The following is a 50,058-nucleotide window of genomic DNA, read 5'->3' as shown; positions in this document are numbered from 1 at the left end:
ACGCCACGCGAACGTCGCGAGGCAGGCAAAAAGATATCTTTGGAGGAAGGAGGTCCGGTCGGCGGTGACAACCCAGTCGGTTGAACTGTAAACCGAATCAGTCGTACCGGGAAAATGGTGTAAACCAAAACAGTGAAACTGTCAACCCGGTCAGTAAAATCACCTAAAAAGTGTCAACCTTTTTCAGTGATGGTCACAGGCGTAGAATTAGGTCTTTTACAAAAATCATAATCTGTAAAACAGAGCATCAAGAAAGCAAAATATAGTCCAAATAATCCCTTTGGGCATACCCCCTTATTTTCTATATTGGGGTTCAAACAAAAATCAACAAAAAGAAAGACTCGGCTGTCTGAATTTATGGCGTTGGCCAGCCGAGCAAAGAAGGAAAATCATGAGCGAAGCATGGAATGGCTTTACCGGCGGACTCTGGCAAGAAGAAATCAACGTCCGCGACTTTATTCAACGCAACTACACCGCCTATGAAGGCGGCAAGGAATTTTTGGCAGGCCCGACAGACGCCACCGAAAAACTCTGGGGTGAACTCCAGAAGCTGCAGGCCGAAGAACGCAAGAAGGGCGGCGTGCTCGATATGGACACCGACATCGTTTCGACGATTACGAGCCATAAGCCGGGCTACATCAGCGAAAGCCTCAAGGACCTGGAAAAGGTCGTGGGCCTGCAGACCGACAAGCCGCTGAAGCGCGCCTTCATGCCATTCGGCGGCATCAAGATGGCCGAAGAATCCTGCCAGCAGTATGGCTACACTCCGAGTGCCGAACTCCACAAGATTTTTACCGACTACCACAAGACCCACAACCAGGCCGTGTTCGACTGCTACACCCCGGAAATCCGCGCCGTGCGCAAGGCACACTTGCTGACCGGTCTTCCGGACACTTACGGTCGTGGCCGTATCGTGGGTGACTACCGTCGTGTAGCCCTTTACGGCATCGACTACATCATCCAGCAGAAGCAGAACGACCTCGCCCACGTGGGTGACGGCACCATGACCGACGACGTGATTCGCCTGCGCGAAGAAGTCGCCGAACAGATCAAGGCCCTTAAGGCCATGAAGGTGATGGCTGCTAGCTACGGTTTCGACATCTCGAAGCCGGCTACCAACGCCCGCGAAGCTTTCCAGTGGCTCTACTTCGGTTACCTCTCTGCCATCAAGACGCAGAACGGTGCCGCCATGAGCGTTGGCCGTATTTCGACCTTCCTCGACATTTATATCGAACGTGACCTCAAGAACGGCACGCTCACTGAAAGCGAAGCCCAGGAACTCGTGGACCACATGGTCATGAAGTTCCGCATGGTCAAGTTCGCCCGTATCGAATCTTACAACCAGCTCTTCAGCGGCGACCCGGTGTGGGCCACCCTCGAAGTCGGCGGTATGGGCCAGGACGGCCGTCCGATGGTCACCAAGAACGACTTCCGTTTCTTGCACACCCTCGAAAACATGGGCCCGTCTCCGGAACCCAACCTCACCGTTCTCTACACCAAGCGCCTCCCTGAAAACTTCAAGGAATATGCCGCCTACATCTCTGTGACGACCAGTTCGATCCAGTACGAAAACGACGACGTGATGCGCCCGGTTTGGGGTGACGACTACAGCATTTGCTGCTGCGTTTCTGCAACGCAGACCGGTAAGGAAATGCAGTTCTTCGGCGCCCGCGCAAACCTCGCGAAGGCTCTCCTCTACGCCATCAACGGCGGCAAGGACGAAGAAGGCGGCCTGGTGCCCGGTATGCAGATCGGTCCGGAACTTGCCCCGATTACCGGCGACGTGCTGAACTACGACGAAGTGATGCACAAGTACGACATCATGCTCGAATGGCTCGCAGGTATCTACGTGAACACGCTGAACCTGATCCACTACATGCACGACAAGTACTACTACGAAGCCGCTGAACTCGCCCTTATCGATACCGACGTACGCCGCACGTTTGCAACGGGTATCGCAGGATTCAGCCACGTGGTCGACAGCCTTTGCGCCATCAAGTACGCCAAGGTTTCCGTGGTCCGCGGCGAAAACGGCCTCGTGAAGGACTTCAAGATCGAAGGCGACTTCCCCAAATACGGCAACGACGACGACCGCGCCGACGAAATCGCCGTCTGGCTCCTCAAGGAATTCATCGCGAAGATCAAGAAGCACCACACCTACCGCGGCGCCGAACCGACCACGTCGATTCTTACGATCACCAGTAACGTTGTTTACGGCAAGGCCACTGGCGCCCTCCCCGACGGTCGCCCGGCTCACGCCCCGTTCGCTCCCGGTGCAAACCCGAGCTACGGCGCCGAAAAGAACGGCCTGTTGGCCTCGCTCAACTCTGTCGCCAAGCTCCCGTACGAATACGCACTCGACGGCATCAGCAACACGCAGACCATCAGCCCGAATGCTCTCGGCCACAGCGACGACGAACGCGCCCAGAAGCTCGTCACCGTCATGGACGGTTACTTCGCCCAGGGCGCACACCACCTGAACGTGAACGTGTTCGGCGTGGAAAAGCTGCTCGACGCCCAGGCGCACCCGGAAAAGCCCGAATACGCGAACTTCACCATCCGCGTTTCCGGCTACGCTGTCAAGTTCCTCTCGCTCACGAAGGAACAGCAGGACGACGTGATCAGCCGCACCTGCCACGGCGTGCTGTAATAGTAAACTGTAGAAAAGCAAAAAACGTCCCGGATTTTATCCGGGACGTTTTCATTTATGGAGGAGAACAAAAACTAGTTGTCAGCTTCGCGGGTCATCAGGAGCTTGCAGTAACCATCTTCAACGACCACGTTGTCGCGGTTCAGCATGACTCGTTCCATTTCCCAGTTGCCGGTGCCCCAATGGTCGGAAAGATCCGTGCCATCAAAGTCATCCTGCCAATCCAGGGTAAAGGTCTTGGTTGCTTCATCATACTTATAGGTACGCACATAGTCAATCCATTGAGCCTGCGGACCGGCAGCGAGTTCAGAGCCCGTAAACTTGCCCACCCATGCGGCACTCTTCGATGCCCAGAGGTTAAAGCGGAGCGACTGTTCTTCGGTCAAGAAGGCAACCTGGTCGGCATCAGCATGAGTACCGCGAGTGATACCGAGCGTATCGCGACGGATTTCAACGCTGTCGATTTCCCAAGCGACATATTCCGGTGTCCAGATAAGGGCATAGAGGTGGAAATCTTCCGTTGCATCGAACCCGTATTCGTGAATCTTTTCAGAAGATGTATTCTTCTTGATGGAAGGGTCGCCTTCACGGGTAATGATGTTGGACTGCCAAGAAGTTCCGCCCTTGCCGAGCACTTCGATATCGATTTCATTCCAAGGAATGTCGCCATTCTTGTAGGAATCATCGTAGTAAAGGAACATGGAACTCACGGAACCCGGAATCGAGACCATCTTCATGCGGGCTTCAAAACGGCCATACTTGAACTGGTCGCGGCCAGAAAGTTCAGCACCGTAATAGGTATAAGTCACATTCGGGTCGTCAACGACCGGAGTCGGGTCCGGAGTCACAACCGGGTCCGTAACCGGATCGGTCGGAGTCTGGGTCGGATTCGTCACGGCAGGATCCGTTGCGGGATCGGTAGCCGGGTCCGTCTGGGTCTGAGCCGGGTCAGTCTGGGCCGGATCGGTCTGCGTCTGAGCAGGATCAATTGCAGGGTTGGTAGCAGGATCAGTCGGATTCTGAGTCGGGTCCACCACAGCAGACGGGTCAGAAGCTACGGGAGCATGAGAGCTGCTGTCATCGCTACAAGCGGCAAACAGGCCAAGAGCGATAATCGGGAGAAGGAATTTCGTTTTCATAAACTACCTCGTTTCTTTGAATATAAATATACCCCCTTTTTCGGCTCCCATGTAGCGTCCAAAACGCAAACCAAACACAACTGTATCAAAAGTATCAATCCATAAATTTCTACATTTACAATATGCTCGGACGAATCAACAAATTAGAGACCTTTGGCTCCGTAGACGGCCCCGGAGTGCGTTTTGTCGTATTTGTGCAAGGCTGTCCCATGCGTTGCCAGTTCTGTCACAACCCCGAAACCTGGGATTTCGGCGCGCAAAGCGCAAACGGAATCAATAATGGTTCGTTCGAAATTTCTGCAGAAGATTTGCTCAAGAAAGCCCTACGCTACCAGAGCTATTGGGGTAAAGACGGCGGCATCACCGTCAGCGGTGGCGAGCCGCTTGCGCAAATGGATTTTCTCATCGAGTTCTTCGAAGCCGCCAAAGCCGCAGGCGTACACACCTGCATCGACACCTCCGGCGTAAACTTTGCCCGTAACGAGCCCTACTTCGGCAAGTTCAAGCGCCTCATGGCCGTGACAGATTTGCTCCTCGTCGACATCAAGAACATCGACCCCACAGAACACAAGAAACTCACCGGTCACGACAACAAGAACATCCTCGACATGTTCCGCTATCTAGATGAAATCCAAAAGCCCATCTGGATCCGCCACGTACTCGTACCCGGCATGAGCGACAACGACGAACTGCTAATCAAGACCCGCGAATTCATCGATACGCTCCACAACGTTGAAAAAATCGAAGTTCTCCCCTACCATGCTTTAGCGCTTGCCAAGTACCAAGATCTCGGCATCGACTACGCACTCAAAGACGTAAAATCGCCAAGCCCCGAACGGATTGCTAACGCCAAGAAAATTTTAGGAATACTTCCATAACAGTAGGAAGTAAAAAGGCTGCCTAGCGCAAGTGAAGCCATTTTGTCAGCGGAATGGCAATAATAAAATTTATAATAAAGTTCTCTACGAAAATGAAAAGCAAAGGAAGTTCAATTTCTGGAGTAAGATTTATCGAAATAGACCTCACTCCGCGATTCTCTGGATCAAGTATCAACATAACCACACTCATGACAAGTGCGAAAACAAAACACTTGATAAAATTTTTTATAAAGTCTTTTGATTTCTGTTGCATCGTGACGTACTAATATGAGTAAAGGCTAAAAGGCTTTTTGTAAAAAGTCAATACTTAACTAAAACGAAATTTTGCAGAAAAACGAGTGAGGCGAGGCGACCTTACCGGCCGTAGCGTACTATTTTAGCAAGGGATAAGAAACAAGTAAGACGAGGCCACGACCCCCGAAGCCGTAGTAAAATCTACGGCGAGAGGGGGAGTAACGAAGTATTACGCAGTTTATTATCCCTTGACCGCGTCGCCCATGGAAAACATTGGCATATACATAGCGATCAGCAAGCCACCGACGGCACCGCCGAGGAACACGATAATCAAAGGTTCCATCATGCCCACCACGGCGTCCACTGCGGCGTCCACTTCTTCATCATAGAAGTCAGCCAATTTCAAAAGCATGCCACCAAGGTTACCGGTTTTTTCACCCACACCGGTCATCTGAATCACCATAGGCGGGAAAAGTCCCGTATCCTGCATCGGGTCGGCGATACTCTTACCGCCCGCAATACCGATTGCAATCTTGTTGATACCTTTTTCCACCACCTTGTTCGTCACGGTCGAGGCCACCACCTTCAAAGAATCCATGATGGACACACCGGCATTCAGCAAAGTACCAAGCGTTCTCGCAAAACTAGCGGTCGTCGACTTAATCTGAAGGTCCCCTAGTTTAGGCACTTTCAGCATAAAGCCGTCCCAAGCAAACTTTGCCGCAGGCACGCGCATGGCCACCTTAAAGCCGACAATCAAGAGAATCGCGCCGATAAACAGGAACGCACCATTATCGCGTATAAAGTCAGAAATGCTCATCACTGCCTGCGTCGGTGCAGGGAGTTCGGCATCAAGGGCTGCGAACTGTTCAGCGAACGTCGGCACAACGAAGGTCATAAGGGCGATCACCACCAAGATACCCACAATAATAAGCATCACCGGATAAGTCAGGGCCTTTTTCACTTTACGTTTCAGACGTTCCTGGTTTTCCAAGGTTTCTGCCAGACGAGCCAAGATACCGTCCAAAATACCACCCGCTTCACCGGCCGCCACCATGTTCGTATACAGGGTGCTGAAAACCTTCGGATGCTGCGCCAAGGCGTCCGCCAACGACGAACCACCGTTAATGGACTGCGTAATCTTGTGGACCACGTTCTTGAGTTCCGGATTTTCGCACTGGTTCTCCAGAATGTTCAAGCACTGCAACATGGGCAAACCGGCAGAGCTCATCGAAGAGAACATACGGGTAAAACGGGCAATTTCTGCAGGCTTGATACCCGAGCCAATCTTGATCTTGATTTCGGTCGGTTTCTTCTTGAGGCTTACAATGATAAGGCGCCTGCGCATCAAGAGCGCTTCGGCTTCAGCCTTGTCCTTCGCTTCGAGAGTTCCCTCGAAATTGTTACCCTGGCTATTTGTCGCCTTGTAAAGGAATTCTGCCATAAATTACACGCCTTCTTTCACAAACAACTGTTCCAGCTGGTCCGGACTCGGAGAGCGGGCAAGCGCATCGAAACGGTCAACCTTGTGGTTCTTCACCAATTCGCACAAGCACATGTTCATGGTGTTCATGCCGAACTTTTGGCCAATTTCAATCATCGATTCAATCTGGTGAACCTTGTCATCGCGAATCAACGCACGAATACCCGGAGTCACGTTCATAATTTCGTACGCCATCACGCGGCCACCGCCAATGCGCGGGATAAGCGTCTGGCATATCACGCCCTGGAGCACAAACGAAAGCTGCGTACGCACGGTCTGCTGTTCGCCCTTGGGGAAAGCGTCCACCACACGGTTAATCGTCTGCACACAAGAGTTGGTATGCAAAGTCGCAAAAGCCAAGTGACCCGTTTCTGCAATCGTGAGTGCCGCACGGATTGTTTCAAGGTCACGCATTTCGCCGATAAGCACCACGTCAGGGTCCTGACGCAGCGCCATCTTAAGAGCCTGGGCAAAACTGTTGGTATCGCTACCAACTTCACGCTGGTTAATCATACAACCCTGGTGCTTATGCAAGAATTCAATCGGGTCTTCCACCGTCAGAATGTGGTCGTGACGTTCCTTGTTGATCTTGTCGATCATGGCAGCCAAGGTCGTCGACTTACCGGAACCGGTAGCACCTGTCACCAGCACAAGGCCAGACGGGCGGGTTGTGAATTCGGCCAGAATTTTCGGAAGGCCGAGCTCCTTAAAGGTCTTAATTTCAAGCGGAATAATACGCAAGGCCAAAGCCACGCAACCGCGCTGCAAATAAGCGTTCGCACGGAAACGAGCGAGGTTTGCAATACCGAAAGAGAAGTCGCATTCCTTCTGCTGTTCGAAAGTCTTCTTTTGGCCTTCGTTCATCAGACTATATGTCATGCGCATGGTTTCGTCCGGTTTCAGCTTGTCTTCGCCAATAGGCGTAAGCTTGCCGGAAAGACGGATGAGAGGGGGCGCACCTGCCGTAATGTGCAAGTCAGAAGCGCCACGCTGGACCATTTCAGAAAGAAGATCTTGAATATTGTATGCCATGCTTAAGAATATAACTTAAAAAAGGCCAATTTTTCCATTAAAAACCCACATTTTTCAAAAAAAAACGCTATTTTATTATTCTAGAATGGAACTTGGGCGTAAAATAACCTCTTCGCGAGGCGTTTTTTCCGTGGTATGCACGCTGCTTTTGGCACTTGCATTCCTGTTTTCTGCATGCGGGCAGGAACACTTCCAGGCGGCACCCACCAAAATCGAAGACTTTAAGGGAAAACTGCTAGACGGCAGTCTTTCAACTTACCAAGCCGAAAAGGGAACCGTTACCTTAATCGCTCTTACCGCCTCGTGGTGCCCTGGCTGCCGTGCCGAACTTCCGTTACTCAAAAAACTTGACGAAGAATTTGCCGACAAGGGTTTCAAGATTTTAATGGTGAACGAAGACGACTCCCCTAGAATCGGAGCTAAGTACAACAAGGCTGCAGGAATCACCTGGACCACCTTCCACTGGAATTACGACATGATGAACGTGCTCGGAAATCCGGGCGTGATTCCCGTAACCTACCTCGTGAACGCACAAGACAGCATCGTGAAAATCAACGTCGGAGAATTCGACGAGAACAAGATGCGCAAGCTGATCGGGAAGTTAGTTGACGGTCGGAAGTAGACAGTCGGAAGTATTTTGAATATCAAGCGATTGGGCTCGGGAAGAGGATCACGTCCTTGATTTCCCTTTTTCCCATCGCAAGCATAAACAATCGGTCTAGACCTAGTGCCACGCCAGAACAGGCGGGCATTCCCGATTCAAGCGCTTCCAAAAAGTTTTCATCAATCGGCGGCAAGGGTTTGTTCATGCCGCGGCGAATTTCTAGGTCAGCAGCAAAGCGCCTGCGCTGTTCGGCAGCATCGGTGAGTTCCGTGTAGCCGTTGCAAAGTTCCACCTGGTCTACAAATAGTTCGAATCGACGCGCCCAAGTGAAGCCGTCTTCGCCCACGTACGTCTGTGCAAGCGCCGCCTGCGACTGCGGGTAATCTAAAATGAACTCGGGACCGTTCTTGGCAAGCGCGGGTTCTACCGCAAAAACCATCAGGTAATCCCACCAGTCTTCGCGGGACATGGCGGTACCATCGGCCGGGAGCGGAATTTCGCGGGCGGTACAGGCCGCGGCAAATTCTTCGCCCGAAGCCGTCAACGGATTCACGCCGGCATAATTCTTGAACGCATCGATCCAGCGCGTGCGGCGAGCGTTAATGGGCTTACCGATGATTTCAGAAACGAGCGCCTCGACCTCGTCCATCAACTTTTCTTGCGGCATGCCGACGCGGTACCATTCCACCATGCTGAATTCATTGTTGTGGTGGGCGCCGAATTCATCTTTGCGGAAAGACTTTGTAATCTGGAAAATGTCGCCGAATCCCGCCGAGAGCAAGCGCTTCATGTGGAACTCGGGGCTCGTCATCATAAAATGCCTGCCCTCGACTTCGAAGTAATCCAGCTGAGGGTCGGTACCGCCCGCATTCGAAAGCGTCGGCGTTTCTACTTCCAACACCCCGCGACCCTCAAAGAAAGCACGCACCTTGTTCATCAAGGCTTGACGCTTTACCCAAGAATCACGAGAACAAGTCGGCTTAAAGGACATATAAAATGTGAGATGTTAAATGTGGGATGTGAAATTATTCATTTCTCATTTCACATTACTCATTGTTAATTACGCAGCGAACAGAGAGCCAGAATTTCTTATCGACCGGAATGGCAGACACTTCTTTATCGGTATTGAACATGGAACGTGCGATACCGCGACCATCACCCACATCCTTGCTTGTCCAGAAGTAAGCACCTTCGCCCTGAATCACCGAGATGCCGTTCTTGTTGGCATAGCCACCGAACATGGCAGTGAAGGCGTAATCGTCAGAGCCGTTACTACGCAGGCGGACTGCAGCAGTGTTTGCGCCGCCAGCATAAATTTCAAGCATTTTCCAGTCGTCATCCGTTGCAAGATGCGAACCTTCGGGGCAAGCCGTCAAAGCCGCGTCATGCGTATACAGGCGACCGTAGATTGCGCAGTTTTCTTCTTCGCGGTCATAGCACATGGAATTTTCTTCAATCGCAAAGTTCAAGTTCTGCACAAACCAGCGCGTGCCATTGATTTCTTTAACTCTGTAAGTCTGACCATCGCGATTGTCTACGAACGATTCGAACACCGGGCAACGGGTTTCAAATTCCTTGGCGCCCAAAATAGAGTCCACCGCAGGCTGCCATGAGGTGCAGAAACGGAAGAGTTCACCACCCGGGAGCGCCGTAGAATCAGCCTTGTGCTTTTCAGCCCAGCGGTCTACGTAAGCTAGGTTAATGACAGCAGTATCCGGAATCGAAAGCGCCTTGGCAGAGGCCTGCATAATCTTCGAATACTTTTCAGCAGCGCTCTTCGGAGTCTTCCAGTAACCTTCGAGCAAGCCCTTGCGGAGCTTTTCATAAAGCGGAGAAGGGACCTTCACCTTGATAGTCGTATCGACAAAGTGTTCCGGCTTGGTAGCGCAAGCGGCTTCGCGAATGGTATCGCGCAGGCTGCCTGCCTTTTCATAACATTCTTCAATGCACTTGTCACGGGCTTCGCCCTTCTTCTTGGGGCAAGGAACCCAAATGCTCGTGTCGGCATCAACCTTGACCGGCTTGGCATAGCCCTTCGTCTTCAGAGCGATCTTCGCCACCGATTCCAAAGTTTCAAGAGCCTTCGTGTTGCCCGATTCGCCTTCCAGGAGCAAGAACGAAATCACCTCGGTACATGCATCCATGGCCTTGGCGTTGGCGCAAACCTTGGTGCCGTAACCATAAGAGAACTGCGATTGGCAATTCGAGAACGATTCGTAAGGCATGGCCTTGAAGATTTTTTCGTAGACCTTGACGGCATCGGTCGGCGTCATCTTGCCGCAATAAATTTCTTCGGCGGCCCCCTTTTTTACGATTTTCTGGGCCGCGGCAATATCGCCGTTATCAATAGCGTCACGAAGTTCCGGCTGGGCAAAAGCGTTAGAAACGCCCAAGGCAAGAACTCCCAAAAACAATACACCACCAAGAATTTTCATTTTAACCCTCACAAAAAATTCCGGTGTAAATATAGAAAAAATGGCAGTAGGCAGAATGCAGTAAGCAGAACTTAGTTGGTTGATCCTAGTACGCTATAACAATCAATAAATCCAGGCTATAACGTTAATTACTATATTTGGGCCCATGATTGATGCCGAAAAAATCCGTAGCGAATTTCCGATGCTTGTCGCTGGCGATAAGGACGCAAAGCCGCGCGCCTTCTTGGACAGCACGGCCACCACGCAAAAGCCCGCGTGCGTCATCGACGCGATGGACGACTTTTACCGCGAGCACTACAGTTCCGTGAAACGCGGTGTGTACCGTCTGAGCGCCCGCACCACCGAAGCGTTCGAAGCAACGCGCAAGAATGTCGCAAAATTCATTAACGCGAAGACCGAAGACGAAATCGTGTTCACCCGCGGCACCACCGAAAGCATCAATCTGGTGGCATGGAGTTACGGTCGCAAGTTCTTCGAAGCAGGCGACGAAATTTTGATTAGCGGGCTCGAGCACCATGCAAACATCGTGAGCTGGCAGCTGGTTGCCGAAATGAAGAGCGCCAAGATCAAGGTGATTCCCGTTTTGGACAACGGCGATTTGGATTTGGCGGCACTACCCGGATTACTCACTCCACGCACCAAGATGGTGGCCGTCGCCCACGTGAGCAATTCCGTCGGTACCGTGAACCCGATTGCCGAAATCATCGCGACGGTACGTAAGCTCGCCCCGCAGGCAAAGATCCTGATTGACGCCGCCCAAAGTTCGAGTCACATCAAAATTGACGTGCAAAAGCTGGACTGCGATTTTCTCGCCTTCAGCGGACACAAGATGTACGGCCCGACAGGCGTGGGCGTACTTTACGGCAAGTATGAAGTTCTCGACAGCATGCCCCCTTGGCACGGCGGCGGCGAAATGATCAAGAACGTGACTTTCGAAAAGACGACTTACGCCGATGTTCCCGCACGTTTCGAGGCAGGCACGCCCATGATTGCCGAAGTTATCGGGCTCGGCAAGGCTATCGAATGGATTAACGCGGTAGGCATCGAAAATATCCGCAAGCACGAAGAAGAAATTACGCAGTATGCCTTGGAACAGCTCGCGCAGATTCCGCAGGTGAAAATTTTCGGGAACCCGAAGGAACGCGGCGCCCTCATCAGCATCACGCTGGACGGCATCGCAGTCAGCGACGCCGCCATGATTCTCGACGAAGAAAACGTGGCCGTTCGCAGCGGGCACCACTGCGCCCAACCTGTGATGGACCGCTTCGGCGTCGACGCCACACTTCGTTTGAGTTTCGGTGCGTACACCCTGAAGCGCGACATCGACCGCTTTGTCGCAGGCATCAAGCGCGTTCTCCGACTCTTCGGTTAACCGGGACTCGTATGGGAATCGAGAAAGGCATCTTCAACCGCACATCGCTCCTGCTCGGAGACGACGTGATGGGCAACATCTACCAGAAGCGCGTCATCATCTTCGGTCTCGGAGGTGTGGGCAGCTGGTGCGCCGAAAGCCTGGTGCGTTCCGGCATCAAGGAACTCGTACTCGTTGATTCAGACCGCGTGTGCGTCACCAACGTGAACCGCCAACTGATGGCCACCACGAAAACCGTGGGGCAAGTCAAGGTGGACGTGCTGAAAAATCGCCTACTCGAAATCAACCCGCACGCCAACATCGTAGCACTCCAAGACATCTACGAAGAAGCGAATACGGACAAATTCCAACTGGACACATTCGACTACATCATCGATGCCATCGACAGCCTCGAAAACAAGATGCAGCTGTTGTGGCACGCCACGCGCACCAAGGCCACGGTATTTTCTTCAATGGGGGCAGCCCTCAAGATGGACCCCACACGAATCAAGGTCACCGAATTTTGGAAGGTTGCCGGTTGCCCGCTCGCCCGCGCCCTGCGCGACAAGTTCAAGAAAAAGAAAATGGCTCTCAAGAAAAAAGTGCTATGCGTCTACAGCGACGAACTCCTGAAAAACCGCGGCAAGAATTCTTCTTGCGGAACGGACGCCTGCATGTGCCCCAAGGTGCGCCACGAAAGAAGCGAAGCCGAACTCCGGAATGCAAGCCTGGTCGATCACGAATGGTGCAGCAGTAAGGCACAAATCAACGGCACCATGGCGCACTCCACCGCTATTTTTGGATTCATGATTGCGGGCCTCGTGATGCAGGACATCTACAAGAAGGCCTTAGCAAGCGCCGAGTAAAAAGCTAAAATTCCGGCATGCTGAAATCGCCGTAAAGTTCACGGCCGTCAAACACCCAAACCACCATCTTTTTGCCATCCAAGAATTCCGAACGGTCCTTGAACAAGGTCGGGCCCAAGTTTCCCCCGCCGATACGACTGCGGGTAAACGTCTTAATCCCTGTCGCCTGCGCAATGTAGGCGCCGATATTGGAAGAACTGTTCCAACCAAAATCGGCATTGCTGTCGCCAATCACCACAATGGGAGCGTCCTTGGAGCCGTGATAGCGTTTACCTTCTGCATCCACGGTCTTTAACACGCGCACATCGTAATCCGGGTAAGAATTGTACTTCAGGTGATAAAGATTTCCGGTACCGGGAACAACCGTATCGCGCAGGAACCATTCTTCCCTCGGGACATCCAAATCCATCTCGTTGATAGAATCGGCAATCATCTGTGCAAGAACCTGCCGGCCTGCGCTAGTATAGTGGCTTTCGTACGCTTCGAACATGGGCGTTTCTTCGTTCTTTTCGAGAAACTCCTCTACCGCATCGACAACGACAACACCTTCGTCTTGCAACGCATCTACCCATTCTTCATATTGCGGGGCAACAATCCCTCCCGACAATTCTTCCGAATAATGTTCCGCCTCGATTTGCAATTTATCTGGAACAGGCACCACCACCAACTTGATACCGCGCGCTTCCAAGGAATCATTGAAAGCAACAAAGGGCTTCAAATTGTCTTTCCAATCCGCCACCAGATTGACAAGACTTTCCTGCAGAAAAATCCAGTCGCCTTCGCCACTTACCGCACAGCGGGCCTCTTTCAGCTGTCCGCCACACTTTTCAATATCGGCTTCAATCTGTTCCTGAACGTCCAACGGGATAAGCGGACGAGTAGAAAGGTAGACCATGGCAAGTGCAACAACCGCCACTCCAAATCCAAAAATAAGCCCCAAATTTTTCCTAAAAAACATGACAAGGCCAAATTTAGAATTTTTTAGAATCCTTGGCAGGGACCAAACGGCCTTTATGCTTCGGCAGACGAACTACTTTCGCATAAAAAGACGACAATTATCGTCGTCTACATTTTATATATTGAGAGATATTCCCCGACTCGCGGGGATTGCATTGTGCAGGAGGCTTTATGGCAGATCAGGCTCGCGGCGAACGAATGATACGAATTTTCGTCTACATGATGGCGCACTACAACAACCGTTACAGCATCGCCGACATCATGCGGCATTTAGACATTCGCGAAGAAGACCTGCGGAGCGTGCAGCGCGACATGCACGCACTCTCCGAAATCGAAGGTGGCTACATCAAGCGTTCCGTCGAAAGCGGCAAGACCTATTATCAGGTGGCACTTGAACGCGCAAACAAGCTCATATTCCCGGAATTTGGCGACACGCTACTGCATTTCATGTTCCTACAGCGCATCGCGAACATCTACCCTGCGACATCAAACCTCATCGAAGACTTGGCCAAGAGAATCACGCAGGACTTGCCCGCTAAGGAACAATCGACTTTAGCGCATTACGCGAAGGAACTGAACGGACACATTCTGTTCATGGGTACGCCACCGAGCGTTGACGAAAACGTAGGCAAGAATCTGCCAATCATCCTCGATGCCATCCGCAAAAAACAGAAGGTGCAAATCGCCTACACCGACAATTGGGGCAATATAACCAACAAGCCTCGCATTCCGCTGATGGTAGCCATCCACCAGGGCGAAATCTACATCGGCTGCGTGTCGCAACACCTTCCCGACAAGACATACGCCCTCAAGCTTCGCCGCATTCAATCCGTAAAGCTTTTGCGCGAACAATTCGTCGAAGACCCGAAAGTCGTTGAAACGCTCCGCAAGCGCATCCGCACAGGAACGCTGCTTTCGGGCGACCAGGATCAGCAAGAAGAAAAAGTCGTCATCTATTTCCCGGGATACGCCAAGAACTTTCTACAAGAACGCCCCTACCACCCCAGCATGAAAATCAAGGAACTGGCATGCGGCGACTTGCACGTAACCATGAAGGTCGCCGTAAATGGGCTGCTTAAGCAATGGGTCATGTACTATGGTTCTATCGCTGAGGTGCTAAAGCCCGCTAAACTCCGCCAAATGGTACTCGACAGCGCAAAAGATTTAGTAAAACTGTACGAAAGAAAGTCTACTTAATCCTGTCGCCGCAGAATTCTTGGCGACCACATTTTTTGCAATGCGAGCCCATCCACAACGTATCGAACTGTTCTATAGCAGGTTCGACAAGCGCAGGGTCATTCGTGAGGATTCCCGCCTCGAAGTTACGGCGTAGAGAGCTTTTCATGCCGATTCCCGCACCCGTCAAATTCGCGGACCCGATGTAAGCCGTTTCAAGATCAAAAATCATCATCTTGAAATGCACTCGCGGGCACATCACGTGCTCCAAATCCGTCACCATAATCGGAAAGCGGTCAAAGTCCTCGCGAAAATTCGGGCCAGGCTCCTTCGCATGAATCAAACGCACGCCCACGCCGCGTTTCAAAAGTGTAGCAAGTTGCCCCAGCAACGGAATGGCATCACCATCCTGTTTCACATACACATCCTTGATATCGGCAGTACCAATCCACAAGTTATTGCGGACCGACATGATTCGTGAAATCACTTCGGAATAGTGTTCTTCGTTTTGGATGTATTTAGTGAAAATGGACATCGTGGAAAATATCGTTTTATTGGACTTCCTATTTTCTCTCCGCTCTTGCAGCTTTGATTTCGGCGACAATTTCTTCTTCGCTCATGCCAGCGGAGCCGTTTTTCAAAGCATCTTCATTCAAGGCTTGTAACGCGGACATAAGAGTGGATGCGGAATAAGAAACCGAAACATCATTTACAAACATTTGCGATTGAACGGGATTTATCAAATCCAGAAAATTTCGAGCACTTATCGCAAAAGGAACGTTAGGAAAATGCTTTATATTACCCGTAACGACATAGGCATTTTTATCACGATGAGCAAAAGCTACATCATAAAAGATTCTGTCATCAACATCTGGCAAAGCAAAGTCCGTCGGCGCGACAGGCTCATTTATAGCGTATTTTAAAATTTCATCCACAAAGCGTTGACCGTATGAAGCATTCCACCTGAATTTAGAACGGCTCATCACTTCACAATATTCTTCAACAATATTTTCATCAACAATCGGCGTAAAAAGGTGTTTCGAGATACCTTGAAAAACCGCATAAGGAACTGATTGCAGACGATCTTTCGCAAGGGCTGCAGAAACCAATATATTTGTATCAACGACTGCGTAATACACGTTTTTTTCTCTCCGCTCTTGCCGCTTTAATTTCCTCTTCAATCTCTTCTTCGCTCATGCCTGCAGAGCCGTTTTTCAATGCATCATCATTGAGCGCACGTAATGCCGACATAAGTTCAGAAGATTCATTCACCGTCGGACGTTCAGACACCTTAAACGGCAACCCTCTTTCAATTACCGCTCGCTTGAAAAAAATGCGAACAGCCGTAGGAATGTCCATTCCTAGACTTTCAAACAAGTCGGAGACCTCGTCTTTCAACTTGTCATCAACGCGTATTTGTAATATTGATGTCGCCATACAGACCTCAAATGATATACAACTACTAAATATAGTATAAACACATTACAAAAGCAATATGTTTGTATATTTTTCTACAATCCCAGCCTGCGGCCCTGATGGTCGTCTTTATTGGCGAGTTCTTCGAGCATGTTCTGCAGGATGAGTTCCTTCGTCCGTAACTCAGTAGGCACATATTCTAGCTTGCGGCGCACATTCTGAAAGTCGCTAATCGCCACATTGTCGCAGCGAAGAATTTCCTTGGGGCAATGGCCCCCGAAAAATGCCGTCCAAGTTTTTGAAATTTGCGGCAGGTCCATATAGTCAAATGCCAGCTTCAGCTGAAAGCGCCGGCGAATCGCCCAATCCAGAACATTCTCGTAGTTTGTCGCAGCAATCAGCATTCCGTTAAAGGAATCCATCTGGCAAATAAACTCGTTCACCAGGGTCACTTCCCAATGGTTTTTCGCATTGCCTCGATTTTCGAAGAAACTGTCGGCCTCATCGATAAACAGAATCGCGTCACTCCGCTCCGCTTCCCGGAACATCGCACTTACATTATGTTCACTTTCGCCCACATGGCACCCCAGAATATCGCTCGCCCGTTTCACGATAATCTCGCGATCTAGAATGTCATGCGCGACATGCTTTGCAAAAGCCGACTTTCCGGTGCCGGGAGGACCATATAGGAATATATTCAAGTTTTCCCTGCGCCCCGAGGTCTTTGACTCCTTCCAGCGAGCATCAAAATTCCTGAGCATCGGCACGACATAATCCACATTCCGAATATCCCCGCTCGAAATACGGACGCAATCCAAATTATAATCCGGCCTCGATTCCTGCGGCAAAGTCGATATACCCAAAAGTTTAGCATGCGAAGAAGCGACCTCGCGAACCACATTCAAAGGCGACATCTCCTGAGACTGCATCCGTTGCGCAAGCCGAACTGCCAAAGTGGCGCTACCTGCCATCACCGGAATTTCCTTGGCGACACATTCGATATCTTCGCTACGCATCATCGATTCCGCCTGTTGCGTTTTCAGCACCGATTGCCAAATGGCAATGCGTTCGCTCTTGCTGAACGAGAAAAATTCCAGCGAATAATCAAAACGGCGACGAGTACTATTTTCAATCATCGCGATATTATTCGTAATCCAGACGACAGGCGTTTTCAGGCTCTCGAAAATAATATTCAGCAGACCCTTTTCTGCCTTATTCAAAACCAAGTCCGCCTCATCCATCAAGATGACGCCGCCACTCCGCTCACATTCCCAATCGGCCAAAAGCATCGAGCGCAAGCGCGTCTGCAAAAGGGATTCCTCGCTCATTGATTCTTCACCGATGCCCACCGAAAGCAGTGTAACATTCAACTCTTGTGCAATCGCCTTGGCAAGTTCCGTCTTGCCCGTTCCCTCGCGACCATAAAAAAGGATGTTCAGCGGGGTGCCCCTTTGGTGCGATTTAAGCATCTGCAGAACAAAAGACGCCTGCGGATTCGTCTTGACAATCCGCTCATAGGGAACACACGGTTTTGCTGCCGGTCTGAAATCCATAATCTGCGACATATCTGAGAAACCATACAGATAATTGCTCACGTCGTCCGCTAAGTACAATTCCTTGCGTTTGATTCTCAAATCCGTATTGCGGAACGATTCTTCCATTTGAATTAACTGAAACTTAAGAAGCGGACTCTCCTTGGAACAAAGTTCCTGAAGCGTTGTGCCATCAAGCCCCGTCAGCAAGGCAATCCGACTAAAGGCTCCACGCTCATTCGGGTCAAAAGTTTCCCCCTCTTTCACCCGAATGTTTTCTAGCCTCAAATACAGTCGCTGATGGTTCCGAAGCCACAAATAAAGCACCAGTTCCACCGCCTCATCCGACAAATGGAAAAGACGCTTTAATTCAAAAGTGCGTTGAAAAGCTTCGTCATCGTGCGAGCAACCTTTTGCCAGCTTTTCTTTCACGCAATTTTCAATCATCTGCACGATAATCGGTCGCAGGCAATCATTCGCGCGCTCCAAATAAGCCATAATCTCAAAAAACTGCTGAGCAAAGCGAACATTCCTGGTTTCGTGATACGCCTCCAAAAGCTCCCGCACCCCATAATGCTTGTCATCAATCGAAGCCCTGACAGTACTCGAAAAATCAACCTGGTCGCGAATCTCGTAAACACGGTCCGCAAATTCGCCATAATAACGGACCGGCAAATAATTCTCGCAAAAACTGCGACAGCAGCCATCCGGATACGCCCGCATAAAGCGCACCCAGTATTCCATAATCTTCAAGTCGATAAAAGAAGTCCTCGACTCCGCCTTCGCTGCAGGCGACTCCCCTTCTAACCGATTCAGCGCATTCCCGAAATAATTCTCTGCCGAATTCTGATAATGTAACTGCATAGCAAAACCTCTTGATTCTACTACGCAATATAAAAGAAACGCACGACAATTAGTGTCGTGCAGTGAATACTTTTAACACGCTTAAAGTTTATGTCTATTCACTCTTTCCATTTGGATTCTTGACCTCATTTACAATTTTTTCAAGTTTTTTATATACATCAAGCAGTTTCCTAACAATTTCTTTTTCATCAGATAACTTTTGGCAAAGTACCCTATTCATCCATTTTTCCGAATTATCGCAATCTAATTTTTCTTCTCCAAACTCATGATTTATATTTTTCCTATACTTAACCAATTTTCCTTTTGGTTTCCAAATGGTAATGAAAATCTTAAAATTATCCTGTATATCAAAACCCGATTCTATACCAATTTCATAATCAGGATTACCATCTTCAAACTTACATCCCAAATCAGTATCTTTAAAAACCCACCATCGTTTCGCACCATTCCATTCTTCATTTAATTTTGTTTGGATATTTTTAATTATGTTCGCATCCTTTTTTCTTTTTTCATCAAGAAAAGCATTTCTTCTTTCAATTATTTTTTGCAAAACAGAATCATTGTTCATAAAAAACTTTCTTTCATCTTCAGAGAAATCAGACATAGAGCCTCCTTTTCGGTCTAAAAATTGAATAAAATCTGTTAAAACAGGAAGATATTTGGGATTACATTGAGTTAAATAATCACCCAGGTTATGTTTTATCTTTTGTAGAAATTCCCTGTAATAAATGGTTTTGAAATTAGACGTTAACTTTACATTCTCATACTCAGCCCTTTCACATAATGCCAAAAGAATACACACCGGGAGCAAATCAAAACGTTTACTCTCATTCTCAACATAATTATAATAATCGTTAAAATCATTGTCTGGAGGAGCGTCAATTTTATTTTCTACGCACACTTTTAAGCAATCTGTTGTCAACAACAAATCAATACGATTTCCATCTTCAGTATACACTTCTGTCTCCGCATAAACATTTCGTGTATACAGGAAGTTTTTCTTATCCAAATTCCTTTCTTCATTCGGATACTTTTCTTGGTAGGCTTCAAGAAGTGTTTTGAAGAAAAGTGTCCCAAACCCATGCGGATTTCTTGTATCAAAGAAAAAAGCGAATAATCTCGAACATATTTCTTCACGTCGCGTCCATGGATACTCGCATAGTTCCAAATAAGTCGGTTCATACACCGGCTTGGGAGGAAACTTCTTAAATTCGTCAAGAAGTTTCTTAAATTCTGCTAACTGTTTTTCATTGATTTCCATAGAACAACCTTTTTGATTTATTTCCACAGGGAGCAAATTTTCTGTATGATTTCTTCCTGCGCTTTGCCTTGCGGATGCGGCACGACAATACAACGATGCGTTTTTCCAGATTCGCCTACTAGGGTAAATTCACCCGTAGATTCATTTTTAGACTTCAACTGTCCACGAGGTTCCCAGCGTTCAAAGAATCGACCGACACCTTTTTTCTCACCTTCGTAAATGCCGGTCAAGAATACAGAAACGCAGGGATCCAGGTCATCCATTTCGGCAAGCAACAACTGGGCGCATTCATTAATCTGATTACTTCTTAAGCCCTGCGTGGTTCCCTGTTTCGCGCGGAAATTAATTTTATACAAGTCGCTCCAATAGAAATCATGGAAGACCTCCGGACCGTACGATTCGCCACGAACCCTTTCTAGGGCATGACCAACCACCCGCCAAAACGGAGAATCGTCAAAGTAGTACCCATCTCTGGATTTGAGCCAATTTAATTCACCATATTCGTAATCAGTTACCAACGGAACTTTATCTTGTCCAAGACCATAAGTATCGCGACCGATAAACATTGGCAACCCTTTTTTAAAACGGCTTCGTGAGCCAACGAAATGCGTCGGCATAATACCCAAGGCATCGCTATTGGGCAGAGATTTCGCCTTATCGTAAAGGACTTTGTAAAGTTGTTGAACTTGTGGGAGCATCTTAAATATCCCATTCTGTATTTGTATCTAGCAAATTTTTCTGCACTGCGGCAACATCAGCAAGAGCCTTAAACGGACTTTGTGCAGCAAATGAATTAATACTATTTAGTGACACTGACAACAATTCAAGATTTCCTGTTTTCAAAGCCGCATCAACACATTCAAATTCTTTTGCAAATATTGAACGTCGCTCATCAAAAGTCTTATCCAAATAATCTTTAATACTGTGCTCAATGGTTTTTATTTTTTCAATTGCAACCTCTTTTTTCGCATTTATTTCAGCCCTTTTAGTTTCCTGTTCTTCAGTATATTTAATAGTTTCATTTGCAACTGATTGTAATTTACACAAAGCATTCAAAACCTCTTCGGGGTTATTCAGATTCATCACCCCCCTTTTCGCAGCATCAATCAATTCATCACGCTTGTCCTCAAAAAAAGTATCTTGTGGTTCATCTTTTTCTATTATCGGTTCAGCCAGTACATCAACAACGTCCTCTTCTGCTTTTTTATCATTCAAATCATCATTTGACTCATCACCTATTGAATCTTTTTTGTCATCATCATCTGCATTTTGAAAACCTGTAATCACATCTTTCAAGTCTTCTTCATATATTTCTTTTGCCTTATTTGCAACATTCATTATATCCGCAAATCCAAAATTCGCAGTAACATGGTTAGCAGAATTCGCCACACCCTCATTAGACTGAATTTTATCACAATCTTGCTTTCTTAATTTTTCTTTCGCAAAATTAAGAGCCTTTTGTCCTTCTTCCGAAGCAATAAATTCCCGCCCTTTTTCTACAGCCTTTTTTCCATGAATCAAAGCCGACTCAATTTTAGAGCCATGTTTATCCCAAAAATCCTTCGCTTTCTTTAGCTTGTCAAACATTCTTACACCTCCGAATTAAGCATTTTTTCAGTTTTCGAGGCAACAATATTCACTTGATCATTCAAATTCCCTTCATTATCAAGAATTGCAACCTGAGCCAATTCACTCATCGACTTTACCATGATCGCTGCCTGCTGGAAAATTTTTGTATGCTCAATATTATTGGCATCAAAAGTATCAACAATATTCCCTAATTTTTGCAGAGAACTTAATGTTTTGTATTCCAATTGCTGAGTCAAGCCCTGCAGTTCAAGAACACGAGCTTTAATTCCGCCAAGAACAAGCCAACTTGCCTTAATTTGTTCCGCCCATTCTTGAATTTCGGCCAAATACTGTGTTGCTTCAGTATTTTTTCTTGCGTAAAACGCCGAAGCAAGTGTTCCAACAGCAATAATCGCAACACCTGCAACAGCAATCCCCGTAGTAACACCTGTTGCAGTCGCTATAAAAGCCTTACCCGCAGCAATTCCACCTCCCCCAACAGCCTGTGCACCACCACCCCAAAAAGCCAATATTGCGTTCGTCGCCGCAGCACCATGCAAGGAGGCTATAGCAGTTCCAGTAGATGCAGCTCCATACGCCATAGCATACGATGTTACAGCAGAAGCAACAAGGTGTGGTGTACCCGCTAACGCAATTGCAGCAAAGCCACTACCAACAGCGGCTACTTTTATTGCATCTGAAGCTTTCATATCTATTTCTTTCATTTCCTGAACAGACTCATAGGAAACATCTATTTCCTTCAAAAAATCATATTCTTTTGATTTAACTTTTTGATTTAATCTATCCAAATAAGAAAGAAATAATCCAACCGTGTTATGCAAAGCTTCTAATCGAATTTTTCCGAATGTTTCAAGGGACTCGTTTAAGTCATCTCGAATGCTCTCATTTGTTGTTTCAATTTCTTCTTTTAGTTTATCTGCCTCTTCCCTTGTTGCTATTGCCTCTTTACGGTTTATCACCGCAGAAACACCTGAAATAACTTTCAACCCCTTTAAAGATTTGTTACCTACTGCACATGATATTTCAGTCGTTTTGTTCCATACAGCCAAAACATCTTCATCGTTACTTATTTTATCAAACCGATTACCAACAACTTCTACAATACCATTACCTTTTTGCAAGATACACTTTATCGTCTCATTTTCTTGTAAAGCATTCGCATATTTTTCAGCAATAAGTTTCTTTTCCTCTATTTGCAGAATTGCCGTTTCCTTAATTTTTTCTGCAGTGGACAAAGCAAAAGACTTCGCTTCATCAGCTTTCTTAAGAACTTGATTTACCGTTTCATTTTCCTGTAATGCATTTGCATACTTTACAGCAATGTTTTTCTTGTCTTGATACTGTTGCTCTGCAGACTCCTTTAAAGATTCTGCCGTAGACAACACTTGCGTTTTAGCATCATCTGCCTTTTTCAAAAGCTGATTCACAGTTTCAGAATCCTTAACTTCTGAAATCTTATTTTGTGCCGTTTTTACTGCATCTAAAGCATTTTGTTTGATTTTATTGAAATCAAGAAATCCCATAAACCGACCTCTTATACCCTTATTCAATGGGTTCACATTTTCCGCCGCTAACACACTGCATAAACACTAAAGTTCGAATATCTTTCTCCTGTCGACCACATTTCCTACAATGGAACGGCCCCAATTCATGCCCTGTATACGGCTCGCATTTTCCGCCGTTAACACATTGCATAAACACTAAAGTTCGAATATCTTTCTCTTGTCGACCACATTTCCTACAATGGTATGGCCCCGATTCATGCCCTGTATACGGTTCGCATTTTCCGCCGTTAACACACTGCATCAGCACTAATGTTCGAACATCATTCTCTTGTCTACCACATTTTCTGCAAAAATAAGCCATATTTTTATCTCCTTGTTATTTATTAAACCTTTTACTTCATAATCAGCGCCACAATCGCTGCAATCAAGCCGCCGAGCAACAGCGCGGCAATTACGACGGCGATGACCATAAACCATTTGGCATATTTCAGGATTTTCACCATGGCACTATTTTGGTCCTTTGTGAACTGTTGAACGGCATTCATGGTTGCAGTCACAAGGAAACCGACATCATCGAGCCAACCCACTACAGGGATAGCATCGGGCGCCAAGTCAACGGGCGACACGGTGTACAAAAGCGACATGATCATCAAAAAAACGGCGAGCCCCTTTTGCAGTGGCGAGGCACCGTTCAAATTCTTCACATCTAAAACTTCTGGTTCTTTATCCATATTTTTTCCTTCTCAAAAAGAAATATATCCTGTTTTTTTCAAAAGTGCACTTTTTTTGAAGAAAAATACGTCTTTACCATACGCATGTTCATTTTTGATGTCGTAACAGGCGCCCTCCTAGCCACGCCAGCCAACGCACAGCCCCCCAGTCTTTGACTTTGGCCCAGTAGCGTCTTATAAAGTTCGCCCCTCCAATCTTCGCTCCAGATTCAAAATCCGCTTTTAGTATTTTGCATGCTGCATTTGTTTTCATAGGTCCCCGCATTTTCGTAAGTTTTGCCGTAAGGATGAATATATACCCACTAGGCGACAATAGATGTCGTTCACTTCTGGTAGTTGGGACTCTACAAAAAAACGATTTCCTTATAAAAGCCTATTTTTTACACAACGAAACCAACAAAAGAAAAAAATGGCCCGAAGACCATTTTTTTCACTTTTCAGAACCAAGGCTCCATTCCAATGCATTCTTTATGTGCTCTTCAAAGACCTACAGTCTCTTTTTCAATCCACAAGTCACTTTCTAATGGACAAAAATACAGTAAATAGTCCACTGTAATGGACTAAAATACAGAAAATAGTTCGTCATAATGGACTAAAATATAATTTATTGCCTAATTTTATCTAAAAAAGGCAATTTTATGTTTTCAGCAGTCTTTCACGCACCGAATTGAATTCGCGCAGGAGAAATCATTCCAAAAGCGGTCGAGAACAGCATCGTCGTAGAAGTTGTCCAAGCAAACGCGGTATGCCCACTTGTTTTGCCCGACGGAGCTCCAGAATCGCGTGTGTCTGCCGCGAGCTCCGCAAAAACCGAATTCTTCCATGCAACCCGCCGGATACGCCGTAAAGTTGAATGCATCAGCACTTTTGCCAACAGGGAACAGTTCGTTTTCTTCCCAATCGTCTTTGGACTTTAACGCAAGAGCCGCCCCAAGGTAAGTTTCGGCACCATGCTCGCCCATTTCACATTTTGCGCTAACTGCATTAAACAAGTCTCGCCAATCGTCATTGTTCGGCAAGCGCCAACCTTTGGGGACCGCGGCTTCTGCAAATTTCCAGTAGTAGCACAAGCCATATTTCTTCACATTTGGGTCGCAGTTCCAATCGTAAGGCGGCGTTTCGCCATTCAAGCACAAATACCCCATGCCGCCGGCATACGCCTGCGCACATTCGCATTTATGCCGCAAGTTTTCGGCGAACCATATCCGATTGCCGATTTTCACGGTGCGGTAGGTTTCACCGTCTCGCGGGTCTGTAAAGTATGAGTCTTTCATAAAAGCCTCCTACATAATCAAGTTTACCACGAGTTTGGTCATGGTTTCACGTTCTTCGGGTTTGCTTTCAGCAATGAGCAGCGTGAGTGCGACTAGGGCGCCATCGCTTACGATTTTGGAGCCGTCCACTCGATAAAGGATATCGTTGCGCGACATATACCACAAAAAAATGAACGCAGCAATGCGTTTGTTGCCATCGACAAAGGAGTGGTTCTTGACAAGCAAATACAGGAGCGTTGCAGCCTTCATCTGCACGGTCGGATAAAGTTCCTTGCCGTCGAAGGTCTGGTAAATTTGTCCGAGTGAACTCTTGAAAGAAGCATCCTTTTCGACACCGAAGATTCCGCTGTCACGAAATTTTTCCTTGAGCACAGCAATCGCTTCCATCGCCAATTCGTAGGTGATGGGGCCATCCGTTTCGCTGTAGTCTACGCCGGTCTTCGGGAATTCCAGTTGCTGGTGGTCGTAGCGGTCCAAAGTTTCTAGAGCCGCACGAAAATCATTGATGACATTTGATATTTCTAGTTTCTCCAATCTGTTCATGACGCACTCCTTTTAGGGGAACATCACGAATATAGATTGAGCACGCGACAATTAGCTTCGTTTGCATAATTCCCATAACGAAGCACCACATCCAAGCTTTTACTGTTTTTACAAAAGTTTTACAAGAAATCGGTATTCAATAGACTGAAAAAAGCGTGTTAGGTAAGAGGGAGTGCTTCACAACTTAACATGAAAGGAAAATCCAATGAATATCAAGTCTTTTGATGACCTTGACATCACCGACCCGATTATGTTCGGGCTCGTTTTCAGCAACAAGCACATCGCGCAACCATTCATCGAGCATTTGTTGGACATAAAAATCGACCATTTGGAAACTCCTATTCCAGAAGCGGTTTTGAGCTACGATGCAGAGCACAAGGGCGTCCGCTACGATGTATTTGCGCGTGAAACCAATGAAAATGGCGAAACAATCCGTTCCTTTGATTTAGAGATGCAGATGGTTGATACCAAGGAACTCCCGCAGCGGGCTAGGTATTACCAGAGCGTGGGCGACGGCGTCGCTCTTTCAAAGGGAGCCATTACACCGGCCTTAAGGAACAATACATCATCTTCCTTTGTCCTATGGATATCTTTGGGCGGGGCTTTCCTGCGTATCATTTCGAAAACAGGGCGCGCGAAGATTTCAACATCACATTGAACGACCTCACTTACAAGAATTATTATATATTTACAAGGTACAAGGATTTTACGGACCCGGTCGTTAAAGCTTACATGAAGTACTTTGCGACTAGGAATGTGGACTCCCGTGAAACCGAAAACATCAACAACCAGGTGTCTTATTACAAGGCCGACACTCTCATAAGGAACAAGTATATGACTTTCGAATATGACCTTCATGAAAGTAAGGAAGAGGGCCGAGCAGAAGGCCGTGTCGAAGAACGTCGCGAAATAGCTGCGGCCATGCTCGCGGACGGCGATTCTGTCGAGAAGGTCGTGCGGATTTCCAAGTTGACCGAGGCCGAGGTTTTGGCAATCAAAGCCAACCTTGCGAATTAACCGACGTTTCGTCAAAATTATGCAAAAAAGGTAGTCCTAGGACTACCTTTTTCAATATATTTTTCAACGCATAATTGGTGCGGTTTAATAGATAAACGGACATTTGGGCTTCCACCTTCGACGGAAGCCCATGCTTTTCATCAATAGATGAAAAGCATTTCACGATACTTCGGCAGAGGCCACATTTCGTCGGGGACGACCTTTTCGAGGCCGTCGACAACCTTGCGCAAAGCGGCCATCGCATCGAGAATGCCTTCGTGCAGGCCGTTCAGGCTTTCTTCCATGGTAGCGATGGCGGCACTCAGATTCTTGACGCCTTCGCCGAGAGACTTCACGTAGGCATCGACGCCGGGGAAGCCCTGGTTCAGAGCCATTTCGTTGGTCTTCAGAGCGCTGGAGTAAGCCTCGACGACCTTCGGCAAGATGATGTTTTTGGCCATGTCGCGGCAGACTTCGCCTTCGATGTGGATGCGCTTGTGGAAATCTTCGACGTTGATTTCGTAGCGGGATTCCATTTCGCGGCGATTCATGACGCCATACTTTTCGAACAACTGAATATTTTCTTCCTTGGTGAGAGCCTTGAGGGCTTCCACGGAAGTGCGGATATTCGGGAGACCGCGGCGTTCGGCTTCGGCGACCCATTCATCGGTGTAGCCGTTACCGTTAAAGATGACGCGCTTGTGTTCCTTCACAATCTTCTGCAAAATCTTTTGCAGGCCCGTGTGGAAGTTTTTCTCGTCGAGTTTTTCGAGCTGTTCCGAAATCATGTCGAAAGCTTCGGCCACGATGGTGTTCAGAACCACGTTCGGTTCGGAACAACTCTGGCTGGAACCCGGTGCACGGAATTCGAACTTGTTGCCGGTGAAGGCGAACGGAGAAGTTCTGTTGCGGTCGGTGGCGTCGCGCGGGAGAGCCGGGAGCATGTCGGCACCGATGCGGAGTGCGCCAGCTTGTTTACTGGACTTGGGCACGCCTTGTTCGATTTGTTCGATGACGTCCATGAGCTGGTCGCCGAGGAACATGGAGACGATTGCCGGAGGAGCTTCGTTTGCACCGAGGCGGTGATCGTTACCGGCGCCAGCAGTCGTCATGCGGAGCAAGTCAGCATGGGTGTCGACAGCGTAAATGATGGCGCAGAGCGTGGTGAGGAACACGGCGTTCTGGTGCGGGTCCTTACCCGGATTGAGCAGGTTGCCCTTACCATAAGACACAGACCAGTTGTTGTGTTTGCCGGAACCGTTCACGCCGGCGAAAGGCTTTTCGTGTAGCAGGCACACGAGACCGTTCTTGTCGGCCACGTTGCGGAGCACTTCCATGATTTGCATGTTGTGGTCGCAAGCGAGGTTCACTTCCTCGAACATCGGGGCGAGTTCGAACTGGGCAGGCGCCACTTCGTTGTGACGGGTCTTCGCCGGAATGCCGAGCTTCCAAAGTTCGATTTCTACTTCGTTCATGAAGTTCAGAATGCGAGCCGGAATACTACCGAAGTAGTGGTCATCCATCTGTTGGTGCTTTGCCGGAGCGGCACCGAACAGAGTGCGGCCAGCTTGGTACAGGTCCGGGCGTTGCAGGTAAAAGCGCTTGTCAATCAGGAAGTATTCCTGTTCGGCACCGAGCGTGACCGTCGTCTTCTTCGGGCCAGCCTTGAAGCAAGTCATGAGGCGGCGGGTAGATTTAGAAAGAGCTTGCAAACTGCGCAGAAGCGGAGTCTTCTTGTCGAGCGCTTCTCCGGTGTAGCTACAGAACGCAGTCGGAATGCAGAGCGTGGCACCGTTGCCGTGGCGCTTGAGGAATGCCGGGCTGGTCGGATCCCAGGCGGTATAGCCGCGGGCTTCGAACGTAGAACGGAGTCCCCCGCTCGGGAAGCTAGAAGCGTCCGGTTCGCCGACAATCAGGTTCTTGCCGCTAAAAGCCATGATGGCGCGGCAACCGTCGGGTTCAAGGAAGGAGTCATGCTTTTCGGCAGTGGAACCGGTGAGCGGCTGGAACCAGTGCGTGAAGTGCGTGGCACCGCGGTCCATCGCCCACTTCTTCATGGCGTGGGCCACATCGCCTGCGATACTCGGATCGAGGGCGGCACCTTCGTTAATGGTTGCAATCAGCTTTTCGCAGACATCCTTGGGCAAGTATTCGCGCATGGCGTCGATGTTGAACACGTCTTCGCCATAGAAATCCACATTCACCGGACCGGCCGGCTTGACGGGCGCGGTAGGGGCCTTTGCGATTTCGTTGATGGTCTTTTTGCGGTAGCTTACGCTCATTATGAACCTCTTCTAATGTGTCATCCTGACGCCGAAGGCGGAAGGATCTAGGCTGTTTTTCAATTTATGGAAGGAAATTAGGAATAAAAACGGGGGTTGGCACCCGAAATTTATGAGTTTTGAAACAAAATGTTTTACAATATTGTAAAATTAGTGTATATTATTACATTATTGTAAAACACGTAAGGCGTTGTATGAGCAAAGGGAGATCCTTCGACTCCGAGGCTACGCCTCTACGCTCAGGATGACAATTTGAACGAAGCAGAAGAAATAAAGAGGCTGAAAGCGGAGATCCGCGAGCTGCGCAATATCATCGACGAAAAGCCCGGCAAAATGGTCGGCAACAGCGGCGAAATGCGCGAGGTCTACAAGCAAATTAAAAAGTGCGCCAAGAACGACGCACAAGTGCTTATCTACGGCAACGACGGCACGGGCAAGGAACTTACCGCCCATACCATCGCAGAACTTTCCGCGCGCAAGGAACACCCCTTTGTCGTGATGGGCTGCGCAAACTTGAGCGAAGGCTTCGGTAACCCGGCAAACACTTTTGAAAGCGAACTTTTTGGCTACGAGCGCGGCGCATTCATCGGCGCAAACAGCCGCCACCTGGGCAAGGCCGAAATCGCAAACGGCGGCACGCTATTCCTGGACGACGTCTCGGCACTGAGCCCGAAGAACCAGGAGATTCTGCTGCGGTTCATGCAAGACCAGAGCTTTTACCGCCAAGGGGGCAACATCCACCTGCATAGCGACGTGCGCCTGATTGCAGCCTCTAGCCGCGACCTCGAAAGCCTGATGCAGCAGAAGCTTTTCCGCGAAGACTTGTTCTACCGCCTGAACATCGTGCAGATTTCGCTGCCCGACTTGGCGCAGCGCAAGAGCGACATTCTACTTCTGGCAGAGCATTTTATTTCGCAAGTGAACCTCAAGTACGGCACGCACGTGGTGCGACTCTCGACGCCCGCCATCGACATGCTCATGAGTTACCATTGGCCAGGCAACGTGCAAGAACTCGAGAACTGCATCGAGCGCGCAGCCCTCGCCACGAGCGACGACTGCATCCATTCGCACAACTTGCCGCCCACCTTGCAGACCGATGAATCGGCCCGCAAGCCCATGCTTCCGAATAAAATCGCACCGCTCTCGACGCTCATGGACACCTACGAAAAAGAAATCCTGAGCGAGGCCTTAAAAAGAAACGGCGGCAACATGTCTGCTGCCGCACGCGATTTAAGTATTTCGCCGAGAGTCATGCACTACAAGGTGCACCGGCTGAACATCAACATCTCGGAGTAACGCACTCCTACAGATCCTTCGACTTCGCCCTTACGGGCTACGCTCAGGATGACAAGCTACTTAACGTTCACCTGGACGGCGTCCTTGTTTACACGCACGGTGTAACTGCCCGACTTGGGCACTTCTACACGCTGCGAGCCGTTCGACACCACACCACGCTTTACAACGCGGCCATCCATGTCGAACACGGCGTAACGGGCTCCCATCTGTGCCTCTTCAATGCTGAAGGCTCGAGAATCAAGCACCACATTGAAGCGGACAGAGACTCGCTTAAAGATCGCCACATACACGCCATCCACAAGTTTCCAGCCGTTGAACGTATACTTCACGCCATTCTTGGCGAAGTCCTTCGGCAAAACGCTACGTAGGGCGCGTTCGATTGTCGTGTCGGCACGATCCGTGTAAATAACCACGATTTCGCCCTTCTCGCCATTGGCATTGACTTCCTTTTCACCATAGGTGTCGTAACGAAGCGTCTTGATAAAGTACGGATACAGGCTCTTGTTGCCAAAATCACCTTCGCGCATGGCCTTCACATGGTTGCCGCGGCCCTTGGTCTTTGTATACCAGCCCTTGAACACCCAAGTCGTATCAGACGTCATGACCGCATCCGGGAGCTTCGCGACCTTGCCGTAAACGTAGCCTTCGAATTCTTCCGTAAGCTCTGCGCCTTCGGGCAAGTGGAAATTGATCTTGAAGACCAATTCTTCCTTCGAGAAGATCGGAACATAGTTGCCCGTCTTCGAATCCTGTTTCCAGCCAACGAGCGAGTACGAAGTATCCTTAGGCGTCACCTTGATAGGCGGCAAATGATTCGTAAGGGCGTTACCAATCTTATTGTTAATCTGGGCATTTGTATCCTTCGGGCGAATCATCACATGAATGGTATCGGTCGGAGAATCACCGTATTGCGCGGCAATTTCAACCACAATCAATTCACCCTTGAATTCAGGTTCATACTCTCCGGTAGAATCATTCTTCACCCAAACGAGCACATAGTTCGAATCACCATCGCTCGGCTTGGTCGGCAAATCGAGACCTCTATCATTGAACGTGCTGTCGATTCTCTGTACAATTTCACTGTACGTATCCGTTACGTGAATCACGACATCGATCGTTTCTTTAGGATTCTTCTGGTAAACCACCTGAATCGTGTCGAGCTTGACCGTAGCGTCAAATACCGGTTCATACATGCCCGAGCCCAGGTTCTTTGCCCAGCCGGCAAAGGCATAGGTAGAGTCGTCATCAGCAGCCTTCGTCGGCAGCGGAATCGGCGGCACATGATTTTCGAGGGCATCGTTAATCTTCGCATTCACTTCGGAATCGGAATCCTTTTCGCCGACAACCACGTGGATCGTGTCGCCGGCATCGTTGTACTTGACCGCGATTTCAGGCGGAAGAATAACCAAGCGACCATCCGTTACATCAAAAGTAACGTCGAAGTTCGCATTCTTGTTCGCGAAGTTCTTAACTTCGAGCCCCATCGGGTAATTGCCGCTTCGAGTCTTACGAACGACAGAATCTCCGCTGAACTCGATATCGCTTACAGAATAAAGACTATTGTCCATCTTCAAGCTGTAACCCGAAATCACCTGTTCCCAACCATTGTAGGCATAGGTATTGGTGTTACCCTTGATTGTCACATTCACAGGAGACTTGGTCACCTGAAGCTTACCGATTACCGGCGCGTCAACGATATAGTTTGCAGCCGTATCCGTATTCGCCTTAAGAACATAGGTAAAGGCATTCTCGCTGCTACCAGCATTCGTCTGCGTGCCGGTTACCGTAAAGATAAAGCCTTCGTCGGGAGCAAAGCCGTCGCCACCAACATTGATTGCGTCATTTGTCAGCGGAGTGCCATCATACACCTTGGTTGCAGAGGCAGACGTCAACGTCACATGGCGTTTTTCAATCGTCAACTTACCCAGAACAACAGTCACATCGTAGTTCGGGTTAGGCGTATAGCTCACCGCAATGGAGTCCACATTTTCGCCAGCATTCTTGACCGACGGATTCAAGCGGTAATACCTGAGTTCGCCCAAATCGCCTTCGGCTCCATCAGCCAAGCCCGACACAGTACCAATCAAAGCAGGATCCGCATCGCCGTAGAGCTTAACGGCATCTTTCATCCGAATCTCGACTTGAGCCTTTGTCACCGTGAGGGTTCCGAGGTCTTCGACAATCTGATAGTTCTTGGGATTTACAGAACCCCAAGTAATCTTATATTCATTTGTAGAAGAGCCGACCATTTTCTGGCTACCCGTCACCTCAATTGTGGGTTTTTCTCCATTCTTAAGTCCAGTAACGATTGGAACATCCTTGACAAGAGGCGCTCCATCGTAAGACTTCGTGCCAGATTCAGTCTTAATGTTGAGTACCGCTTTCTTCACCGTCAAGAACGCATCGTACGTATTGACTACATATTTAGAAGTCACATCCGTAGAACCGTTCATCACCTTGAAAGACTTCACCCGGGCAATTACGGATCCCACATCCTTAATCGAACCGGACAGTTCAACAACCGGCTCATCACCCGGCTCAAACGCACCATTCGTCTCGTAAGTCGTTGTCAAAGGAGTTCCATCATATTCCTTGGATTTACTCTTCACTTCGACAGTAACAATAATCTTATCGGTAATTACCAGCTTCGCCGTTTTTTCTTGAGTCTTATTGTAATTCGGGTTGGTAGCAATCACTTTAACTGTATGTTCTCCAACTCCCGACGCCACAAGAGAGCTCAAGTCATCCGTCCATTCTCCGGCACCATCCAGCTGGTACTTGAATGTCGTTCCCGGGACATCGCTATAGGCACCACGCGTCATGGAATGCGGATTGCCATCATCCGTCACGTGTTCATCGGCGAAAACAACATCGAAGTCGCCATCGCTCTTCTTAACAACAAATTTCTTGGTCGGCGGAGCAATACTGCCTATGGTATAGTTATCTGTCACGTCGTTGCCGTCGGCATCCAAAATTTTCACCTTAGCAGGATCCGTCATAACCGGGTCATAGCCATCTTCACGCCATTCGAGAGCATCTACAGTGTAGCCCACATTGTGCGAATGGCCCGCGATCAAGCCACTTGTCTTGGAGCTGCCCTTAACATGGATAGAGTCTCCCGTATACGTTTCCGGCGGGATATTATCCGTGGTAAAGTTAACCAGCTTCGGATTCACACTGACAGATCCGCTTTCTTTGAACACGACATTGAACGCACTGGTTACAGTATCGCCCGTCGTCGTATTTACGATGATAAAGCCAACAATCTTTGCATCAATCGGTCCATCCTTCACATTCTTGATAGAATCCGTAATTGCATAGCCCTTGTATCCGCCCGGAACGCCCGTTATAGAGACCTTGGCACCGCAGTTCTTTCCATTGTAATCACAGGATTTTTCTTCGGCCATAACCGTTACCACAATCTGGCTCCACTTGGCATAAAGAGTCTTGTTGCCATAGGGAGTCTTGGCCTGGAACTTTGCAATCTTCGAACCACTAAAGTCTTCGGCTTCATACCAGCCTTCAAACTTATAACCCACTCTTGTCGGATCCTTCAAAGCGATTCCGGTAGAATCATCCAAGGTGTAGGTCGCCGGATTTTCGGCATCATTTACGCCACCATTCAACACGTACGTAATTGTATAAGGAACCTTTTTCCAATGCGGGAACAATTGCACGGCCTTGTTGTCCGTATAAAGACCATTCAGTTCATACACCTTGTCACCGTTATCGACTGTAGACCAGCCGTCCTGTTCGTAACCGGGACGTTGATACACGGCCCCCAACAAGTTTATCGCTTCGCCATATTTCTTTACCACGGGAGGAACGTTGTTCACGCCTTCTTCACCAGCCTGATAATTGATGACGAATTCCTTGATTTTCCAGTAAGCATAAAGCGTTATATCGCCGTAAGAACCCTTCGTGACCTGATTAGCAGGATTCGTAAAGGCGCCGTCATAGAACCAACCCTTGAATTCGAGAGTGTCATTATTGATGGTCGGCGCAGCAAAAGTGAAATCCTTTTCAACCGTATAAGTAGTCGGGTTAGCGACATTATTCAATCCGCCATTCAAATTGTAAGTAATGTCGTAAACCATGGGCGTCCACTTGGCATACAACGTGATTGTCGTATCTACCAACGTCTGGAAATTATACTTGTTCTTGCAAGACGGTTCCTTATACCAGCCTTCAAAAACATATCCGATGGCGGTAGGTTCATCAGGAGCCGTCGTGTGTTCGCCTTCGGCAACAAGTTTGTCGGCAGGCGCAGTTCCGTGACCTTGCACGTCGAAAATCACCTTGTATTGCGGAGCATCTCTCCATCGAGCATAGAACGTAATATCCTTCGTCGCCACGCCTAGGGTATCAATAACCTGACCCATCTTGGCAAGCGACCAGCCGGCAAAATAATACTTGGCATCACCGACCATATAAACAGACGGGAGTGCTCCTTCTGCAAAACCATCCGTCGTAATGGCCTTATTTTCTACCACCATCTTCGTTAATGTCGCAGAGCTGTCGCCCGTATTGAGGTCAAAGGTAATCTTGTAAAGATTCAGATTTTTCCATACGGCATACACTTTTTTTACGCCATAGACAATTCCCAAATCTCCAAATGCCGTAGCCGTCGGATCCAAAGACCAGCCCACAAAAGCCTTGGTGCTGTCGTAAGTCGGAGTCGAGATTTCATCGGCCGTCAACGGGGTATTGAACTTCAGTTCCTTAGTCGTCTTTGCGCCAGGAGCGAACGAGCCTCCGTTTGCATCGAAGGTAATCAAGAACACCGTTTCCGCATTCAAGTCGCCTTCTCTTTTAGAAACACCGGTAATGGCGATATTTTCTTGATTCGTCCAAAGGCCCGTAGAATCGGAGCAAGTCTTTGTCGATTCATTCCATGTATGTTTATTCAGCAAGCACGCATTTTCTTCTGTATTGACATCAGAAAATCCCTTGGGGTCGCCAATTACATTCACATATACATCGAGGGAACCAACCCAATTATCGTTGTCTAGGGCATCTTCATCGTAATAGCAATGCGACAGAGTAATATCGATCGTTTGGGCTTTTGAAGTGTCTCTGTTATTTACGACTCGGCCAGCTATAGCCCCCTGCGCTCCGATTTCATCCGGATGAGCCTCCAGAGCATCGCCATCATAGACGCTACTTGAAATAGTCACGCCACCACGGATAACACCCGAAATACCACCGACATAGACATCTCGTCCGGACGCTTCAATCGAAACCGTACTCAAGGCATTGCTTATTTTTTTGCCGTTGGTCATTGCACCCAAAATACCGCCAGCACCAACATCTCGACCATTCGTGACGATTTTTCCCGAAGTATAGCAGGTATCAATGGTTCCGCCGGTCATCCAACCGACAATGGGACCCACACTCACCTGGTGCGGGTTTGCCCAGTAATCATTTTTACCGGTCGCATAAATAGTCACCCCATCAAGAATCAGATTCCTTACTGTACCGCTACCGATCACGCCGAACAAGCCCACATTCTGACAATAGGAGGGGTAGCCATGCACCACGTCAAAGACCTGTAACGGGAATTCCTTACTATCGACCTTTAAGTTCTTGATGGTAATACCGTTTCCCAAGAACGTTCCTGTATATTTCGCAGTACCATTACCGGCAGCAATCGGAGTAAACGGAATATTGTTCATATCCAGGTATTCCGCCGTTATCGTGGCATTCATTTCTACATCGGTCGTAAAGTCCCACGCCGATCTCAAATACCCTGTATATGGGCCCTTATTCCAGAGAGCTTTTTTGGCGGGATCCTGATAGTAGGATTCCGGATCCTGCCGGATTGCCGTCATCAAGGCAATAGCAGAATCCTTGAACGCACGAGTCCTATATTCGGGTTTAGAGGTGTCGGCCTCAATGAGACTTATCATCCTCTGCCATTTCGCATTAAGCACATACTTGTTGACAGAATCGGAAAACCACGCCAGGTGCGCAGCCTTTTCAATCACGTAATATTCCTTGCCCCCGATAGTCTGCTTTTGGGGAGCCTCGATATTACCTTTCCAAACATCAGCCCATACAGATTGAAAACCCACCACAAAAACAAGCAGGGAGAGTAACTTTCCGAGAGAAATCTTACCTGTATTCATAAACATTCCTCTAATGCTAGCGTTTTGCCCTTCAACAAAAACAAGGAAAACCACTAGGAATCCTTCTTGAGACAAAACTAATTATTTTTTTTTACAAATTCCATTTTTTTTAATATTTTTTTGCACAAGGGTTATTTTTTTCTTATTTTATGTATCTGAAACCCCATTTATGGGAGCTAATGCACGATTATGAACACGATTCGCAAAATTTTGACTATTAGCAGCGTTTTTGCTGTTCTCGGATTCGCCCAGGGATCCCCTGAACCGCCCCCTGACGATTGGGATACTGATTCTACCGCCTCGGCCAACCAGCCAGAGGCCGCCTTGCAAGATTCTACAGTCAAAGCAGCAGACACCTCTGCCATAGTGGCAGACAGTGCAAAGTCCGCCGACACCGACAAGGTCGCAGCTGCACCGGCAGATACAGCCAAGGCCGACACGACAGCCGCTGACACTGCCGCACCAAAGAAAATGCGCAACAAGATCACTTACGCCGACTACCAGGAAAAGGTCTTGCGTTCTGCCAAGAAGCGCTCCAAGACAATGCACCACGGTTTGAGCCTTATGAGCGCCACATACAACGACAAGAACTACTGGCACATGGACCACGACGCCAATTGGGGCATGGGCATGGGCATGTATTACTTCTACAGACACTACTTTGGCAACTATTTTGGAGTCCAAGGTCGACTGGGTGCACTGTACCGCTATTCCCGCTGGACCTTTGATGTAGACGAACAAGAAGGCAAGCTTTCTACAGGCGAAAAGTACACGCTCAGGCACGAACTTGACCGCAAGTACTACAATTTCTCGGCCGACATGCCGCTGACCGGCAAGTTCGGTTACCACATCAAGGGAACGACCACCTTCTTGTACACCAGCTTGACGCTTGGACTGACCAAGCCCATTTACGAACTGACCGACACCGAGAACAGGCTCTATATGAGCACCAAAGACGAGAAACTCAAGGAAGACCTTGCCCTGTTCGAAAGCGCAGGCGCAACGCCGTTCCCGGCATACGAAAGCCACCAGACAAACAAGTTCTTCTACATGGACGACTGGGAAACGAACAGCTGGATCGGTCTTGGTGTCGAAAGCCGACTCGTGTCCTTCGAAATCCAGATGTTCGCCTTTGGCGGCGCAACCCAGAACGCGAACCACCGGTTCCACAATATCGGACAAGGTTCCCCGACCTGGCGCATGTTCTTAGACTTTAGCATAAGGTAATCAGGTATTATTATGAATCAGAAAAACTTTATGTTGAAACTAGTCTCGATTCCGCTGCTTGCCCTGGCAACGCTTCCGCTTGTTGCATGCGGAGACAACCCCATTGAAGTCGAAGACAAGAAACAAGTTGAATTCTCGATTGAAGTCGGAGCCCAGGACGCCCTGGAGTCCCTCGAATCCTTGCGCGAAAATATCGACAACTACAATTGCTACGACCAGACCAAGCGCTTTACCGACAATTACAAGAAACGCTGCGACCTCTTTATCGACAAGTTCAGGGGCAACAGCGCCGACACCGTGCTGAGCCTTGCCACAATCATCAAGATGGTCAAGAACGAAGACGAATACAACGACAAGGGCAACTACACCGGATCAGACGATGGCCCGATGGTCAACTACCTGCGCTACAACAAGATGCTGAGCATTACGCTTATCAACTACAAGCAGACAGTTGAATCCATTAGCAAGAGCGAAAAACTGGGCGATCCCGAAATCAGGTTCCTGGTCAAGTCTTACATTGACTCCGATCCTTCGGAGTACGACCCGTTTTCTGCAACGATTCTGGATACTGTCGACGTCGACAGATGGGCTGGCGAAAAGAAGATTGCTATCCAGCTGCCCCGCGGTATCGACGCAATCGAGATTTGCCCGGTTCTCAGGGACAAGAACGAACATGACGACTACTACGATGACGAGGACTTGCTGAAGGATTCCGACTGCGTTCCGGTCAAGAACCTGGGATGGGTCGCAGAAAACAATCCGAAACTGCACACGACTACGGGCGAAAAAGCAAGAATCATTTGGGAATGGTTCTTGTACTCGATCGAATAGCTTAATTGCCTTGAGCGCGGCGAGCGGCCTCGGCAGCCTCGCGCATGCGCTTGCGGGCACGCGAGCCGGGACGGTTTTTCCCGATGGTGCGGCGTCCCAACTGATCCTGCGGATTCGCTTGTTGAACGCCTTCGCTCTTTGGAGCGGGGCGTTTTTCGTTTTGCGGTTTATTCTGCGGGCGATTTTGCTGCGGACGCTCCTTTTTGTTACCGGGCTTAGCCTGATTCTGTTTGCCGCGGCTGTTGTCACGACGCGGGAATCCGCGACCGCGTGCATTGCGCATTTCGCTTTCGGGAGTTTCTTTTTGCTGGGGCGGGAGCTTTTCGTAAATCGCCTTGTCGCCTTCGGGAATGCTGATTCGGGTCAGCTTTTCGATGGCGCGTAAATCTTGCTCTTCGTCAGGAGCGCAGAACGAAATCGCGATGCCATCTTTACCCGCGCGGGCGGTACGGCCGATACGGTGCACGAATGTTTCGGGAACATCGGGCAAGTCGTAATTGAACACGTGCGACACATCGTCCACGTCGATTCCGCGGGCGGCAATGTCGGTGGCCACCAGCACGCGAATCTGTTCGCACTTGAAGTTGCCTAAAGCCTGTTGCCTGCGGTTCTGGCTCTTGTTGCCGTGAATGGCGGCACACTTGATGCCCGCCTTTTCGAGCACGCGCGTAATCTTGTCGGCGCCGTGCTTGGTGCGGCTAAAGACCAGCACCTTCTTCATTTCGGGGTGAGCGAGCAGCAGTTCCTTGAGGAGAGCGCCTTTGCGGCGTTTGTCAATGCGGTAGAGTTCTTGATGAATGCGTTCAATCGGAGTGCTCTGCGGCGCCACCTCCACCCTCACTGGGTTCGGGCGCAGGATTGTCGCGGCAAGCTTCGTAATATCGTCGGGCATGGTCGCGCTGAAGAACAGATTCTGGCGGTTCTGCGGCAACAGCGCCACCACCTTGCGGATATCGTGGATGAATCCCATGTCGAGCATGCGGTCCGCTTCGTCGAGCACGAAGAATTCCAAAGCCTTCAAGGACACCGCCTTCTGGTTGATCAAATCAAGCAGGCGACCCGGGGTCGCGACCAAAACGTCTACTCCGCGAATTAAATTGCGTTTTTGGCTCACGTCGCTCACACCGCCGAAAATGCAGGCGGTCGAAATCGCCGTAAACTGGGCATACTGCTTAAAGCATTCTTCTACCTGAATGGCAAGCTCGCGCGTAGGCAAAAGAATCAGCGCGCGACAAGTCTTGGGCGCACGAAATTTCCCCGAATCGAGCAACAGCTGCAAAATCGGGAGAGCAAAGGCGGCCGTCTTCCCCGTGCCCGTCTGGGCGATTCCCAGCAGGTCCTTGCCTTCGAGAAGGCTCGGAATGGAGCGTTCCTGAATCGGAGTGGGCTGTTCATAACCGACAGCGCGAATCGCGCGCTGCAAGGGATTTGCCAGGGGAAGTTCAGAGAAAAGCATATTAATGCCAAATGTAGAAAAAGGGAATCCCTTTTTATCAGGATTCCCTTTTTTCGAGAGAGGTTTTGGTAAAACGGATTAAAGCTTGACCTTGAAGGACTTGCCGCCCACCTTGACAATGTACACGCCCTTGGCGCCCGTGTAAACCTTCTGCACGGCACCGAGACCGCGAGTGGTACGCACCTGGTGACCGAGGCTATTGAACACGGTAATGCTCATGCCCTGAGCGCCGCCGACCACGATGTAGTTGTCAGAGGATCTGTAGACAGAGAGACCGAAGTCGTTCTGGGCTGCAATTTCATTGATTGCAGTCGTGCTGGAAGAGGACTTCGGACCCCACGGATTCGTAGAAGAAGAGCTCTTGGCTTCGCTAGAAGAAGACTTCGGCGGTTCTGCGCTAGAAGAAGATTCCGGAGAAGGACCAGCACCTTCGCCAGCGATAACGATCTCGCCTGCGTTCGGCACGGCGTCGAAGTACACATAGCCGCCGTCAATCTTGGATTCAAGTTTGGCACCTGCCTGCGTCACGTTTGCCGTGGAGCCGCTGTACTTGACGCGCAGGGAGAGCGGGTAGTCATAATTGGAAATGTTGTCCTTGATGTTGTGGGTCAGCTGGACTGTGATGGTGCTACCGCTAGAGGATGCCTGGGCCTTTGATGCCTTGCGTTCCTTGATGTACATGGCAACGTGGCCCATCGGGGCAACCCAGATGTCCTTGTCGTTCTGCTGGGCATACTGGAGGGAGCCTTCCATAGTGCTAGCATCGGTCGGAGAGTAAGTCGCATAGCCGTTTGTGCCCGTTGTAAAGCCGTGCGTCAGGAATGCAACCCAACCGCCTTGTTGAACGGCCTTTTGCATATTGCCCTTAAAATCGCTGGTTCCCTGATTACCGGTCATGAGCGCAGAAACGGCAGCCCAGTTGTTCGGACCATCTTTGCCCATAATATCGGAGCCGCCCTTCCAGCTTCCGTTACAAATTCTTCCGACAACGTAATTCTGAAGAACCTGGGAGTCACCCGGGGTATCGCAGTTCGGGTAAGCCAGCGTAATACAGCCGTATTTCTGCTGAACCTTGCTGTTAAGAGTCTGCTTGGACGATGCAATTTCATTACCGGGCATCGGTTGTCCATTGGGATGACTGTCACTATGGCTTGCGATTTCGTGACCAGAAGAGGCTAGTTGTTTCACTCCATCCCAACTAATCATTCCTTGTCCGCCAACCCAACCTGTAACAATGTTAAAGGTCGCCTTATAGCCGTACTTATCGAACATGGGCAAAGCAACACCTACATCGCTTTGCGGGCCATCGTCAAAAGTGAAGGAAACCGCTGCCTTGCGGAAGCCTGCCCAAGTGGCAATTTCAGCATCCTGAGCAAAAACCATGGAAGAACCCATGGCAATCAGCGCAGCAATAGAAATCTTTTTGTAATTCATACACTCACACCCTTTTTAGTGATTGATTTAATGTTCTACCCCGTTATAATATATATATGGGCTAAAACAATCGCAATAATAGGGCGACAGTATCCGTTGTTAGCAAAAACAACGAATGTAAACGTTCGGAAACGTTTCTGCTAAGCGAGTTTCTGGAAAAAATCCATCAGCAGGTAGAGAGCGGGGGCCGCGAGGTAAAAGGAATCGCAGCGGTCAAGCACTCCACCGTGGCCAACAAACAGGTTGCCGGAATCCTTGGTACCGCTCCAACGCTTGAGTGCAGACATCAAGAGGTCACCCACCTGGCCCGCAACAGTCACCAAGACACCAAGGCCAATAGCCTTTGCAAGGTCTATTTCCACATTGAAGCAACCGAGGGCGGCGCTGCACTTGGCCCAATAAGCCACCCAAGCAACCGTTGCTATAGAACCGGCGACAGAACCTTCCCAGGTCTTTTTCGGGCTGATGCTCGGCGCAAACGGATGACGACCAAAGGGACCCTTGCCTGCCGCAAACTTGCCAAAGAAATAGGCCACCGTATCGCAAAGCCATACACCCGTCATCACAAGAATAAACGGATAGCAATGTTCAAAACCCTGGCCGTTGCCCATCATGAGCACGTTCATGCCGCCCCAAAGCCCTACATAAAGCGGGGCGCCCAGCTGCATCACGAGCCATGGGAACAAGTGGTCAATTTCAACCTTGGCATACGCGACACCAATGTAGATTGCAAAAATCACGAGGAAGGTCATGCCCACCACGTACGGCACGGCAGGCATTCCAAAATAGCCACCCTTGGAAAGAGCCCATGCGAGCGTCAGGGCCAAGGAAGATGCAAACGAAAGGTAGCGGGTATCGGGGCCCTTGTACATTTTGCAGGCCATACCGGCCCATTCCCAAGCACCGACACCAGCCATAAAGCACATCAAGCCAATACGGCTGTAATCGCTGAACCACAGCAAAAAGAATACAATAGGAATGGCGATGAACGCCGTAATTAAACGCTGCGCAAGATTACTCATGCAACACCTTTCCAAAACGTCTTTCTCGAGTATTGAAGAACTCGACGGCCTTCAAGAATTCTTCCTTGGTAAAGTCGGGCCACAGCGTATCGGTTACGTAGAATTCGCTGTAAGCGGCCTGCCAAAGCAGGTAATTCGAAAGCCTGAACTCTCCCCCGGTACGAATCACAAGATCCGGATCGGGAGCTCCTTTTAAATACAAATTCTTAGCGAAGAGCGTCTCGTCGATATCTTCAACCTTGATTGCCCCGGACGCCACTTGCGCGGCTATGGAACGCGTCGCTTCGACAATTTCTTGCCTGCCACCATAAGAGATAGCGAGGTTCAGCTGCATGCCCGTGTTGTTCGCCGTCTTGTCGATGGCGGACTGAAGACTTGTGCGCGGCTTTTCTGGCAAACGGTTCATGTTGCCAATCACCGTAAGCTTCACGTTCTTTTCCATGAGATCGGGAATTTCCTTGACAACCATCTCGATCAAGAGGTTCATCAAGTAATCCACTTCCTTGCTGGGCCTGCCCCAGTTTTCGGAACTGAACACATACAACGTCATGTGTTCAAGTTTCAGGTTCACGCCCACTTCAACGGCATCAATCGTCGCCTGGGTGCCCTTGCGGTGTCCGAGGAAACGTTCAAGACCGCGGCTACGGGCCCAACGCCCGTTGCCATCCATGATAATCGCTACATGTCTAAGCTGATTTGCCACGCAAACCCCGGACTACACCTTGAGGATGTCTGCTTCCTTTTCAGCGAGGAGGCTGTCGATCTGGGCAATAGCCTTGTCGGTAGCCTTCTGGATTTCGTCCTGCTGCTTCTTGACTTCGTCTTCGGGCAGTTCCTTGTTCTTCTTGAGGGCGTCGTTAGCATCGCGGCGGATATTGCGGATTGCCACACGACCTTCTTCGGCATGCTTGCGGGCAATCTTTGCAAGTTCCTGACGGCGTTCCGTGGTAAGAATCGGGAGGCTCACACGAATGCAGTTGCCGTCCTTCATCGGGGTAAGGCCGATGTTTGCAGCAAGGATAGCCTTTTCAATCGGGTCAACCATGGTCTTTTCCCACGGGGACACAAGCAGCATGCGCGGTTCGGGCACAGAAACCTTAGCCACCTGGGAAATCGGAGTCGGCGTACCGTAGTAGTCGATGCGCACGTCGTTCAGGATAGCGGGGCTAGCCTGGCCTGCGCGGATCTTCGAGAATTCACGTTCGGTGGCCTCAATGGCCTTGTTCATTTTATCAGAATAATCTGCCATAATTTTTTGCGTGTTAAAAGGTTTTACTTACCAGTTACTAGTTGCGAAATATAGATAATTGAAAATGTAGGCGCAAAATAAGTAGTGTTTTTGTAAGAGAAAATTCTAAATTTGGCGTTATGCCTACTAAAAAGCCCAAAGTTTTCGTAGTTCATCTAGGATGCGCCAAGAACCAGGTCGATGCAGAAAACCTGGTCGGAGAAATGTTACACGCCGGTTTTGCCACCTGCGACACAGCCGCCAAGGCAGACTACATCCTGGTGAACACCTGCGGTTTTATCGAAGCCGCTAAAGAAGAATCCATCAACGCGATTCTCGCACAAATTAACGGCAAGAAGCCCAAGCAGAAGCTGATTGTGTCGGGCTGCCTTTCGGGCCGCTACGGCGACGAGCTCGTAAAGGAACTGCCCGAAGTCGATTACTGGGTGGGCACCTACAAACCGGGCGAACTTTTGAAGAAGATGGGCATTGTTGCCCCCGCCACTTGCGACGCCGAGAACCTGCCTCGCATGAACCTAGGCGGATTCAAGCACCACGCCTACCTGAAGATTGCCGAAGGCTGCAACCGCCGCTGCGCCTACTGCGCTATCCCGCTGATTCGCGGTAAACAAGTGTCGCGTAGCATCGAAGACATTGTTGCCGAAGCCAAAGAGCTTGAAGCACAGGGTGTCCAGGAAATCACTCTCATCGCCCAGGACACGACTTACTTTGGCCGCGAAAAGGGCAAGAAGGGCGGCACGCTCGCCCAGCTTTTACGAGCCATTCTCGACAACACAAACATTCCGTGGATCCGCACGCTTTACTGGTACCCGATGTTCGTGGACGATGAACTTTTGGACCTGATGGCAAGCGAACCGCGCCTGGTGAAGTACGTGGACATGCCCATACAGCATGCCAGCGACAACGTGCTCAAGAACATGAAGCGCAATTACCGCAAAAAGGAACTCGTCGATATTCTGCACAAGATTCGCGAGCGCATTCCGGGCGTTACGCTGCGCACCACGGTGCTTGTCGGATTCCCCGGCGAAACCCACGAAGACTTTGAAGAACTGATGGAACTGTTGGAAGACATTCAGTTCGATCACTTGGGCGGATTCGTATTCAGTCCCGAAGAAGGCACCCCCGTGATGGAGATGGACTTGCCTGCAGTCGACGAAAGCGAAGCCCGCGCAAGGCTCGACGCCGTAAACGATTTGCAAGAAGAACTTGATGCCGAACACGCCGAGGCGATGATCGGAAAGAAAGTCCGCATTATCATCGACCAGGTTGCCGAAGAAAGCGAATACCACTTTTACGGACGCACCGAAGGCAACTCCATGGAAAACGACGATATCGTGAAGGTGCTCGAAGGTGATGCCGACGTAGGTGAATTCCGCGATGCGCTCGTGGTAGATGCCGAACCGCATGAACTGATTGTGAAGCTGGTGTAATTTACTATCTTTGCACCACACGCCCTTGTAGCTCAGTTGGATAGAGTGTCAGCCTCCGAAGTTGAAGGTCATGCGTTCGAATCGCATCAAGGGTATAAAAAAGGCTCCTCATCGAGGAGCCTTTTTCAATGTCATTCAGGACTTAGCGACCGGCGACGCCAGAGCGGGCTCTAGCCTTTTCACGTTCGCGGCGGCGCTTTTCGGTGTCATCCGGGAAGAGTTCCGGCAGAGCGTAACCGATAGCGATACCGAAGACGATGCCTGTCTTGCTCATACCTTTCGGGTCCACCACGCGGGAACCCCATTCACCCGTTTCGCCATCAGCCAGCCAAATGTTCTGGTAATTGCCTTCCAAGTCCATCATCGGAGTTTCTAGCTTACGGAAGCTCGGGTTATCCGTTTCCTGGTCGCCCTGACCGGTGCTTGCATAATAGGTCTTCGGAGTCTTGGCAAGCTTCGGTGCATAGTACATACCGATAGAGAACTGCAAGTAATACCATTCGTTGGTCAGGTAGGTGATAAGGGCGTCAAACTGGAAGCCATCCACCTTGATCAAAGCACGGGTCTTGCTTTCGTCGGGAACGATGTCATGGTCAAAGTACACGGTACCGTAAGACACAGACACGCCCAAATGGAGCGGATTCTTGGGGAACAGATAGTAGTTCAAGCCAACCTTGTAACCCGTACCGCCTTCAAGATCCCATTCGTCGAAATCGTTGTCAGTTCCCTTCGGCACGAAACCGAAAGAACCGTAAAGAGCCAAATGGAACGGCAAAATGTATTCAATGCCGGCACCAAGACCCATACCCATACCGGTTTCGCCCATAATCGGGTAACGGGAACCCATACCGATCTGGAAAATCAAGCGGTTGCGCAACCAGTCACGGCGACGTTCTGAGTTCGCGTATTCATCGAGACGCTGCTCTTCTTCAAACTTCTTGCGTTCGGCCATTTCACGACGCTGGGCAGAGTTAATACCAACGTCATAGACTTCTTCCTCTTCTTCGTCATCGCCAGTGGCCATGGAAGCATGCGGAGCAGCGTCACCTTCTTCTTGAGCAGAGGCGGGGGCAGAAATAAAGCCTTCATCGTCCTCGTCAAAGTCGTCTTGCGCCCAAGACAAGAAGGCGGTCAAACATAAAGACAAAAGTACTTTCTTAAACATGAAAAAGCCTCAGATTATATAATCGCATTTGCGAATATAACTTTTAAGCGAGCAAATCGCACGAAACTTAATGTAAAAAAAGCAAAAAACACGCTTTTCGAAGGTTTTTTGGGCATTATTTGGCCTCAAGCAATTTAGCCTTGATAGAACCAAGCGCAATTTCGCACTCCATAAGTACCGGAATGCGGCGTTCGTCATCGGTGAGCCATATAAAAATGCGCCCTTTGGAGACAAAAATGCCGTCGCCATCGAGAACGGGTTCCACTTTAATGCAGGGGACTTCGCCAAAAATGCTCTCGATCTTTTCGCGACCGTGTACAATGACCTTAAGTTCGTAGCGTTTTTTGCCACTCACCGCCGAAAAACGGGAAGTCTCCCCCACCTTGAGCGGGAGGGTTCGCACCAAGTAGAACGCCGACATAATGCTATGTTCTTCGCCCTGAATAGTGACTGCCGTATCGGCGGAGCGCTTGGTCTTGCGGGTTTTCATATCGGTGAACACGGTGTCCGAAAGCCAGGCCTTTTCACCCTTGCGGTCAAAGCGGATAACAGACGTGTTGTGGAACGAGCCCTCGTGGAGTCGCTTGCGGAACACTTCGGTCATGAGTCCCTTGTTACGCACGCGGGTGTACACCGTATCGTTTACCGGGTAAATTCGATTGATGGTCTTGTTGCCCGTCGCATGCGTCAGGAGCTCCGTCTTGCCGCCAGCAATCGGCTTGACCTCGAGAGTCGCAGTACCTGCCGTAATGAACCCCCAACCAAGGCTGAAGGTCAAGCGTTCTCCCTTCATCCACGGGGCGTTGACCTCAGGAAGGTTGGGCTCACCGGCGAAAGACGCCGCCACGAGGAATGCCGTGAGAAAGACGATAGACGACAACTGCGTAAAGCGAGAGTCGCGACCAACGAAGTTGGGCATGACCGAGCTGAACAGTTGGTACATGAGCGAAGCGAATGTACAAAGACGAGAGAGCATAAAAGAATGTGAGGTGTGTAATGTGTGATGTGTGATGCGAAATATCTAATTCCACATTTCACATTACACATTCCACATTGTGTTACCCTTCAATATCTCCGAGACTCTTGCGGTAGGCGATGAGCTTCTCGCGGACTGCCGGGTCTGCGATGGCAACGATGTGGGCGGCGAGGTAACCGGCATTCTTGCCGTTGCCGATGCCGACTGTTGCCACCGGGATTCCCGGGGGCATCTGCACGATAGAGTGCAGGGCATCGACGCCGTTGAGGGGGCCGCCGGCGCAGGGCAGGCCAATGACCGGAAGAATCGTGTGCCCTGCGAGCACGCCCGGGAGGGCTGCAGCGAGGCCCGCGACACCGATGAGGACCTGGAGGCCTCGCCCGGCGGCTTCGCGAGCATACTTCGCGGTGGCGTTCGGGGTGCGGTGCGCGGAGAGAATGTTGTATTCCCACACGATGCCGAAGCTGTCGAGCACCGCGGTAATCTTATCTACAGTTTCCTGATCGGACTTGCTACCCGCAACGATACCGACCTTTGCATTTGGAACTTCATTAATCTGCATTTTCAATTCCTTTTTTATTTGCCCATTTTCGCAAGACGGGCCAACCCCTTCTTGCCGATGTCCTTGCGGTAGAACTTGCCTTCGAACTGAACCTTTTCGGCGGCTTCGTAAGCGATGTCGAGAGCGGCCTGGAGCGTTTCGCCATGGCCCACCACGCCGAACACGCGACCACCGTTGGTCACCAACTTGCCGTCGACCATCTTGGTACCGGCATGGAGCACCTGGGCGCCGTTCTTTTCTGCGTCCTCGATACCCGTGACGACCTTGCCCTTTTCGTAGGAACCCGGATAACCGGCGCTGGCGAGCACGACGATTGCGGAGCTGCCCTTCGGAGCCTTCGGGGCACCGAGCTTTGCGAGTTCGCCCTTTTCGGCAGCATCAAACAACGCGAGCACGTCGCCGTCATAGAGCGGAAGCACAATCTGGCATTCGGGGTCGCCGAGGCGGCAGTTGTATTCCACCACCTTCGGGCCCTTCGCAGTCACCATGATGCCCACGTAGAGCACGCCCGTGTAGGGTTTGCCTTCGGCAGCCATGCCCTTGAGGGTCGGTTCAATAATTGTCTTCTTCACTTCGTCGAGGAGAGCGTCCGTCACGACCGGAGCCGGGCTGTAAGCGCCCATGCCACCCGTGTTCGGGCCCTTGTCGTCGTCAAAGACGCGCTTGTGGTCCTGGGCAGAAGAAAGAATCACGTAGTCCTTGCCATCGCAAACCACAAAGATGGAGGCTTCTTCGCCGTCCATGAATTCTTCAATCACGACCGTCTTGCCGGATTCACCGAACACGGCCTTGTCGCCGAGCATTTCTTCCACAGCGTCATTCGCTTCCTTGTCGGTCATGCAGACGATAGCGCCCTTGCCCGCAGCGAGGCCCGACGCCTTCACCACGATCGGAGCCGGGTGTTCGGCGAGGAACTTCTTGGCGGAGGCGAGATCGGTGAAGGTCTCGAAGGCTGCCGTCGGCACGTTGTACTTCTTCATGATATCCTTGCTGAAGGCCTTGGAGCCTTCGAGCGCGGCAGCAGCCGCAGTCGGGCCGAAAGCACGCAGCCCGCGACGGCGGAATTCATCCACCACGCCCGCGACCAGCGGAATTTCGGGGCCGATGACCGCGAGGTCGATATGCTCTGCTACGGCGAGGTCGGCGATAGCCTTCGGGTCGGCTACATCCACCGGCACGCACTTGCCGAGGTTTGCCATGCCCGGGTTGCCCGGAGCGCACACGAGAGTGTCGCACAGCGGCGACTTCTTGACTGCAAGAGCGATGGCATGTTCGCGACCACCGCTACCAACGACGAGAATATTCATAAGCGAGTCCTTTACTGTTACGAAGGATAATGTAGAAAAATGCATTATAAGAAATTTGCCAACATACAGAATAATGTATAATTAGAGTTATCCAAGCCCCTCAACACGTCACCTCTGGAGAAAATATGAAAAGAACTCGTTACTGGGCACTCGCAATCTTATCCATTATCGCCATATCAATTTGCGGCTGCGCACCAGCAATATCCTATCATGCTCTACCCAGCATTTCCCAAGAAGCAACTTCAGCCCCCGAAGCATGTATTTTCCTTGCCGTTGACGATGCAGCACATTATGACGGCATTCACAACGCCATTGGCATCAGAAATGACAGTTTGTATTTTGAATACAACATCTACAAGAAAACAGATGACAGCCAAGATTATCAAAAGTACGAAACAATTCATATTTCAAAAAAGCCGCATGACATTAAAGCCAAATTCTTCCCATACCGCGATAAGAACGGCACCATTAACGACCGCTATATGATAAAGCCTATTTCCAACAACGAAGAGTTAGACGCCATTCCTTTAACATACTACACAACTGATTCAACCTATTTCGCACAAATTGAGCATCGTTCAATGGAATCGTCCGAAGCAAATACAAGGCTTTACAATCTAATTCTTTACGTCGAAAACGTTTCAAAATAGATAGTGCAGCGTTCCGCTGCATTTTTTTTCAAAATGCCCAGTATAGGCCCAAGCTCCCTAAAGCAGTTATACCTAGGCCACCACCAAGCATCGCACCTCCGTTATCGCCCCCGTCCTTGAGTTCCGCTGCCCCCATCACACCCCAAGAAAACCCGAAAATAACAAGCATAAACGAAATCACACTCACAAAGGGTTTAAAGAAACTGAAATCAGCCTCCGATCTTTCATTATAGTCAAAATCGTCGGAGGACATAGTCCCTTCATATTCCTGCATCGACAGAACCAGCGGAGGGTTCAGCGACACAGCAAAAGAACTCGTTGTCACCAGCGAAAGAGTCAAAAGGAACACTGCTAAAAATTTCATATAGTTTCTACCTTCTCCATAAAATCCACGAGACTCCAGTTGTCGATTTTACGTTGAATCATCAGTTTGTCTTATACTGAAAAAAGTTGACACTACTCAAAAAAGCAGGAGTAGTGCCAATGAAGACAAAACAGGTAATAAAGAGAGTCGCGGAATACGACC

General features: G+C 49.5%; 42 protein-coding genes and 1 tRNA gene. 14 read left to right on the top strand and 29 right to left on the bottom strand.

The genetic code is table 11. The features are described from left to right. Positions 1 to 391: 391 nt before the first annotated feature. Positions 392 to 2,650 carry a formate C-acetyltransferase gene (gene pflB / locus BUC02_RS14180; protein WP_073323632.1) on the top strand — a complete coding sequence of 753 codons (2,259 nt, stop codon included), beginning with the start codon at positions 392 to 394 and terminating at the stop codon, positions 2,648 to 2,650. Between the two features lie 74 nt (positions 2,651 to 2,724). On the opposite strand, the gene BUC02_RS14175 is transcribed toward pflB, so the two are convergent. Beyond that, positions 2,725 to 3,789 (bottom strand): family 16 glycosylhydrolase, encoded by a 1,065-nt coding sequence (locus BUC02_RS14175; protein ID WP_073323630.1) that lies wholly within the window; start codon positions 3,787 to 3,789, stop codon positions 2,725 to 2,727. A gap of 122 nt (positions 3,790 to 3,911) precedes the next feature. Between BUC02_RS14175 and pflA the strand changes: the two genes are divergently transcribed. Beyond that, positions 3,912 to 4,667: a pyruvate formate-lyase-activating protein gene (gene pflA / locus BUC02_RS14170; protein WP_073323628.1), complete on the top strand. Its 756-nt coding sequence runs from the start codon at positions 3,912 to 3,914 to the stop codon at positions 4,665 to 4,667. A 475-nt stretch (positions 4,668 to 5,142) separates the two neighbouring features. Here the strand turns inward: pflA and BUC02_RS14160 are convergent, their stop codons facing one another. Continuing rightward, entirely contained in the window at positions 5,143 to 6,345 is a 1,203-nt protein-coding gene (locus BUC02_RS14160; protein ID WP_073323626.1) for a type II secretion system F family protein, read from the bottom strand. A 3-nt stretch (positions 6,346 to 6,348) separates the two neighbouring features. Further along, a complete protein-coding gene (locus BUC02_RS14155; protein ID WP_073323625.1) occupies positions 6,349 to 7,416 on the bottom strand; it encodes a type IV pilus twitching motility protein PilT in 1,068 nt (355 codons plus the stop codon). A gap of 130 nt (positions 7,417 to 7,546) precedes the next feature. Between BUC02_RS14155 and BUC02_RS14150 the strand changes: the two genes are divergently transcribed. Continuing rightward, on the top strand, positions 7,547 to 8,038 hold the full coding sequence (locus BUC02_RS14150) for a TlpA family protein disulfide reductase (RefSeq protein ID WP_212668320.1): 492 nt from the start codon (positions 7,547 to 7,549) through the stop codon (positions 8,036 to 8,038). Positions 8,039 to 8,060: 22 nt separating this feature from the next. Here BUC02_RS14150 and epmA read toward each other — a convergent pair whose 3' ends face one another. Continuing rightward, positions 8,061 to 9,011, bottom strand: a complete 951-nt coding sequence (gene epmA / locus BUC02_RS14145; RefSeq protein WP_073323621.1) for an EF-P lysine aminoacylase EpmA — start codon at positions 9,009 to 9,011, stop codon at positions 8,061 to 8,063. Between the two features lie 55 nt (positions 9,012 to 9,066). Then, positions 9,067 to 10,455 (bottom strand): FISUMP domain-containing protein, encoded by a 1,389-nt coding sequence (locus BUC02_RS14140; protein WP_073323619.1) that lies wholly within the window; start codon positions 10,453 to 10,455, stop codon positions 9,067 to 9,069. Positions 10,456 to 10,600: 145 nt separating this feature from the next. Between BUC02_RS14140 and BUC02_RS14135 the strand changes: the two genes are divergently transcribed. Continuing rightward, the gene (locus BUC02_RS14135) at positions 10,601 to 11,827 is read left to right on the top strand and encodes an aminotransferase class V-fold PLP-dependent enzyme (RefSeq protein WP_073323617.1); all 1,227 of its coding nucleotides are present in this window, start codon (positions 10,601 to 10,603) and stop codon (positions 11,825 to 11,827) included. An 11-nt stretch (positions 11,828 to 11,838) separates the two neighbouring features. Continuing rightward, positions 11,839 to 12,672 (top strand): tRNA threonylcarbamoyladenosine dehydratase, encoded by an 834-nt coding sequence (locus tag BUC02_RS14130; protein ID WP_073323615.1) that lies wholly within the window; start codon positions 11,839 to 11,841, stop codon positions 12,670 to 12,672. Positions 12,673 to 12,676: 4 nt separating this feature from the next. Here BUC02_RS14130 and BUC02_RS14125 read toward each other — a convergent pair whose 3' ends face one another. Beyond that, entirely contained in the window at positions 12,677 to 13,588 is a 912-nt protein-coding gene (locus tag BUC02_RS14125; protein ID WP_163452547.1) for an alginate O-acetyltransferase AlgX-related protein, read from the bottom strand. A 212-nt stretch (positions 13,589 to 13,800) separates the two neighbouring features. Between BUC02_RS14125 and BUC02_RS14120 the strand changes: the two genes are divergently transcribed. Next, complete coding sequence (locus BUC02_RS14120; RefSeq protein ID WP_073323611.1) at positions 13,801 to 14,826, top strand: helix-turn-helix transcriptional regulator; 1,026 nt, start codon at positions 13,801 to 13,803, stop codon at positions 14,824 to 14,826. On the opposite strand, the gene BUC02_RS14115 is transcribed toward BUC02_RS14120, so the two are convergent. The 11 genes from BUC02_RS14115 to BUC02_RS14065 form a co-directional block, all read right to left on the bottom strand. Beyond that, positions 14,819 to 15,340 carry a phospholipase D-like domain-containing protein gene (locus tag BUC02_RS14115; protein WP_073323609.1) on the bottom strand — a complete coding sequence of 174 codons (522 nt, stop codon included), beginning with the start codon at positions 15,338 to 15,340 and terminating at the stop codon, positions 14,819 to 14,821. The genes BUC02_RS14120 and BUC02_RS14115 overlap by 8 nt on opposite strands. Positions 15,341 to 15,368: 28 nt before the next feature. After that, positions 15,369 to 15,944: a PIN domain-containing protein gene (locus tag BUC02_RS14110; RefSeq protein WP_073323607.1), complete on the bottom strand. Its 576-nt coding sequence runs from the start codon at positions 15,942 to 15,944 to the stop codon at positions 15,369 to 15,371. Continuing rightward, positions 15,925 to 16,242 (bottom strand): type II toxin-antitoxin system RelB/DinJ family antitoxin, encoded by a 318-nt coding sequence (locus BUC02_RS14105; RefSeq protein ID WP_073323605.1) that lies wholly within the window; start codon positions 16,240 to 16,242, stop codon positions 15,925 to 15,927. Before BUC02_RS14105 ends, BUC02_RS14110 begins: the two co-directional genes overlap by 20 nt. Positions 16,243 to 16,316: 74 nt before the next feature. After that, complete coding sequence (locus BUC02_RS14100; RefSeq protein WP_073323603.1) at positions 16,317 to 18,617, bottom strand: AAA family ATPase; 2,301 nt, start codon at positions 18,615 to 18,617, stop codon at positions 16,317 to 16,319. Positions 18,618 to 18,711: 94 nt separating this feature from the next. After that, positions 18,712 to 19,878 (bottom strand): PD-(D/E)XK nuclease family protein, encoded by a 1,167-nt coding sequence (locus BUC02_RS14095; protein ID WP_073323601.1) that lies wholly within the window; start codon positions 19,876 to 19,878, stop codon positions 18,712 to 18,714. A 17-nt stretch (positions 19,879 to 19,895) separates the two neighbouring features. Continuing rightward, positions 19,896 to 20,576: a hypothetical protein gene (locus tag BUC02_RS14090; protein WP_073323599.1), complete on the bottom strand. Its 681-nt coding sequence runs from the start codon at positions 20,574 to 20,576 to the stop codon at positions 19,896 to 19,898. A 1-nt stretch (position 20,577) separates the two neighbouring features. Next, positions 20,578 to 21,465 (bottom strand): hypothetical protein, encoded by an 888-nt coding sequence (locus BUC02_RS16435; protein ID WP_217653092.1) that lies wholly within the window; start codon positions 21,463 to 21,465, stop codon positions 20,578 to 20,580. A gap of 2 nt (positions 21,466 to 21,467) precedes the next feature. Further along, on the bottom strand, positions 21,468 to 22,991 hold the full coding sequence (locus BUC02_RS14080) for a hypothetical protein (protein WP_139261194.1): 1,524 nt from the start codon (positions 22,989 to 22,991) through the stop codon (positions 21,468 to 21,470). A gap of 374 nt (positions 22,992 to 23,365) precedes the next feature. Continuing rightward, on the bottom strand, positions 23,366 to 23,704 hold the full coding sequence (locus BUC02_RS14075; RefSeq protein WP_073323595.1) for a DUF1232 domain-containing protein: 339 nt from the start codon (positions 23,702 to 23,704) through the stop codon (positions 23,366 to 23,368). Between the two features lie 644 nt (positions 23,705 to 24,348). Then, the gene (locus BUC02_RS14070; RefSeq protein WP_073323593.1) at positions 24,349 to 24,978 is read right to left on the bottom strand and encodes an FISUMP domain-containing protein; all 630 of its coding nucleotides are present in this window, start codon (positions 24,976 to 24,978) and stop codon (positions 24,349 to 24,351) included. Between the two features lie 9 nt (positions 24,979 to 24,987). Then, positions 24,988 to 25,521: a type II toxin-antitoxin system death-on-curing family toxin gene (locus BUC02_RS14065; protein WP_073323591.1), complete on the bottom strand. Its 534-nt coding sequence runs from the start codon at positions 25,519 to 25,521 to the stop codon at positions 24,988 to 24,990. 205 nt (positions 25,522 to 25,726) lie between these two features. Here BUC02_RS14065 and BUC02_RS14060 point away from each other — a divergent pair, with 205 nt between their 5' ends. Both BUC02_RS14060 and BUC02_RS14055 read left to right on the top strand, forming a co-directional pair. After that, positions 25,727 to 26,179, top strand: a complete 453-nt coding sequence (locus tag BUC02_RS14060) for a hypothetical protein (RefSeq protein WP_073323589.1) — start codon at positions 25,727 to 25,729, stop codon at positions 26,177 to 26,179. Next, positions 26,176 to 26,538 (top strand): hypothetical protein, encoded by a 363-nt coding sequence (locus BUC02_RS14055; RefSeq protein WP_073323587.1) that lies wholly within the window; start codon positions 26,176 to 26,178, stop codon positions 26,536 to 26,538. The genes BUC02_RS14060 and BUC02_RS14055 overlap by 4 nt, the downstream gene beginning before the upstream one ends. 140 nt (positions 26,539 to 26,678) lie before the next feature. Here BUC02_RS14055 and BUC02_RS14050 read toward each other — a convergent pair whose 3' ends face one another. Further along, positions 26,679 to 28,799 carry a glutamine synthetase III family protein gene (locus BUC02_RS14050; RefSeq protein WP_072799853.1) on the bottom strand — a complete coding sequence of 707 codons (2,121 nt, stop codon included), beginning with the start codon at positions 28,797 to 28,799 and terminating at the stop codon, positions 26,679 to 26,681. A gap of 252 nt (positions 28,800 to 29,051) precedes the next feature. On the opposite strand from BUC02_RS14050, the gene BUC02_RS14045 reads away from it, so the two are divergent. Further along, complete coding sequence (locus BUC02_RS14045; RefSeq protein WP_073323585.1) at positions 29,052 to 30,095, top strand: sigma-54 interaction domain-containing protein; 1,044 nt, start codon at positions 29,052 to 29,054, stop codon at positions 30,093 to 30,095. A gap of 56 nt (positions 30,096 to 30,151) precedes the next feature. Here BUC02_RS14045 and BUC02_RS14040 read toward each other — a convergent pair whose 3' ends face one another. After that, positions 30,152 to 36,223, bottom strand: a complete 6,072-nt coding sequence (locus BUC02_RS14040) for an InlB B-repeat-containing protein (RefSeq protein WP_175549883.1) — start codon at positions 36,221 to 36,223, stop codon at positions 30,152 to 30,154. A 189-nt stretch (positions 36,224 to 36,412) separates the two neighbouring features. On the opposite strand from BUC02_RS14040, the gene BUC02_RS14035 reads away from it, so the two are divergent. Both BUC02_RS14035 and BUC02_RS14030 read left to right on the top strand, forming a co-directional pair. Continuing rightward, a complete protein-coding gene (locus BUC02_RS14035; protein WP_073323581.1) occupies positions 36,413 to 37,450 on the top strand; it encodes a hypothetical protein in 1,038 nt (345 codons plus the stop codon). Between the two features lie 30 nt (positions 37,451 to 37,480). Continuing rightward, complete coding sequence (locus tag BUC02_RS14030; RefSeq protein ID WP_073323579.1) at positions 37,481 to 38,281, top strand: hypothetical protein; 801 nt, start codon at positions 37,481 to 37,483, stop codon at positions 38,279 to 38,281. A gap of 1 nt (position 38,282) precedes the next feature. Here BUC02_RS14030 and BUC02_RS14025 read toward each other — a convergent pair whose 3' ends face one another. The 5 genes from BUC02_RS14025 to frr all read right to left on the bottom strand — a co-directional run bounded on the left by BUC02_RS14025 (position 38,283) and on the right by frr (position 43,442). Next, entirely contained in the window at positions 38,283 to 39,737 is a 1,455-nt protein-coding gene (locus BUC02_RS14025; RefSeq protein WP_073323577.1) for a DEAD/DEAH box helicase, read from the bottom strand. Between the two features lie 78 nt (positions 39,738 to 39,815). Next, the gene (locus BUC02_RS14020) at positions 39,816 to 41,171 is read right to left on the bottom strand and encodes a polysaccharide deacetylase family protein (RefSeq protein WP_073323575.1); all 1,356 of its coding nucleotides are present in this window, start codon (positions 41,169 to 41,171) and stop codon (positions 39,816 to 39,818) included. Positions 41,172 to 41,311: 140 nt separating this feature from the next. Then, complete coding sequence (locus tag BUC02_RS14015; RefSeq protein ID WP_073323572.1) at positions 41,312 to 42,193, bottom strand: phosphatidate cytidylyltransferase; 882 nt, start codon at positions 42,191 to 42,193, stop codon at positions 41,312 to 41,314. Continuing rightward, positions 42,186 to 42,896 carry an isoprenyl transferase gene (locus tag BUC02_RS14010; RefSeq protein ID WP_073323570.1) on the bottom strand — a complete coding sequence of 237 codons (711 nt, stop codon included), beginning with the start codon at positions 42,894 to 42,896 and terminating at the stop codon, positions 42,186 to 42,188. Before BUC02_RS14010 ends, BUC02_RS14015 begins: the two co-directional genes overlap by 8 nt. Positions 42,897 to 42,908: 12 nt before the next feature. Beyond that, a complete protein-coding gene (gene frr / locus BUC02_RS14005; protein ID WP_072799877.1) occupies positions 42,909 to 43,442 on the bottom strand; it encodes a ribosome recycling factor in 534 nt (177 codons plus the stop codon). 119 nt (positions 43,443 to 43,561) lie between these two features. Here frr and rimO point away from each other — a divergent pair, with 119 nt between their 5' ends. Both rimO and BUC02_RS13995 read left to right on the top strand, forming a co-directional pair. Further along, positions 43,562 to 44,872: a 30S ribosomal protein S12 methylthiotransferase RimO gene (rimO, locus tag BUC02_RS14000; RefSeq protein WP_073323568.1), complete on the top strand. Its 1,311-nt coding sequence runs from the start codon at positions 43,562 to 43,564 to the stop codon at positions 44,870 to 44,872. Between the two features lie 21 nt (positions 44,873 to 44,893). Continuing rightward, positions 44,894 to 44,967 (top strand) — tRNA-Arg (locus BUC02_RS13995). A gap of 47 nt (positions 44,968 to 45,014) precedes the next feature. On the opposite strand, the gene BUC02_RS13990 is transcribed toward BUC02_RS13995, so the two are convergent. The 4 genes from BUC02_RS13990 to purD form a co-directional block, all read right to left on the bottom strand. Then, the gene (locus BUC02_RS13990) at positions 45,015 to 46,037 is read right to left on the bottom strand and encodes a hypothetical protein (RefSeq protein WP_073323566.1); all 1,023 of its coding nucleotides are present in this window, start codon (positions 46,035 to 46,037) and stop codon (positions 45,015 to 45,017) included. Between the two features lie 115 nt (positions 46,038 to 46,152). Next, positions 46,153 to 47,013, bottom strand: a complete 861-nt coding sequence (locus BUC02_RS13985; protein WP_083564610.1) for a DUF3108 domain-containing protein — start codon at positions 47,011 to 47,013, stop codon at positions 46,153 to 46,155. An 82-nt stretch (positions 47,014 to 47,095) separates the two neighbouring features. Next, positions 47,096 to 47,575: a 5-(carboxyamino)imidazole ribonucleotide mutase gene (purE, locus tag BUC02_RS13980; protein ID WP_072813314.1), complete on the bottom strand. Its 480-nt coding sequence runs from the start codon at positions 47,573 to 47,575 to the stop codon at positions 47,096 to 47,098. Positions 47,576 to 47,589: 14 nt separating this feature from the next. Next, on the bottom strand, positions 47,590 to 48,882 hold the full coding sequence (gene purD, locus BUC02_RS13975; RefSeq protein ID WP_073323564.1) for a phosphoribosylamine--glycine ligase: 1,293 nt from the start codon (positions 48,880 to 48,882) through the stop codon (positions 47,590 to 47,592). Between the two features lie 125 nt (positions 48,883 to 49,007). Between purD and BUC02_RS13970 the strand changes: the two genes are divergently transcribed. Then, positions 49,008 to 49,532 carry a hypothetical protein gene (locus tag BUC02_RS13970; protein WP_073323562.1) on the top strand — a complete coding sequence of 175 codons (525 nt, stop codon included), beginning with the start codon at positions 49,008 to 49,010 and terminating at the stop codon, positions 49,530 to 49,532. Positions 49,533 to 49,560: 28 nt separating this feature from the next. Here BUC02_RS13970 and BUC02_RS13965 read toward each other — a convergent pair whose 3' ends face one another. Further along, on the bottom strand, positions 49,561 to 49,896 hold the full coding sequence (locus BUC02_RS13965) for a hypothetical protein (RefSeq protein WP_073323560.1): 336 nt from the start codon (positions 49,894 to 49,896) through the stop codon (positions 49,561 to 49,563). Positions 49,897 to 50,058 lie beyond the last annotated feature (162 nt).

Origin of the sequence: Fibrobacter sp. UWOV1 (assembly GCF_900142495.1) — a bacterium.
Classification (GTDB): domain Bacteria; phylum Fibrobacterota; class Fibrobacteria; order Fibrobacterales; family Fibrobacteraceae; genus Fibrobacter.
The sequence above is the reverse complement of the archived record's forward strand: the minus strand, read 5'-3'. Positions and strand labels throughout refer to the sequence as shown.

What these genes read in the sequence shown, in the direction of transcription:
- pflB (WP_073323632.1), top strand. Translation starts at nt 392, where the DNA reads ATGAGCGAAGCATGGAATGGCTTTACCGGCGGACTCTGGCAAGAAGAA.
- BUC02_RS14175 (WP_073323630.1), bottom strand. Translation starts at nt 3,789, where the DNA reads ATGAAAACGAAATTCCTTCTCCCGATTATCGCTCTTGGCCTGTTTGCC.
- pflA (WP_073323628.1), top strand. Translation starts at nt 3,912, where the DNA reads ATGCTCGGACGAATCAACAAATTAGAGACCTTTGGCTCCGTAGACGGC.
- BUC02_RS14160 (WP_073323626.1), bottom strand. Translation starts at nt 6,345, where the DNA reads ATGGCAGAATTCCTTTACAAGGCGACAAATAGCCAGGGTAACAATTTC.
- BUC02_RS14155 (WP_073323625.1), bottom strand. Translation starts at nt 7,416, where the DNA reads ATGGCATACAATATTCAAGATCTTCTTTCTGAAATGGTCCAGCGTGGC.
- epmA (WP_073323621.1), bottom strand. Translation starts at nt 9,011, where the DNA reads ATGTCCTTTAAGCCGACTTGTTCTCGTGATTCTTGGGTAAAGCGTCAA.
- BUC02_RS14140 (WP_073323619.1), bottom strand. Translation starts at nt 10,455, where the DNA reads ATGAAAATTCTTGGTGGTGTATTGTTTTTGGGAGTTCTTGCCTTGGGC.
- BUC02_RS14135 (WP_073323617.1), top strand. Translation starts at nt 10,601, where the DNA reads ATGATTGATGCCGAAAAAATCCGTAGCGAATTTCCGATGCTTGTCGCT.
- BUC02_RS14130 (WP_073323615.1), top strand. Translation starts at nt 11,839, where the DNA reads ATGGGAATCGAGAAAGGCATCTTCAACCGCACATCGCTCCTGCTCGGA.
- BUC02_RS14120 (WP_073323611.1), top strand. Translation starts at nt 13,801, where the DNA reads ATGGCAGATCAGGCTCGCGGCGAACGAATGATACGAATTTTCGTCTAC.
- BUC02_RS14115 (WP_073323609.1), bottom strand. Translation starts at nt 15,340, where the DNA reads ATGTCCATTTTCACTAAATACATCCAAAACGAAGAACACTATTCCGAA.
- BUC02_RS14105 (WP_073323605.1), bottom strand. Translation starts at nt 16,242, where the DNA reads ATGGCGACATCAATATTACAAATACGCGTTGATGACAAGTTGAAAGAC.
- BUC02_RS14100 (WP_073323603.1), bottom strand. Translation starts at nt 18,617, where the DNA reads ATGCAGTTACATTATCAGAATTCGGCAGAGAATTATTTCGGGAATGCG.
- BUC02_RS14095 (WP_073323601.1), bottom strand. Translation starts at nt 19,878, where the DNA reads ATGGAAATCAATGAAAAACAGTTAGCAGAATTTAAGAAACTTCTTGAC.
- BUC02_RS14090 (WP_073323599.1), bottom strand. Translation starts at nt 20,576, where the DNA reads ATGCTCCCACAAGTTCAACAACTTTACAAAGTCCTTTACGATAAGGCG.
- BUC02_RS16435 (WP_217653092.1), bottom strand. Translation starts at nt 21,465, where the DNA reads ATGTTTGACAAGCTAAAGAAAGCGAAGGATTTTTGGGATAAACATGGC.
- BUC02_RS14080 (WP_139261194.1), bottom strand. Translation starts at nt 22,991, where the DNA reads ATGGGATTTCTTGATTTCAATAAAATCAAACAAAATGCTTTAGATGCA.
- BUC02_RS14075 (WP_073323595.1), bottom strand. Translation starts at nt 23,704, where the DNA reads ATGGATAAAGAACCAGAAGTTTTAGATGTGAAGAATTTGAACGGTGCC.
- BUC02_RS14070 (WP_073323593.1), bottom strand. Translation starts at nt 24,978, where the DNA reads ATGAAAGACTCATACTTTACAGACCCGCGAGACGGTGAAACCTACCGC.
- BUC02_RS14065 (WP_073323591.1), bottom strand. Translation starts at nt 25,521, where the DNA reads ATGAACAGATTGGAGAAACTAGAAATATCAAATGTCATCAATGATTTT.
- BUC02_RS14060 (WP_073323589.1), top strand. Translation starts at nt 25,727, where the DNA reads ATGAATATCAAGTCTTTTGATGACCTTGACATCACCGACCCGATTATG.
- BUC02_RS14050 (WP_072799853.1), bottom strand. Translation starts at nt 28,799, where the DNA reads ATGAGCGTAAGCTACCGCAAAAAGACCATCAACGAAATCGCAAAGGCC.
- BUC02_RS14040 (WP_175549883.1), bottom strand. Translation starts at nt 36,223, where the DNA reads ATGAATACAGGTAAGATTTCTCTCGGAAAGTTACTCTCCCTGCTTGTT.
- BUC02_RS14035 (WP_073323581.1), top strand. Translation starts at nt 36,413, where the DNA reads ATGAACACGATTCGCAAAATTTTGACTATTAGCAGCGTTTTTGCTGTT.
- BUC02_RS14030 (WP_073323579.1), top strand. Translation starts at nt 37,481, where the DNA reads ATGTTGAAACTAGTCTCGATTCCGCTGCTTGCCCTGGCAACGCTTCCG.
- BUC02_RS14025 (WP_073323577.1), bottom strand. Translation starts at nt 39,737, where the DNA reads ATGCTTTTCTCTGAACTTCCCCTGGCAAATCCCTTGCAGCGCGCGATT.
- BUC02_RS14020 (WP_073323575.1), bottom strand. Translation starts at nt 41,171, where the DNA reads ATGAATTACAAAAAGATTTCTATTGCTGCGCTGATTGCCATGGGTTCT.
- BUC02_RS14015 (WP_073323572.1), bottom strand. Translation starts at nt 42,193, where the DNA reads ATGAGTAATCTTGCGCAGCGTTTAATTACGGCGTTCATCGCCATTCCT.
- frr (WP_072799877.1), bottom strand. Translation starts at nt 43,442, where the DNA reads ATGGCAGATTATTCTGATAAAATGAACAAGGCCATTGAGGCCACCGAA.
- rimO (WP_073323568.1), top strand. Translation starts at nt 43,562, where the DNA reads ATGCCTACTAAAAAGCCCAAAGTTTTCGTAGTTCATCTAGGATGCGCC.
- BUC02_RS13990 (WP_073323566.1), bottom strand. Translation starts at nt 46,037, where the DNA reads ATGTTTAAGAAAGTACTTTTGTCTTTATGTTTGACCGCCTTCTTGTCT.
- BUC02_RS13985 (WP_083564610.1), bottom strand. Translation starts at nt 47,013, where the DNA reads ATGCTCTCTCGTCTTTGTACATTCGCTTCGCTCATGTACCAACTGTTC.
- purE (WP_072813314.1), bottom strand. Translation starts at nt 47,575, where the DNA reads ATGCAGATTAATGAAGTTCCAAATGCAAAGGTCGGTATCGTTGCGGGT.
- purD (WP_073323564.1), bottom strand. Translation starts at nt 48,882, where the DNA reads ATGAATATTCTCGTCGTTGGTAGCGGTGGTCGCGAACATGCCATCGCT.
- BUC02_RS13970 (WP_073323562.1), top strand. Translation starts at nt 49,008, where the DNA reads ATGAAAAGAACTCGTTACTGGGCACTCGCAATCTTATCCATTATCGCC.
- BUC02_RS13965 (WP_073323560.1), bottom strand. Translation starts at nt 49,896, where the DNA reads ATGAAATTTTTAGCAGTGTTCCTTTTGACTCTTTCGCTGGTGACAACG.